We start from the raw sequence: 57,671 nt of genomic DNA on the forward strand, positions 1-57,671 counted from the left end.
TAATCGAATTTTTCCAGAAATTCTTCGATCGGAAATCCGGAACGGGATTCGGCGGTAATCTTTGCAAAACGTGTCTGAATGTCTTCCAGCAATGTCTCCTGGATCTGCTCCATCAGTTCATAAATATCACTGTAATATTGATAAAAAGTACCGCGTGTGATCTCGGATCGGGCGCAAAGTTCTTTGACCGTGATCTTATCCCATTTTTTTTCGTCTATCAATGAAAGAAAGGTATGCACGATACGCTTTCTGGTCTGTTCGGATTTTGCGGTTTTTCCGGCAATAAAATTGTCAGCCATGCAAAAACTCCTTTCTACTACGTTTTTAAAGTTTAAAATCCGTATTTATTTTACTAAAGCTGAAGAAGAAAAGCAAGAATTGAACACTTTTTTCAAAACTGTATGATTTGAACAGTTTGAGACAATGTGTTCTGTCGATCTGGCCTGTATTTTTTTAAAATGATAAAAAAGAAATGATGCTAAGGTCAGGAACTTCTGCCCGGGGCATCTGATGAAAACACTGTCAGGAGGAAAAACACAAATGGGTGAAGTAGAAAAAATCTTAAAAACAGTGGACATGGATGGAGAACAGGTGGAAATCTGGATGACCAAAATGATGGATCCATGTACCGCGGAAGAATTTGAGGCGATGTCTCTGGAAGAGCGTGAGCACGCAAAAATCCAGCCGGCGCTCAACCAGCGTACATACAGCCCGGAAGACGGCATCATCTGTATGCAGGACGTTCCGGTAAAAATGCGCGACGGCGTGACGATCTACGCAGATATTTACAAACCGGAAGCAGAGGGAAAATACCCGCTGATCATTTCCTGGAGTTTCTATGGAAAACGTCCGTTTGAGGGACAGGCAGAGTGGCAGATCATGGGAGTTCCGCCGCACACAGTATCCGATATGTCCAAGTTTGAAAGCCCGGACCCGGGATACTGGTGCCGTCACGGTTACGCGATCGCCAATGTGGATCCGAGAGGAATCGGACATTCCGAGGGAGATTTCGTACAGTTCGGAACACAGGACGGAAAAGACGGATATGACTTTATCGAATGGGCAGCCGAGCAGGATTGGTGTAACGGACGCTGCGGTCTGGCAGGAAACAGCTGTGTAGCCATGACACAGTGGAGAATTGCCGCTCAGCAGCCGCCGCACCTTGCATGTATCGCACCGTGGGAGTCTACAACCGATATGTACAGAGAATCTCTGTGCGAGGGCGGAATCCCGGCAAAGACATTCGTTGCATTTGTTATGCGTGAGGCATGCGGCCCGAACTACATCGACAACACTCCGATGAACCTGGAAAAATATCCGTTCGTAAACTGCACATACTGGAAAGATAAAGAACCGGATTTCTCCAAAGTAAAGATCCCGGTATATCAGACCGCATGCTGGAATCATTTCCATCTGCGCGGATCGATGAATGCATTCCGCAAATGTAAATCCCGCCGGAAATGGCTGCGCGCGCACAGAAACTTCGAGTGGCCGGATGCATACAGTAATGAGAATATCGAAGATCTGGAGAAATTCTATGCAAGATATCTGAAACTGGAGCGTAACGGCTGGGAACTGACGCCGAAAGTACGGATCGAAGTACAGGATGTCGGAGAGTTCAATTACCAGACAAACCGTGCGGAAGATTCTTTCCCGCTGAAACGTACAAAATACGAGAAGCTGTATCTGGACGCTTCCGACAATTCGATGAAGACAGAGCCGGTCAAAGATGCCGCACATGTATCTTATGACAGCGCGACCGGAGAAGTATGCTTTGATTACAAATTTGAGGAAGATACCGAACTGACCGGATATATGAAACTGCGTCTGTATGTGGCGGCGGAAAGCTACAATGATATGGATATTTTCGTAAACGTGCAGAAATTAAGCACAACGGGAGAATTCCTGCCGATCACATTGTTCGGCGAAGATCATCCGGGCGTATGGGGCAAACTCCGTGCTTCCAGAAGAAAATTGGACGAGAAACTTTCCACAGACTACTGTCCGGTACAGGCACATACATGCGATGAGAAGCTGACGCCGGGAGAAATCGTTCCGGTTGACATCGAACTTGTTCCGACAAGCCGTTTCTTCCACAAAGGACAGCAGATCCGTGTACAGGTTTCCGGACGCTATATCCGCGGAGACTGGTTTGAACCGCTGACATGGGATACCGACAATAAGGGAAATCACCTGATCTATGCCGGAGGAGAATATGAGTCATTCCTGCAGATTCCGGTGATCCCGCCGAAATTCCAGGACGGAGACATCATCATCCGATAGAAAGAACCGGCAGAAAGCATAAAAAGACCGCGCACGCTGTATCACGGCGCGCGCGGATTTCCGGCTAAGACGGAAATCCGATTTAAGCCGCGCCGCATACAATAAGCACAGCAAGCGCAGCAACCGCGGCGTGCGCAGAAAGTAAAAAGAAAATATAACACAGAAAACAGAAGGAGAATCAAGATCATGAGAGAAGAAGTATTAGCAAAAATCATTGAAAAAGCAAGCAAAATCTGGAATGCGGACGCTTCCGAGATGAATGAGAACACCGAGTTCGCAGCATTCAATCCGAAATCCGCCAACTACTCCCAGATGACAACATTTCTGGAGGATGAATTCGATGCGGAAGTACCGTACCTGAACTTCAAACGCTGCAAAACATTCGGGGAAGCAGCAGACTATGTAGCAGAGTTACTGGATGAATAATAAGGAAGGTGCCATTGTGAATACATTTATCGAGACAATGACAGAGCGGGCAAGACAGTGCCCGAAAAAAGTAGCGTTTCCGGAGACGGGAAATGCGGACATCCTCCGTACCGCACAGAAAACGAAAGAATCCGGAATCGGATTCCCTGTGCTGATGGGAAATCAAGAAGAAATCGAAGCATTTGCCAAAGAAAACGGGATCGCGACAGACGGATTTACTTATTACGATTATACGGTGGAAGAAAACCGTCTTGTTCTGGCAGAAGAATATACGGCAGAACACGATGATTTCTCAGCAAAAGCTGTGGCAAGAAAATCCAAAGATCCGCTGAGGGCAGCGTTGTTTTTACTGAAACTGCACCATGTAGACTGTGTGGCGGCAGGAAAAGAATATTCCACCGGAGATGTGATCTTTGAATCCATTTCGATCGTGGGAATGCAGGAGGGCGTGGAGAGCGTGTCCAGTCTGGGAATCGCTGATATTCCGGGATTTGACGGACCGCAGGGAGCTATGCTCGGACTTGCAGACTGTGCGATCACAGCGCAGCCGGACGCGAAAGATCTGGCAGGGATCGCCATTTCCTCTGCGGACACCGTATCGAAACTGCTCGGATGGGATCCGAGAGTGGCGATGCTTGCATTTTCCACATGCGGAAGTTCCGAACACGAGAGTCTGGAAGTGATCCGGGAAGCGATCGGTATTGTGAGAGAGAGCCGGCCGGATATCAAGATCGACGGGGAGTTCCAGTTGGATTCCGCGATCATCCCGCAGGTGGCAGAACGGAAAGTGAAGTGGGAAAGCGAAGTGGCGGGAAAAGCCAACGTCCTGATCTTCCCAAATCTTCATGCGGGAAATATCGGCGTGAAGCTGATCCAGATTTTCGGGCATGCCAATGCGTACGGTCCGGTACTTCAGGGATTTGCACAGCCGGTATGCGATTTTTCACGCAGCGCTCCGGTTGACGAAATGCTTGGAAACGTAGCGATGCTCGTACTCCGTGCGGCGGCAGAAGATCTTGCATAGAATGCGGACGACAATCAGAAGAGTGAAGAGTAAGAGAGAAAGGACGCATATCTGTGAGTAAGGCAAAAAAAACAAAAATTATCATTACGATCATCTGCATCTCGTTTATACAGGGACTGCAGTTTTGTGTATCTCCGGTGCTGGGGATGATTCAGGAACATTTTCCGGAAGTCGGCGTCAGCTTTGTACAGATGCTCGTCACCGTGCCGACATTTTTGTCCATCGTTGTGGCGATCGTTTCCGGCTGGCTCGTTGTGAAAGTCAGCAAGAAAAAAATGCTGATCTTTGCGGGTCTGACTGCCGGAATCACCGGATTTCTTCCGTTTCTTGCGGATAACTTCTGGCTTTTGTTCGCATCCCGTACGTTGTACGGCGTAGCGCTGGGACTTTGTATCGCATTGAACACTGCGGTTGTCGCGGAATTTTTCGAGGGCGATGAGCGGGTCAGTGTGATGGGAATCCAGGCAGCCAGTGTCGGAGCGGGCATGGTGCTTGTGACGACACTTGGCGGCGCGCTGGGAGCAATGGATTTTCATTATGCTTACTATACAAATGTGATCGGATTTATCGCGATGATCCTGATCGCACTCTGTCTGCCGGAGACCGGAACGGTTGCGGTGAGCGGAGAAAATAAGATCGAGCTGAACAAGGACGTATATAAGACGGCGCTTCTCGGCGTGATCGAAATGCTGTTTCTGATCACATTTTCCACGAACATTTCCATGCATTTGTCGGGAAGTCTCTCAGGAAGCACGACCGTTTCGGGAAATCTGACCGGGATCTTTTCCGGCGCACAGATCGTGATCGGCCTGCTGCTCGGAGCGGTGACTAAAATCACGAAGAAATATACGCTTCCGGTTGCGATGCTCTCATTCAGCGTGGGAGGACTGTTGTTGATCCTGTTCCCGTCGAACTATGTACTGTTGATGGTGGGAGCCGTATTCTGCGGATTCTCCCAGGGAATGTTCATCCCGACCGCGATGGTGGAAGTATCCAATGCAGTAAAACCGACATCCACGGCGATGGCGGCGGCATGTATGACTTGCGGAAACTGCTTCGGACAACTGATCTCGCCGACACTTCTGAATACGACCGCAGGAGCCGTATTCGGACAGGTTACGACGACCAACGTATATATCGTAGCGGTTGTCGGGATGACGATCGCAGCGCTGGTTGTGATCGCGGCAACAGCGAGAAAGAAGAAAGCCTGACAGAGGCATACCCTCCATATGCGGAGCGGGAACTTGTTTCCAGACTGTTCCCAGCATATGGAGGGTATGATTTAACCATTGAATGATAAAAAAATAACAAAATATATTCCGAAAAACAAAAGGAGGAAGAAAAGATGGGTGCAAAAAAATGGAAAGGGAAAGAACTGTATCCGCATTTGTTTTCCCCGCTTCGCATTGGGAATATCCGAATGAAAAACCGGATCATCGCAGCGCCGACCAGTCCGAGCATGATCACGACGGAGGGACATTTTACGCCGGAAATGATCGCTTATCTGGAAGAGAAAGCAAAAGGCGGCGCGGGTGTTGTCACATATGGAGAGGCGATCGTACATTCTGCGACAGGAAAATCACATAACAAGCAGCTGCAATTGGATTCTTTTGGTGTGAAACAGGGAATGGCACAGGCGGCGCGCGCGATCCACAACGCAGGAGCATACGCCAACATCCAGCTTTCCCACGGAGGAAAATACGGCGGACTTGCCAGCGTTGGCGGCGATCAGGATCGCTGTGATATTGCATACGGTCCGAGCCATGAGAGGACTCCGGCAGGAGAAGTACAGGAAATGCCGAAGGAATTGATCTTGGAAATTGTAGAATCTTACAAAAAAGCAGGAAAGTTGTGTAAAGACTGCGGATTTGATATGGTACAGGTTCATGCGGCTCATGGATGGCTGTTCTCCCAGTTCTTATCTCCTGTGTTCAACCAGAGAACCGATGAGTTCGGCGGAAGTCTGGAGAACCGGGCACGTTTTCTTATGATGGCGCTGGATGCAGTGCGCGAGGGCGTGGGACCGGAATTCCCGATCGAGATCCGTCTTTCCGGAGACGATCTGACCGAAAGCGGACTTGGACTTGCGGATTGTGTCGAAGTGGCAAAAATGGTGGATGATAAAGTCGATCTGATCAACGTATCCTGTGGAAATCACGAAGATCCGGATATGTTCTGCAGAACCCATCCATCCGCATTTTATCCGCGCGGAGTCAATGTATATCTGGCGGCAGAGATCAAAAAGCATGTGAAGACTCCGGTTGCCTGTGTCGGTTCTCTGAACGATCCGGCTCAGATGGAGGAGATCATCGCATCCGGTCAGGCAGACGTTGTGGAAATCGGACGTGCGATCCTTGCAGATCCATATCTGCCGGAAAAAGCACTGTGCGGCTGTGCGGATGACATTACGCCGTGTCTGCGCTGCTACGAATGTTTTGGTGAGACCGGAAAGAGCGAGACAGTCAAATGTTCCGTCAATCCGACAATGGGACAGCAGCTTCCGGAGAAATATGGCAGAGCGGAAGCACCGGTCAAAAAACGGGTTCTGATCGTAGGAGGCGGTCCGGCTGGAATGCAGGCGGCGCTTACAGCGGCAGCAAGAGGACATCAGGTGACACTGGCAGAAAAGGCTGATTGCCTCGGCGGAAATCTGTATGCGGCTTCGGCTCCTTATTTCAAGAAAGACATTGCGGATTTCTGCGAAGTGATGAAAAAACGTGTTGAGAGAGCGGCAGTGGAAGTACGGCTGAATACGGAAGTGACGCCGGAATTTGTCGAGGCGTTTGATCCGGACGCATTGATCGTGGCGATCGGCTCCAAAGAACTGGTTCCGGGAATCAAAGGGATTGACGGGGCAAATGTGGTGATGGCGGCAGATGCAGAACTTCACCCGGAAAAACTCGGAAAACGTGTAGCGATCATGGGCGGAGGTCTTGTCGGAACAGAAGCGGCGGTATCTTTTGCTCATGAGGGTAAAACGTGCGCCGTGATCGAGATGCGCGATCAGGTTGCGGCAGATGCCAACTCTTTCTATCGTGGCGGATTGATGCCGGAAGTAGAAAAATCGGCAGAAATCTATACCAATACAACGGTAAAAGAAGTAACAGAAAACGGTGTTCTTTGCGAACGTGACGGAGAAGAACTTCTGATCGAAGCGGACAGCGTTGTATGTGCGCTTGGTTATCGCTCCGAGTACGATAAGGTAGATGCACTTTGTGAAAAAGTAGACGAATCTTATGTGATCGGTGACTGCAGCAAAGTCGGACTGATCTATCATGCGGTAAATCAGGGATATTATACGGCGGTACGGTTGTAAGAAAACAGAATAGCACTTCGAGTGAGATTATAAATGCGGAAGCATCAGAAAATCAATAAATTTTCTGATGCTTTTTTCTGTATTGCAAAGGGGTTATCCCATATTGCTTTTTAAACGTATTTTGAAAATAGGATTGATTAGAAAAACAAAGGTAATTACTGATTTCAGAAAGTGTCTTTTCACTATAAACAAGAAGACTTTTCGCTTCTTCCAATTTGCAGCGCATAATATATGCATTTATGTGAATTCCTAATTCGGATTTAAAGCGTTTCATAATATAGGAGCTGCTTCGGTTTATTTGGGCAGCGACGTCTTCAATATGGATCGACTCGTTTGTGTGTGTGCGAATATAATTCATACACAAATAGACCTCGGAAGAGATACCGGCAGGGATTTTTTGTTCACCGGCTCTCTGGCAAAAGTCGAGAAGCATTGTATATTGCAATCGATTGATTGAGTCGATTGACTGCAGCAATTCGCATTCTTGAACATATTCATCAATAAGCTGATAGGTTTTTTCAATATTCACGCCTCCGGGAATGGCGCCGATTAAAGCGACTTTTGAAATTAAACTGATAAATGTATTTTTCGCATGACGCAACGGACTGGAGGAAAGCTTGCCACTGTACCAAAGCGACTGGGAAGAAAACAAAAAATTCTTCAATTCTTCGGGGGTTCCATTACGCACAAGTTCACAGAGCTGCAATTCATAAGCGTAGGAAGTATGAAAATGTTCATTTTCCAGATTTTCGCAATGATGTTTCAATTCTGCCTGTGAGCGAAGCAGCAAATTTTTTTCATCTTCTTCAAATAAATCTTCCGGAGTGATACAGTGATCGTTTAGGCAAAGGTGAAGCAAAGAAAGATTTTCAAGTAACTGGATATGGCTGATCTTCGGTAAGCTGTACAGAAGATCTGACAGCGCTTCTTTATATTGCAGAGGAATCATCTGCTCATGCATAAATTGCCGGATTAATTCGTCAGAAATCGACAGGTTAAAAATAGGACCGAGGATAAGATCAAGATCAGTATTTTCAATTTCGATATGTCCATATTCGAGGTCTGGCGAGAGAATACAGATTTCCGGATTTCTAGAGGGAGGAAATAAAGGAAATTTTTTTTCTAACGGTATGGATAAGGCTTCCGAAATTGAAGAATAGACAGGGACTGAATTTTCCAGCAGGCTGACAGGAATGTGGGTAACATTAAAATAGCTTCGACAAAAATGAATGTAGTCCATAAAAACTCCTTTTACTCGATGAAAGTACTCTTTTATAAAAATTATAATGAATAAAAGAATCAATTTCAATACTGTATTTTATAATTTTGAGTTATATTTTACAATAATTGACGGCTTAGACATGATAGTCTGTTCTATGTGATAAAAGAGAGGTTTATCATAAAACAACGTTGTTAAATTATCTGAAATAAAATGTACCTTGAAAATTACATACGGACGAAGAAAAATGATGAGGAGGAAGAGGGAATATGAAAAAAAATATTCAAATCCACAAAGCGATACCGAATCAAGGCGTTTTAAATTATTCCCATTTATTAGATGCGCCGGCGGGAAAACATGGATTTGTGCAGACGAAACATGGGCATTTGTTTTTTGAAGATGGAACAAGGGCTAAATTTCTGGGATTTAATGTTGCGGCAAGGGCGAATACACCAACCCATGAAACCGCAGAAAAACTTGCTGAACGTTTTGCAAGCATGGGAGTAAATATTATAAGACTTCATGCGGCAGATGCACCGATTACGGATGAGGCAAGAAGCTGGTCAAGCTGCAGAGTTGCCCCGCTATTAGACTATGATCGGGGAAATGGGAGAAATTTCCATCCGGAAGGTTTGGATCGTTTTGATTATTTTATTGCAAAGCTGAAAGAAAAAGGGATTTATTTGCATATAGATTTGATCGTTGCAAGAGATTTTACACAGGAAGACGGATTAAATTATCCGGGGAACCCCGGTTCATGTTTAAAAAGATACCCGATGTATGATTCTCGAATGATCGAACTTCAAAAAGAATATGCGAAGCAATTATTATGTCATGTAAATCCATATACGGGACTTGCGTTGATCGATGATCCGGCGGTAGTGACCGTTCAGATCAATAATGAGGAATCTGCGATCAAAGGAGCGCAGGAGGCAGATGCGAGAGAAGAAATGCAGCCGTATCGGGAAGAAGTTCAACGGCGGTTCAATGACTTTCTGCTTATGAAATATTATACAAGAGAACGATTAAAAGAGGCGTGGACTTATGAAGGGAAATGTGCTCTTGGGGAAGAGGAAGATCCAAAGCAAGGGACCGTTCGTGTTATAGAGGGCAGTTTTGTCCAGCCGGCAAATGATCCGATGGGAGAATGGGAGGATTTTTCAGGTCCGGCACGATACGCAGATTTTATGGAATTTGGAATCTGGATGAATCGTAATTTCTATAAAATGATGAAAGATTATCTGCATTCCCTTGGGGTAAAAGTCCCGATTGTTACCAGTAATTTATTAGGCGGAGCGGCGGACGTCTACGGGCATATTGACGGCGATATAATGGAAAATAACAGCTATTTTAATCATCCGCTTTTGCCGATCCAAAATAATACCTATTTAGTGCCGGGACCAACGGAATACGTATCAGTTCATCCGCTTACGGTACAAAAAGGAATCGGATCGATGGCTACAACGCTTTTGAATATGGCGTCACTTGCAATCGTCGAGGGAAAACCATTTATGTTGAGCGAGTGGAACGAATATGGAGAACATCCTTTCCATTCAACCGCTTTTGTACATACAATCGCTTACGCTTGTCTAAACGATTGGGATGGATTGATCTTGTATAATCATCATACATCGGAAAACTGGGACGATCAGCCTTCCGATGAAATATGGAATGTATTTGACGTGTATAATGATCCGGCGGTGATATGCCAATGGGGATTTATGGCTTCGGTTTTTCTGAAAGGGCTGATCGGAAAGGCAAAACACAAAGTTGATATTGTGTATACCCAAAATGATCTCCAAACACTTCCAAACTATCATGGAATGCCGAGCACATTCTTCCCGTATATTATGGAAATGCGGAATGTATTTTTAGACGGGGGAGAAAAATATCAAGGTGATGCGGATCTTGCGGTAAATGCAGGATTTTTGAACGGAGCGGATCTTAGTGAGGCAAAGCATGGCGTGTACTATGCATGGTCTAAATACCGGGATGCGATGCGAAAATATTACGATGGAGACCGGTTGGAAAAAAGAGCTGTAAAGGGGACGGAAACGGATCCGGGAGTTTTTGTCGGTGAAAAAGAACTGGTATTTACGGAAATTGAAAAAATAGCAGGTGAAGGCGATTACCGCCAATTTGCTAAATATGTAGATGACGCAATGAAAAGCTGGAATATTTTGGAGCAGGATGCAGGGTATCTGGAAGGAAAACTGGTGTCGGATACGAAAGAAATTATATTTGATCCGGAGAAATCAAAATTTCAGATCAAAACTCCGTTTTGCAGTTATTTCAGCGGAAAGCCGGATGCAGAAATAGAAGTGTCGGATAAGTTGAAAATCCATGCCCAAAACGAGCGGATTTCCATCTCTTGTCTTCCGATGAATACGCCTTGCATGGATAAGGCGGCAGATTTTATTTTGACTGCATTGGGAACGACGGGGATGGATCAGACAATCTACAAACAAGGACCGGTAATGATGGGGATTCCGTTTACAGAATGTGTTTTTCAGGGAAAACTTTTCGCAGAAACACTGGAAGGTGTGATTTTGGTAAAGGCAAAAAGAGCGAGATTGAGGATTTTAGATCCGATTGGAAATGTATTATCTGAAAAAACAGAAGAAAGTGCAGAGAATAATGTGGAGTTTCATTTAGACGGAACCGCAGCCGGTGTTCAATATCAACTGACCATTGAAGCATAAAAGGAGCGTGAGAAGAAATGGGGAAAACGAAAGAATTAGGATTGGATAAAAACGGAGTCCAAAAGGTGATGAGAAAAAGAGATTATCTGGCAGATGCAGGCGGACAGATGGGATTAAATCTGGTTGCCAATCTGGTGGGACAGCTCACGTATTTTTATACAGATAAAGTGGGCTTGGCAGTAGGCGGAATCGGAATTATTATGATGATCGCGAAAATAATCGACGCGATCACGGATGTATGGTTTGGAAACATTATCGATCATTCAAAAGGCGGAAATAGAAAGTATTATAAATGGGTTGCACAAATGATGGTTCCATTTGCAATCGTGATCGTGATGTTGTTCACTGTTCCGATAAAAGCGGGACAGCTGCCTGCGTTGATCTATGCGTGTGTTACGAATATTTTACTTACGGCAGTGTGCATGACGCTGATCGGGACACCGCTTGCGGCAGTGATGGTAATTCGTACAAACAGTCAGAGTGAAAGAGAGACGATGGGAATCTTCCGGGCAGTATTTACCTATATGTCAGGTATGATCATAGCGATTGTGACGATACCGGTTACGAATATGCTTGGAGGAAATCAAAATGCATGGATCAAATATGGTGTGATCATTGCTTTAGTCGTATTATTACTGTTGTCTGTTTGTTATTTAAACGGACGGAATGCAAAGATGGCAAATGTCCGGCAGGAAGAACAGGGAGGAGAAGTGGAAGAGGAGGAAAATGTGCCGTTAAAAGAAGCATTATCTTGTCTCTTCCGAAACAAATATTGGGTGATTGTCCTGCTGTTTAATTTGATCACACAGGTAACGAACTCCTTAGCGGGAACGGCAGGAACGTATTATTGCAAATGGATCTTCGGAAATGACAATCTGGTTGCGATGATCGGAGGATTGGGGATGCTTGCGACTGTTCTGGGGTTTGCAATGTCGAAAACGATCATAGCAAAACTAGGTGTACGAAAGACCGTTCTGGTAAGTTTAATGGGCGCGGCACTGACGGCAGGGATCAGATGCATTGTTCCGGCCAATTTTACACTTTATGTAGCAACAAGTCTTTTGGGAAGTTTTGTACAGATTCCAATGATGTGTTTATATGGAGTGCTTCTTGCGATGGCAGTGGATTATAATGAATATAAATACGAGAAAAAAATGGTTGCGGTTTCATCGGGCGCAATCGGAATCGGTACAAAAATCGGCTCCGGAATCGGATCGATTATTTTATCGATATGTCTTGCTCTAGCAGCGTATGATGCCACTTTAAGTGTAGCGACACCATCTATGCGGTATGGTATTTATGCATTTTCTAACTACCTTCCGTTAGTGATCAATTTGATTATGTTTTTTATTTTCAGAAAATTTGATTTGGAAGAGAAACTTCCTAAAATTCAAGAAGAATTAAAAAGAAGAAGAGAAAAGAACGCATAGAAAATGGGGGAGAAATCCCCCATTTTTCTGAATAAATAATTGCGAAAACAAGAAGAAATGGTACAATATATACTTAGATACTGAGAAATCAAGACAAAATGGAGGCAGCTTATTCGATGAATGGCATACGGATTTCTTTACGAGGTAAAATTATTTTTACAGTAATCGGAATTACATTACCGGTGATTTTATTGTTGTTTTTTCTGAATACATATGCAATAAAAAAGAGTGAACAGCAGATTTATCATAATATACAAAGTATATTGGACGTTCATGTTAAAGAGCTGGAAGCAGAATTGAATAAGGCATCCGGGATTTTGATAAAAGAAAGTATAAAAAAGGGAAGTATTTACGATTTTTCTTCTTTTGATCCGGAACGAAAATATCAGGCTATAATGAATTATCAGCAGGAAAACAAAGAGAGGATGCAAGGGTTTCATTCGTTGGAGGGACAGATTGCATATTCTCCGAAAAATGAAAATTCTATTGTTTTATTTAATGATTATGGCTCGGATTACAAAATGAGAAGAAGTGTGTTTGAATATGTGCGTGATCATATGGGAGAGCTTACAGAACTAAACGGACAATGGAGGACGTATCGAATCGGAGATGAATGGATATTATTGAGCGCTGCCGGAAATGAGAATATCATTTTTTGTTTCTGGACCACATATGACGTTCTGATGAAACCGGTACAGGGATGGGAGTTACCGGTAGAAAGTAAATTTTGTTTTACAGGGAAGGAAGGACAGATTTATACAAAATTAGAGGATGAAGAGTTGGAAAATCTGCCTTATGACGGCGCGTTAAATGATTTTTATTTTGCCGGAAACCGGAATAAGTATTTAATAAGCGGAATCGAATCAGCAATCGGAGATTTTCGTTTGATGAATGTGGTGGAGAAAAAAGCATGTATCGGTCTTTTGGGATATATGCAGATCGTAATTACAGTGATTTTATTTCTCGTTTTAGGAGTTGGGATTCCATTTATTATCCATATACTAAATAAAAGTATATTTGCTCCGGTTGACAAAATTTTAAATGGGATTACGGAAGTTGAGAAAGGAAATTTAAGTGTCCGGATAGAAAATCAAAATTCAAGTAAAGAAATGGAACATTTAATCGATTCCTTCAATGAAATGGTAGGAGAGATCCACAATCTGAAAATCGATTCTTATGAAGAAAGTTTAGAGCGAAAACAGTTGGAACTTGATTATATGAATCTGCAAATGAAACCTCATTTTTATCTGAACGCATTGAATGTGATCAGTGTGACTGCGCAAGTAGGAGATACGGAGATGGTGAACCGGATCACCAAGCATTTGGCGCAGTATATGCGGTATATTATGGGAAGCAGAAAAAAGTATGTATCGGTAAAGGAAGAATTACTTCATGTCAGTCATTACTTGAAAATTATGGAAATAAGAATGGGGGAAGACTGCCATTATGAGGAAAAGGTAGATCCGGAATTGCTGGATATAAAGATTCCCCCGTTGATGATACAGACTTTATTGGAAAATTCTATGAAATACGCGCTTGATGTATATGGAAAAACGATTATTTCATTAACAATAAAAAAAGAGGGCGACAGGGCACTGATCCAAGTGAAAGATAATGGAAACGGATATTCAAAAGAGTATCTTGAACGATATAATAAGCGATTGGAAGCCGAGGGGAATCATATCGGGATTATGAATTTGCGGAGCAGGCTGGAGATGATGTATGGGGAAGACGCATCGATTCATTTGTATAATTTAGAGCCGAAAGGCGCATGTACGGAGATTCGGATTAAACTGTAAGGATAAGAGGGGTGGAAATATGAAGTTATTGATCGTGGATGATGAAATTTATATAGTACGCGCATTGCAAAAAAATATCGCATGGAATGAGATGGATATTGATCATATATATAGTGCCTTCAATGTGGAAAAAGCAAAAGAGATCCTTCAGAAGGAAGAAATAGATATTATCATTACAGATATAGAGATGCCGAGAACGTCCGGTTTAGATTTGCTGGAATGGATCAGAGAAAGCGGATATACATGTAAAGCGGTTTGTTTGACATGTCACGATGAATTTAAATATGCTCAAAGAGCGATGCGGTGTCAGGTTGATGATTATATTTTAAAGCCGATTGATTTTCAAAAGCTTAGAGAAATCGTGGAAGGGCTGGTTCTAAAGATTAAAAAGGAAAGATTGGATAAGAAAGAACAAGAACGAGGCGGACTTTGGAAGCGAAATAAAAGAAAAGTAGAAACTGATTTCTGGAAGGAATTATTACTGAGTAAAACTACATCGGATTTAGAAAAACTGTCTCAGGAAGCTTCGTATATCGGCATCGAGTGGGATTATAATCAGCAGTTTCAATTGATTCTTTTTTCTGTAAAGAAAATATGCAAAAGAAAACAAGAATGGGAAGAGAGTACAGGACTGATGCAATATATTTTGGATAATATTGCGAAAGAAACCTATTTAACCGAAAAAACAAAAAATATGAGCGGCTGGATAGACGACTCTCATTTATGGGTAATTGTTCCGGTAGAAAATACGATTGATTTAGAAGAAAAAATGAAAAAATATTTGGATTCCTGCGAGAGAATTGCCGGAGCTAAAATGGTGGCATATACAGATGAAATCTGTTATGGAGAAGAATTGTATTTGAGCTATATAAAGCTAATGCAGCTTGACCGGGAAAACGTTTCTTTGGAGAGTGGAATTTTTGAGGAAGGAAGATCCGTAGAAGACAAGGATCAGTGGGAAATGTTTTATCATAAAATGAGACGTCTGTTTCATGAAAAAAATTTCCCGGAAATCAAAAATCTTGTAGAGCAGTCGTGGAGTCCTGCTCCGTATATTCAATTAAAAGAACTTATATTAAATGTTTGTAAATGCGAATATGAAATTTATAGATTTTTAGAAGAAAACAGTATTTCAGAAGAAATGTTTTGGGACGAGGAGTTATTGGGACTATTGGAACAGGCGCTGCATTCTTCAGCAAAATATGTAGAATTTCTGAAAAAATCTGTCTGCAAAATAGAAAGGATCTATCAGTCTAAGAAAGAAGAAAAAGGTGTGATTTTGGAAATCCAGGAGTATATAAAAAAGCATGTGGAAGAAAGAATCAGCAGAGAGGAAATCGCGAAGGCAGTAAATTTTTCTGTCGATTATATTTCAAAGATTTATAAAAAAGAGACGGGAGAATCTCTTAGCGAATATATCATGGAACAAAAAATAGAACAGGCAAAGGAGTGGATACAACAAGAGAACGATACGATCGGGAATATAGCGACCAAACTTGGTTACAGCAGTTTTTCCTATTTTTCAGAAGTTTTCCGCAGATTCACAGGTGTTTTGCCAAGTGAATATAAACGTATATGCAGAACAGAATAATAGTAAATGTTCTTTTTAGTGATAAAAAGAAAAAATGATCGATAAAAGTCCGGCTGAATAAAGAAAATAAGCCGGACTTTTCGTCTTATATGTAGTGAGTCTGAACGGAAAAGAGAGAGAAAAAAAGTAAAAATATGGTTACAATGAAGTTACATACAAAGAGTAATAAGGACAAGGGAGGTCACAGGAAAATGAAAAGAAAAAAATTAATCGCGCTTGGATTATCATTGATGATGGTCATGGGAACTGTTTTAACCGGATGCGGATCCAAAGCAGAAGAGGGAAAAACAGACAGTGGAAAAGAAGCAGGGGAGACCGAAGAAATTGTATTCGCCTTTCATATGGGAAAGACAGTCGATCTGGAACCGATCGAAGAGAAGCTGAATGAAATTCTGGTACCGGAAATCAATGTAAAAGTTGATCTGCAAGGATATAGCTGGTCAAATTACGATACCCAGATCAGTTTGATGCAGTCCGGCGGAGAGCAGATCGATGTATTTGGAATGTGTCCGAATTTTAGTACATATTTAACAAATGGACAGCTTATGCCGATGAGTGATCTGCTGGATGAGTATGGTGCGGAAACGAAGGAAATAATCGGCGAGGAGTTTTTAAAAAGTACATCAAAAGCAGGCGAAGTTTATGCATTGCCGGAACACGGACCCAAAACAGACGTTTTAGGACTGGTGATCCGCAAAGATCTTGTTGAGGAATTAAATCTTCCGGTAGATGAAATCGTAGAGGCGGAAAATTTTGAAGAATATACAAAAAATATGGATGTAATGACCGAGATGTTTTCCAAAATCTATCAGGCACATCCGGAATTATCTCTTGTTCCAAGTTCACAGAATCCGGCTTCTTATAGGGTGACAAGCGTTCCGTTTGCAGATTCTCTTGGTGACGATCTGGTTTCTTTGATGCCAGGGGATGAGGAAACATTTGTAAATCTGTATGGAACGGAAGAATTTAAACAACTGGCAGAATATCTGTACGGCTGGAATCAGGAAGGATTTATTTTAGAGGATGCAATGACGACACAGGAATCTGCCGACACTTACCTGAAAAACGGACGGGCGTTTGGGTATTTTGAACTTGGTTCACAAGAACAGATAATGGAAAGTAAAATAGAGAAAACAACTGGTTATGAAGTAATATACAAAAAGCTGACGGCGCCGTTCATTACAACAAATCGAGTGAATAACGCTTCGTTCGGAATTTCTGTGACATCAGAACATCCGGATGCATCCATGAAATTTTTAAATGAGATGTTCACCAATGCAGACGTAATGAATCTGTTAGTATATGGAATTGAAGGCGTTCACTGGGAAGAAAAAGAAGATGGACTGATCGGATACCCGGAAGGTGTGAATGCGGATAATTCCACATATGACTTGGGTATGGACTGGTATTTTGGAAATAGATTTTTAGCAAAGACATGGGAAGGTAACGTTCCGCTGGATGTAAAGACAGAAGAGGAAGCAAATAAAGAAGCGAAAGTTTCCCCGGCATTGGGATTTGCGTTTGATTCAACTCCTGTTTCTACGGAAATCGCAACGATTGGAAATGTAACAAGCCAATATTTACCGGGAATTTTGTGCGGATTTCTTGATCCGGAAACAGAAATTCCAAAATTCTTAGATGCACTGGAAGACGCAGGGATGGAAAAACTTGTAGAAGAAAAGCAGACGCAATATGACACATGGCGGGCAGAAAACAAATGATCGCATCAGGTGAAGGGAAGAAGGAGTAACGATGAGCAGAACAAAAAAGAAACCACTGCAAAAACAATGGCCTTTTTACATCATGATGATCCCCGGTTTAGTGTATTTATTGATCAATAATTACGGACCGATGCTCGGAATGTTCATTGCATTTAAAAAAGTAGATTATGGATTGGGAATTTTTAAAAGTCCATGGGTAGGATTTGAAAATTTCAAGTATTTGTTTAAAACAGATGCGGCCTTTATCATGACACGAAATACCATACTTTATAATCTTGTATTTATCGTGTTGGGAACGGTACTTGGAATTGCAGTGGGCATTATGCTGAGCGAATTGCGGAAGAAAGCAGAGACAAAATTCTTTCAGACAGTAATTTTATTACCGTATTTACTGTCATGGGTTATATGCGCTTATATCGGCTACGCGTTTTTGAGTAAAGATACGGGACTGATCAATAATTTTTTGAACAGTCTCGGACTGGAAGCCGTGGATTGGTATAACGATCCGGGAAAATGGACGGTTATATTGGTGTTAGTAAACATTTGGAAGGGAATCGGTTATACATCAATTATTTATATGTCAACGATTATCGGAATTGACAAATCGCTGTATGAGGCGGCGAGAGTTGACGGTGCATCGAAATGGCAGGAAATCAAACTTATTACACTTCCATGTTTAAAAAGTACGATCATTATGCTGACAATCATGAATATCGGACGAATTTTTTATTCGGATTTTGGACTTTTTTATCAGATACCTTTGAATTCAGGAACACTTTATCCTACAACACAGACAATTGATACCTATGTGTATCGTGCGTTAATGCAGCAAAATCAGATTGGTATGTCAGCGGCAGCAGGTTTATATCAATCAATCGTCGGATTTATTATGGTTTTAGCGGCAAATACGATCGTGCGTAAATTAAGTCCGGATGATGCAATGTTTTAGGAGGAAAAAATGTCGAATATATACGGAAAAGGAGAGAAAGTATTTCAAATTATCATACACGTGATTTTGATTATTTTTGCACTGGCGGCAATATTGCCGTTATTGATTTTGGTTATGGGATCGATAACAAATGAAAGCGAATTGATTCAGAGCGGATATACTTTTTTTCCTAAAAATATTGATTTTACTTCTTATAAATATTTATTTCAAAAAGCGCCGGAAATATTGAGAGCATACGGAGTGACATTATTTATTACGGTTTTCGGAACAGCATTGAGCTTGTTTATCACACCATTGCTGGCGTATCCGCTTTCGCGTAAAGATTTTAAAAACAGACAGATTTTTTCGTTTATTGTATTTTTTACGATGCTGTTTAACGGAGGAATTGTTCCGTCATATATCATGTGGACACAGATTTTTCACTTGAAAAATACGATATGGTCTTTGATATTTCCCAATTTATTGATGAATGGATTTAATGTCGTGTTAATGAAAAATTATTTCGCGCAGAACATACCGACAGAATTGATCGAAGCAGCGAAGGTTGACGGTGAAAATGAATTCGGGATTTATTTCAAAATCGTGCTGCCACTGGCATTGCCGGTTATGGCAACGGTTGGACTTTTTGTTGGAATCGGTTATTGGAACGATTGGACCAACGGATTGTACTATGTGAATCAACCTGAATTATACAGCTTGCAAAATTATTTGAACCGGATTATGCAGGATGTACAATTTATGATGTCAAATGCCCAGATCGGCGGCGGACAGATGGCAGCAAGCTTCCCGTCCACAGGAATACGAATGGCAATTTCAGTAATAGGTATTATCCCGATCATGGTGTTATATCCATTTTTCCAAAAGTATTTTGTAAAGGGGATTACGGTCGGAGCTGTGAAAGGCTGATGCGGTAATAGTAAATCATACATAGAAATGATACAAAAAACAACGATTTCATATAAAAATCGTTGCTTTTTGTATATAAGAAGCAAGGAAAGGAATCGTGAGAAATGAAGAGTTATGAATTTAAAGACAGCGGAAAAACTTGTGCAATCTATGACTCCAAGCCGCCGAGATATTGGTTTAATTATTTATGGAATGAACAGGGATATTGCGCGCAGGTATCGCAGATGGGACATGGGCGCAGTTATTATATTAATGAAAAGGCTGATATGTGCATGATCAATAATAATGATGCCAGATATATCTACATACGGGATGAAGACAGCGGGGAATGCTGGAATATAGGAGAAGGCCCATTAAATAAGAGCGTTGATAAATATTGCTGCGAACATAAAATCGGATCTACGAAGATCGGATCGGAGTGTGAAGAAATCGAGAGCACATGGGAAATTTTCGTACCGGAACGAGGATTTCATGAGGTATGGGAATTGAAATTGCACAATAAAAGCGGACGGAAACGCGAACTTAGTATTTTTTCTGCCGTAACTTTTGAATTAGAAGGATTTTCGTATCCGAGATATTATGAAATGTATCGTTGTATAGAAACGAGATTTGACGAAGAATTAAATGGGATCTATTGTGCGTCGTCACATCCATTTGCGCCTCATAAAAGATATAATGCATTTCTGGCGTCTTCAGAACCGGTTTTTGCATATGATGGCGAATTGGGAAAATTTTGTGGAGAAAATGGTACAATTACAAAATTAGATGCTTCCGCTTATGCTTTATTTCAGAAACCTAAAATCGTAGTTGAAGGAATGGATTGCACAAATTCGGAAGGCGCTCTGTTTGTACTAGGCGGAGTTTTACAGAATAAAGTGGCATTAGAAGCGAATGAAGAAAAGAAAATTTATTTTATACTGGGAGTATCAGAATCCTTACAAGAGGCCGTAACAGTCAAAGATTACTATAAGGACATACAGGTTGTTGAGACGTGTTTGAAGGAAACGGAGCAATATAATACAGAAAAATATGCATCCTTATCAATGAACACCCCGGATGTGAAAATAAACCATATTATGAATTGGTGGTTGAAAAAACAGATTGATTGTTGCATTGTCGGGAAAAAAGGAGTACGAGACAATTTACAGATTGCAGTAGCGTTACTAAATTACAGACCGGAAAAGGCGAAAGAAGAAATTCTGGAATGCTTGCGGCATCAGTTTAAAGACGGACATGCAGTGCTTACCTGGTATCCTTATGATGATACGCGATATTCGGATCAGCCTTTCTGGATCATTTGGGCAGTGTGTGAATTAGTGAAAGAGACCGGAGATTACGCAATCTTAAATCAAGAAATCGAATGGCAGGATGGCGGGAGCGCTGCGGTTTTAGAACATATAAAAGCGGCGGTTGACCGATTGATTTCAGATAAAGGGAAAAATGGATTGATTCGGATTTATTTTGCAGATTGGAATGATGCGTTGAATATTACGACAGATCCGGAGGCGGAATCTGTGATGCTGTCCCATCAATTTTGTTTGGCCTTGAGGGAATTGAAAAAACTTATGCTTGAAATTGGGGAGACAGAATATGCATTGTTTTTAGATGAAGAATTCCATATTTTGCAAAAACAGATTAATGATGCGGCATGGGACGGAGAATGGTATATGCGGGCATTGAGTGAAAAAGAAAATATCGGCTCCCGATATAGTGAAGGCAGCAAGATTTACTTAAATGCACAGACATGGGCGGTATTGGGAGATGTTGTGGACGAAGAAAAATTACCGGCTTTATTGAAATCCGTAGATAGTATGGAACAAGATTTCGGATTTCCGCTAAATATGCCGCCATATGAATCGTATTCTCCGAACGTAGGACGAATGTCAGGAATGCTGCCGGGGCTTTTTGAAAACGGCGGAATATATTGTCATGCAACAGGTTTTAAGATTTTAATGGACTGCAAATTGGGAAGAGCGAGCAAAGCAATAGAAACTCTAAAAAAAATCATGCCGGACAGCGAAAAAAATCCATCGACGCAGTCGGGAGCAGAACCTTATGTTTTTACAAACTGTTATTCTACACATCCGAAGTATTATGGAAAATCATATTGGTCATGGACAACAGGTACCTCAGCTTGGGCGATGATGGCGCTGTATGAGGGGATACTTGGTGTTAAACGAGATTATAAAGGGTTACGCATTTGTCCCGTATTTCCGAAGCAATGGGAATCCGCAGAGATAACAAGAGCGTTTCGAAATGCAGAATATGAGATACATATAAAAAATTCAAAGGAATTTAAAGAAAAAGAAATATGGGTGGATGGTATGAGAATAGACGGAGATTTACTTCCGGATTATCAAGATCACAAAAAACATATCGTTCAGGTAAATCTTTATTCAGAGCAATGAAAGAAATAGGAGAGAAGTTGATATATGGATAAGGAACAAAATACAAATTGGATATGGGGCGCCGATTGGCAGAGGGACCAGGAAAAAGCGCAAGTAGGATTATTTCGTAAAAAGTTTTTTGTAGAGGATGTTCAACAAGATTTTATTATTCAAATTTCAGCAGAATCCAGATATAAATTATATGTAAACGAGAAGCTTGTTTCGATTGGTCCTGCAAAGGGGGATCGAGAAGTCTGGTTCTTGGATGAAGTAAATATAAAAGGGATGTTGAAGAAAGGAGAGAATATTCTTGCAGCAGAAGTGTTGCATTATCCGGTTAATGGGTGGGGGAATCATAGTATTTTTCGAACAATAACTCCGGGATTGTATATTCAAGAAAAGAGTGGACAAATTACCGCAGATGAAACGTGGAAATGCTTTTTAGTGAGAGATTTTAGAATAGTTTCGGAGTTTCCGTGGTATTCACAACTGCAGATTTTAGAGAAGAAAAGAGGGGACGCACAATTAACCGGATGGAAAAAAAGTGTATATGATGATAGTAAGTGGGACAATGCAAGCTGTTATAAAAAAGATCAGATCAGTCAGCTTGTAAGTCCGGGTAACTTGCAAAAAAGACAGATTCCGCTTATGAATGTCATACCGCGTAAATTTGTGAGCGTTATAAAAAGAACTGAGGAAGACATAAAATTTGATCTTTGGAATCAGTTGTTGAAAGGGAAAAAAGAAATTTGCATTAAACCACATACGCATCAAGTCATCGAAATTGATGCGGGAGAATTGATGTGTGGTTTTATTTCCCTCAGAATGAAACAAGGAAAAGGCTGTGAAATCCGTTTGCTGACAAGTGAAGGGTATGTTTCTGAATTGCCGGAAGAAATAGGTGGATTTGCAAAAAAAGGGGATCGTACAGATTGGGTGCACGGAAAATTGTGTGGATTTACAGATACATATTTTGTGGCGGGAAATGGAAGTGACCAGTTAACAGAGAGTTATGAACCATTCTGGTTTCGAACATTTCGTTATATTCAGCTGGATATTTATACAGCGGACGAACCACTTATATTGACCGGACTGGACTATTGTGAGACAGGGTATCCTCTAGAAGTTATTTCTAAGATAAAAACATCAGACTCATCTTTGGAGGACATATGGGAGATCAGTTTAAGATCGCTGAAACGATGTATGCAAGAAACATATACAGATTGTCCGTTTTATGAACAATTACAATACGCGATGGATGCGAGAAGTCAAATACTATATACATATGCGATTGCCGGAGACGACAGATTGGCAAGGCAGTGTATGAATGATTTTAAAAGATCTCAAAGAGCAGATGGAACATTGAATTCTTGTTATCCGGATACAGAACCAAACGTAATTCCGACATTTTCTATTTATTACATATTGATGATACATGATTTTATGCTCTATTATGGAGATAAAAAATTTATAGCAGAACATCTTGGGTGCATGGACAATATTTTAAATTATTTTGCTGAGCATTTGGAAGAGCGTGGATTGGTTGGAAAAATAGGCGGTAAGCTGACAGAACGCGGATATTGGTCTTTTATTGACTGGGCTCCACAGTGGGAGGAAACAACAGGCATGCCGGATGCGGGTTTGACCGGACCTATAACAATGGAGAGTTTTCTTTATATATATGGATTGATGCATGCGGCGGAGATCATGGAATATATGGAGAGGAAAGATACTGCACGGGAATATAAAAACAGGGCGGAAAATGTGCGTGCTGCAATTAATAAGTTTTGCAGAGATCAGAATGGAGTTTATCTGGATGGACCGGATCTGAAAAAGTATAGTCAACATTGTCAGGTGTTTGCGCTTCTGACAGAAAGTGTATCGATTGAGAAAGGAAGAAAAATACTTTTACAAACGTTGAAGGATACAGAGCGATATGCACCATGTTCCGTAGCGATGGCATTTTATCTTTTTCGTGCATTGGAAATGACAAATCTGTATGAAAAGACAGATTTATTATGGAATACTTGGCGTAAGATGCTGCAAAAACATCTTACGACATGCGTTGAAAATATGGTGGATGAGCGAAGTGATTGTCATGCGTGGGGAGCGGTGATCTTGTATGAGATGCCGGCAGTTATATTAGGCGTGCGCCCGTGCGCACCGGCATATCAAAAAGTGCTGATACATCCGATCCCCGGATATTTAAAATGGGCAGAGGGAGAAGTGGTCACACCGCATGGAAACATAAAGATATTTTGGAAAAAAGAAAAAAATGGGAAAATGGAATTAGAATATGAAATTCCCAAAACGTGTACAGCAGAAGTGATTGTGAAAGAAGGAGAGAGTTATGAAGAACGGATATAAAAATGCAATGCTGCCGCCGGAAAAAAGAGCGGAAATTTTATTAAAAGAAATGTCTTTGGATGAAAAAATGGCACAGGTAAATGGTGTGTTTCCATTTGAGGAGCTTTTTTATGATATGAACGCGATCGATGCGATGACACCATTTGGAATCGGGGAAGTAAGTACGCTTGAAATGCGTCGTTTGGAAAAGTTAGAAGATGTTGCGAAATGGCAAAAAAATGTGCAGGAAATTGTAATGAAAAACAGTCCGCATCACATTCCGGCAATTTTTCATATGGAAGGTTTATGCGGGGCCTTTATTCAGGATGCAACAAGTTTTCCGTCCGGAATAGGAAGAGCATCCGGTTGGGATCCGGAATTAGAAGAACAGATTGCACAAATTGTGAGTAATCAGGAAGCGGTCTGTGGAATTACACATATTCTGGCGCCTGTTTTAGATATTTCAAGAGATTCCAGAATGGGGCGTCAGGGAGAAACCTATGGAGAAGATCCGGTTTTGGCTTCTGCCTTGGGAAGCGCATATACAAAAGGGATTCAAGAAGGTGAAAAAGCGGGAAGGAAGACAGAGAGTGTAGCAAAACATTTTCTGGCATTTCATAACTCTGTGGCCGGAATCCACGGAACACATAGTGATACACCACCCAGATTGTTACAGGAAATCTACGCAAAACCATTCCAGGCAGCAATTTCAGAGGCGGGATTGAAGGGAATTATGCCTTGTTATTGTTCGATCGATGGTGTTCCGGCATCCGCATCTTATGAAATACTGACTAAATTGTTAAGAGAAGATATGGGATTCGACGGGGTATGCATCAGTGATTATGGCGCTGTCGGAAATGTCCATAATGTGCACCATGTTGGTGAAACAGCAGCGGAAGCCGGAGCAATGTGTATGAAAGCAGGAATGGATATAGAGCTTCCGAATACGACCGGCTACAATGCAGAGTTAAAGAAGAAGTTTGAGAATGGAGAAGAAGATATTGCGATATTAGATGCATTGGTATTGCGGGTATTAACTGCAAAATTTCGAATGGGATTATTCGAGCATCCATTTGCTTTGCAGGGAGAAGAACTAAAACAGGCATTTTATAGTAAAGAGGCAAGACAGATTTCTCTTCGTTCGGCAATGGAGTCCCTTGTTTTATTAAAAAATGATGGGACATTGCCGCTAAAAAAGACAATGAAAAAGATTGCAGTGATCGGACCACATGCCAATAGTGCAAGAAAATTTTTTGGCGGATATACTCATATGTGTATGGTTGAATCGACATATGCAATTGAGAATTCTATTGCAGGTGTCAGTGGGTGTAAAAATCCGGAAAATAAGGAAATTGTAGTTGTTCCGGGAACCAATATTCAATCAGATGAAACGGAAGAATTTGATCGTATTTTAAAAGTACAGAAACCGGAATGCAGAAGTTTATTAGAGGAGTTACAAATACAATATCCGGACACGGAATTTATTTATGCATATGGTTATCCGATCGCCGGAGAAGATGAATCCGGTTTTGAAGAAGCCTTACAGGCAATAGAAGAAGCGGATGCGGCGATTTTGACGTTGGGAGGAAAGCATGGAACTTGTTCGATGGCATCGATGGGAGAGGGAATCGATGCAAGCGATATTAATCTTCCGGGATGTCAGGATAAATTTATCTTTGCCGCTTCAAAATTAAAGAAGCCGTTGATCGGAGTACACTTTAATGGACGTCCTATATCCAGCGATGCAGCCGATTGTTATCTTCATGCAATTCTTGAAGCCTGGAATCCTTCTGAGACAGGCGCGGAGGCGATTACAAAGGTTCTGTTCGGAGAGTATAATCCGGGCGGGAAACTGCCGCTGACAGTGGCATACCATGCAGGACAGATACCGATTTATTATAATCATGCAAATGGTTCTGCATGGCATCAAAGCGGCAGCATCGGTTTTGCAAATTACGTTGATCTTCCGCACAGACCAAGGTACTTTTTCGGGCATGGACTTTCTTATACCACGTTTGAGTATAGTGAGTTGAAATTGAATAAAACGGAAGTTGAACCGGAAGAAACGATTTGTATAGAAGCAATGATCAAAAACACCGGAAAAGTAGTGGGAGATGAAGTTGTTCAACTATATTTGGTTGATCGGTATGCAAGTATGACACGACCTGTAAAAGAATTAGCCGGATTTAAAAGAATAACATTACAGCCGGGAGAGGCGAAAAAAGTAATCTTTGAGGTAGAGGCAAGCCAGATGGCATTTTTAGATTTGGAGATGAAGTGGAAAGTTGAAAAGGGAATGATCGGCGTGGAAGTAGGAAGTTCTTCGGAAGATATTAGATTGAACGGAGAGTTTGAAATTAAGAACAGCCGTTGGATTTCAGGAAAAGACAGAGGATTTTATGCGAAAGTAAAAATGGAGAGTGAGACCTTATGAATAAACAGGCAGTTGCAAAAAAAATTGCAGAAGAATCGATGGTATTGTTGAAAAATGAAGAAAATGTACTTCCGTTGGATCTGAATACAACAACTGCAGTTTTTGGAAGGGCACAAATAGATATGATTTATTCGGGAAACGGTTCCGGAGCTGCTTATGTAGAAGGAAAGAAAAATATATTGGAAGCATTGGAAGAGGCGGGAATCAATACAGTTAAAAGTTTGAAGTCCTTCTATTTAAAAAGTATTGAAGAAGATAGGAAAGAACCAAAAGACACGATTGACTGGTCGAAGCTGGAGAAGATGTCGAATTGCGGATGGATGTATGAGATTTTCGGGAAGTATCATGCGCCGGAAAAAGAATTTTCGGTACCGGAAAAATTACTTCAAGATGCCGGCAGACAGACAAAAACAGCAATGATCGTATTAGGACGAAATGCCGGAGGGGAAGAGTGTGACAGACATTTACAAGAAGATTATTATTTGACGGAGTCGGAACAGCAATTAATCGATCAAGTATGCGAAAATTTTTCTACGGTTATTTTAATTTTAAATATAAATGGACTTATAGACCTCTCATGGACAGAAAAAAAGCAGATAAAGGGAATACTGTTTATCGGTATTCCTGGAGAAGAGGGGGCAGGAGCGTTAGCGGATCTTATAGTGGGAAAGGCAAATCCATCCGGAAAACTGCCCTTTACGATTGCAAAGACATATCATGATTATCCGGCATGGAAGGATTTTAGTTGGAATAAAGATGATCCGGGACAGTTGCTTACCTATGAAAGTTATGGACTGGATGCGGCTGAAAACGGAAGTGTGAAATATGAAAAAAGTCCGGTGACGGTTTATCGTGAAAATATATATCTTGGCTATCGATATTTTGATTCTTTTCAGGTAGAACCATTGTTTCCGTTTGGATATGGTTTATCCTATACAGAGTTTTCGGTTCGGTTGGAAAATATTTACACGTCAAATGAAAATATATCTTTAGAAGTTGCAGTAAAAAATACCGGAACCAGAATGGGGAAGGAGGTCGTACAAGTTTACGTATCAAAATGTAAATGCGAAAGCGAGCAAGTATATCAGGAATTGAAAGGATTTGAAAAGACAGAAATTATTCAGCCGGAAGAAGAAACGAGGATATATATAAAAATTCCTTGGGAGGAAATGGCTACTTATGTAGAAGAAAAAGCATCTTATATAATAGAAAAGGGAACTTACTTTTTAAGAGTCGGAACTTCTTCTAAAAAAACAGAACCAATGGTTGAAATTGAATTAAAAGAAGATATTCTGACAGAAAAATGTTCAAATAAGTTAATGCCGCAACCATGTAATCAGGGGAAAGTACCATTTATTGTGGCAAAACAGAAAGAGCAGACATGTACATGTAAATATAAGATAAACTTAGAAAAGGTTGTCGGAAAAAGCCGGGATAAGAAATCACATAAGAAAGATAAAATCGTAACAGAATTAACAATGGAACAGCTTATGGCGTTATGTGTCGGATATGGACCGGGAATTCCTTTTTCAGCATATGCAGAACAACATGATCCTGAAACAATTACAGATTCCAAGGGAAATCCGGTAACAGTGAACAGTCATCCAACAGGTGTAAATGGATATGTATCGCCAGCAATTCCGGAAAAGGGAATTTATTCTGTGTTTTATAAAGATGGTCCGGCAGGAATTGGTGAGATAAGCTGGCCGACAGAAATGTTGATTTCTTGTTCTTTTGATCGAAAATTATGGTATTTGTTTGGCAATGCTGTCGGAGCGGAATGTGAAAAACAAAAAGTTGATGTCTGGTTAGCTCCTGCGGTAAATTTACAGCGAAATCCGTTAGGGGGAAGAAATTTTGAATATTTTTCAGAAGATCCTTTTTTGACAGGAACATGTGCTTGTGAAATTTCGAAAGGGGTTCAGGAAAATCATCGTGTATTGGTGTGCCCGAAACATTTTGCTGTGAATGAACAGGAAACATATCGGAGGGGAAATACAATAAAGAATTATGATGCGGTGGACTCAATCATTACAGAGCGTGCTGCAAGAGAATTATATTTAAAACCGTTTAAAATGTTAGTGCAGGAAGCAGGTATTGTATGTCTGATGACAGCATTTAACAAAATTAATGGGATTTTTTCAGGAGGAAATAAGGATTTGTGTACTGATATTCTGCGGAAAGAGTGGGGATTTCAAGGTGTTGTGGTGACAGATTGGGGGGATATGGACATTGTTGTGGATGGAGCCGATGCAATTGCGGCAGGAAATGATATTATTATGCCGGGCGGTCCACCGGTCATTCAACAGATAAGGAAAGGATATGAAGAAAACAGAATTACAAAAGAAATGTTAGAATGTGCGGTACAGAACTTAGTGTTTATGCTCAAAAAAATAAATAAGTAGTAGAGGGAAATGCATAATGAGGGTATCTTCACGCTGTCTGGTGGATGGCGGGAAGATACCCTTGTTTTTTGTTTGAAATGAAGTTGTATTTGAACAGGGCGGTAGTATATAATGATTTCAAAATACTGCATCTACTTGAAATGAGGAATCAATATGAGTGAACTAAAGAATTTAAAAGGAAAACTGTTGGTGGAACAGGTTGAGGAGGAGCTGTGGGAACTGATCCGGCGGACACCCTATCGTGCAGGGCAGAAACTTCCGAACGAATACCGGTTGTCCGAACAGTTCGGTGTGAGCAGAAGCACCATAAGAGAGGCAATCCGGAGCTTGAGTTCCAAAGGGATTTTGGAAGTGCGGAGAGGATCGGGAACATATGTGGTGGAGGCGATGCTCCCGGAAAATGATCCGCTTGGAATCAAAGATTTTGAAGATAAAGAAGTGATCGCTCTGGATTTGGTAGAGGTACGTCTGATGATAGAACCGGCTATGGCAGAGGCAGCGGCGCGAAACGCAACAGAAACGGAAATCGAAGAATTGAAGCGACTCTGTGATCTTGTGGAAGAAAAGGGGCTTCACGGAGAGAATTATATTGAAGAAGATATTGCATTTCATTGTTATGTGGCGGAATGCTCCAGAAATAAGGTTGTAGAACAGTTGATTCCGATCATCGACACTGCGGTAATGATGTTTGTGAACATTACGCATAAAGGATTGCTGAACGAGACGATCCGCACCCACAGGGAGGTGGTGGATGCGATTGCCGCTCGCGATCCGGTAGGCGCGAGAAATTCGATGCAGATGCATATGACGTATAACAGAAGTTTGATCTTAAAGCAGATCAAAGAAAGAAAATAATATAAAACAAATAATAGAAAGCAAAGTGATTTGTAAAAAGGTGTTTGGCAAAAGTTGTCTGACATCTTTTTTCGCGTTTTTAAGAAAATATGTAAAATTAGTGAAAAATAGACAAGAAAAAGAAGCAAAATGCCGCGAAAAACAAGTTTTATATTGCAAAAAGTAGAACACAAGGTATCCGTCTTGTCTGATAAGTTGGTATATGATATCGTTTGATACAAACAAAGGCGCTGTTTGTTTTAAGAGAAAGTAATGAGGAGATATGTTGAGATGAAAGAACTGCATAGTCAGGAAGTACGAAAACTGGCACCGGAAAATGATCCGTTAAAAATCGGCATGGGTTGGACTGTTGAAGATCTGGAAAAACCGCAGATTTTGGTGGAGAGTACATTTGGAGACAGTCATCCGGGAAGTGCACACCTGAATCTTTTTGTGGAAAGAGCCATAGAGGGAATTTCCAAAGAGGGAGGCAAGGGAGCAAGATATTTTGCAACGGATATTTGTGACGGAATCGCGCAGGGACATGACGGGATCAATTATTCTCTGGCTTCCAGAGATATGATTGCAAACATGATTGAAATTCACGGAAATGCGACCGGGTTTGATGCGGGAGTGTTCATTGCAAGCTGTGATAAATCCGTGCCGGCGATTTTGATGGGGATCGGGCGGTTGAATCTTCCGGCTGTGGTTGTTACCGGCGGCGTAATGGAAGCAGGACCGGATCTGTTGACGTTGGAACAGATCGGTATGTATTCTGCGATGTATCAGAGAGGGGAGATTTCCGAGGATAAGTTCCTCTATTATAAACATCATGCCTGTCCGTCCTGCGGAGCATGTTCGTTTATGGGAACAGCATCAACCATGCAGATCATGGCGGAAGCCCTGGGACTTATGATCCCGGGAACGGCGCTGATGCCTGCGACTTGTGACGAATTGAAAACGGCAGCATATCAGGCCGGAGAATTGGCTGTGAAGCTGGCGAGATCCGGTCTGAGCGCAAGGGATATTGTGACGAAAGAATCCTTTGAAAATGCGATCATGGTGCATGCGGCCATTTCGGGTTCGACAAACTCCTTACTGCATATTCCGGCGATCGCACATGAATTTGGAATTGAAATCGATGCGGATACATTTGACAGAATGCACAGGAATGCACATTATTTGCTGGATATCAGACCAGCGGGAAAATGGCCGGCACAATTTTTCTATTATGCGGGCGGCGTTCCGAGAATTATGGAAGAAATCAAATCCATGCTGCATTTGGATGCAAAGACGGTCAACGGAAAGACGGTCGGGGAGAATCTGGAAGCATTAAAGAAGCAAGGGTTCTATGAGAAATGTGAAGCTTATCTGAAGCCGTGGGGACTGAAAGCAACGGATGTGATCCGCACATTTGAAGAACCGATCGGAACGAACGGAACGGTAGCGATTTTAAGGGGCAATCTGGCGCCGGACGGGGCAGTTGTGAAACATTCGGCGGTACCGAAAGAAATGTTCCGCGCAGTACTTCGGGCACGCCCGTTTGATTCCGAAGAGGAGGCGATCGATGCGGTTCTGACGCATAAGATCCGTCCCGGAGATGCGGTGATCATCCGGTATGAGGGACCGGTTGGTTCGGGAATGCCGGAGATGTTTTATACGACGGAAGCGATCGCTTCGGATGAAGAACTTGCCAAGAGTATCGCGCTGATCACGGACGGAAGATTTTCGGGAGCGTCCAAAGGACCTGCAATCGGACATGTTTCCCCGGAGGCGGCTGCGGGAGGACCGATCGCACTTTTGGAAACAGATGATTTGATCTTGTTAAATATTGAAGAACGAAAGTTGGAAATTGTCGGTGTGAAAGGGCGTGAACTTGCAGAGGAAGAAATAGAAAAAATTCTTGAAGAGAGAAAGCGGGCATGGAGACCGAAAGAGGAAAAATATAAAAGCGGCGTATTGAAGATTTATTCGGAACATGCGGTATCTCCGATGAAAGGCGGATATATGAAGTAGAAATACTGATAACAGTAGTAGCAGAAATACGAGAAGTCGGATAAAAAAGAAAAACGGGAGGGCAATTATGGCATCAATTAGTTTAAAAATCTATTCAGCAGCGTTAAAAACGAGAACAAATGTGAATGTGATCATACCGACGCTTTTGCCGGCACAGGATGGGATGAATAAAAGAGAACATGAATTTTCAAGATTCTATGAAACACATGGATGTTATCCGGTGTTGTATCTGCTTCACGGAACTTATGGTGATGAGGGGGACTGGCAGAGATTTTCCAGAATCGAAGATTATGCCCGTCACCACAATGTAGTTGTGGTTATGCCGTATGGTGAAAATGGAGCTTACCGGAATGCGAAATCAGGAAAAGATTATGAAGTATATATTACGGAAGAACTTCCGAAAGTGATACAGTGGATGTTCCCTGTTTCTAAGAAACGGGAAGATACCTATATTGCCGGACTTTCCATGGGAGGTGGAGGCGCTGTGAGATTGGGGCTCTCCCATCCGGAAATATATGGATATACGATCGGGCTTTCCGCTGACTTCGGACTGATCACAGAGAACGTAAAGAATAATGAATTTACGGTCTGGTCACATGCATTTGAAGGAGTAGATCTGGATGCAGACGAGACATTAAACAGTTATAAACTTGCAGAAAAAGCGATGACGGAGGAAAGAAACAGAACAAGGCTGTATCTTGCATGCGGTACAGAAGACTTTCTTTATCAGGAGAACTGCCGTTTTCATGAATATTTGGATGAAATCGGATATGAGCATGCGTTTTCGACGAGAGAGGGCAACCATAATTGGGATTTCTGGGACAGTGAGATAAAAAAAGTATTGGACTGGCTTCCGCTTACGCCGATTGAGCAGGAACTGGGCTTTTAAAAAGATGGAGAGGAAAAGAGGAGGATATCAGGAATGGATGCTTATATTGTGATCGGGGTTATGATCTTGATGATCGTTGCCTTTGTAATGAATAAATGGCCTTTTGGACTTATCACAATGTCATGTTGTATCATTTTAGGAGTGACAGGCGTTTTGGATGCATCCGGCACATTTGCGGGATTCTGCAATCCGTTTGTCGTTATGCTGGCAGGTTCATTTGTTGTTACAAATGCGCTTGCAAAAACAAGTTTTATTTCAAATGTCCAGAAAAGGATCATACAGCTCCAAAATGGAAAATCCGGATTTCGCCTGATGGCAATCTTTGTGATCGCGATCATTGTGTTGTCAACATTCATGCCGGGACCGGCAATGCTTGCAATTATCATTGTAATGGCGAGAAACTTAAGTGATGCGGGAGAAGTGAATGCGGCGCGAATCATATTTCCGGCAGCGGCGCTGACTACGCTCTGGAATGGAAGAATCCCGTTTGGAATCGGAGCCGGAAATTTTGCGATTCTGAATGGATTTCTGGAACCGTATGGAGATCAGTATGTAGTTGAGATGTTTGACCCGATGAAAGCGGGACTGATACCGGGAATTTTGCTCGCACTTTATACGATTTTCTGTTATAAATTGCTTCCGCATAAAAGTGTAGACCGCAGTGTGGAAAATGAAGCGGCGGCAGCAGGTATAGCGGAAGTGAAGATGTCAAAACGGGATGAAATGATTACATACATTACATTCTGTGTGATGCTTGCATTTATGGTATTGAATCAGTTTACAGGGAATCTGTTGTATATCGGACCGGCATTGTGTGCGGTGTTCCTTGTATTTATGAAGATTATTACAGTAGAAGACGTAAAACAAGGTATCACGGTAGACTTGATCTTTATGCTTGCGGGTATCTTTACATTGACGACTGCATTGTCAGAGACGGGAGCAGGACAACTGATCGGAGAGTCGATCTTGTCACTGTTCGGCGGTGCCTCGACTCAATTTGGATTGATTGCTCTGTTTGGCGGTATTACGATTGTGATCACCAACTTTATGAGTAACAATGCATCGATGTATTCCGTGATCCCGGTGGCGATCACAACGGCTTTGGCAGCCGGATTGAATCCGATCCCGGTGATCCTTACTGTTGACGTAACTGCAAAATGCGCATGTCTGCTGCCTTGTTCTTCGGGAGAAGCGGCAATGTGTCACGGGGCAAGTGGATATACATTAAAAGAAACATGGAAGTTTACACTTCCGGCATGTGCAATTTTCTATGTCGGAACACTTGTTGGAACGTATCTCTTCTTTTAAATAAGAAGAAAACAATAAAATATAAGAGGGAAAAAAGGTGAGCGGTGAAGCGCTCACCTTTTTGATTTCAAAAGGAATGTTGCTTTTTATAGGAGATTATTTATAATAAAAGGAAGAGATTATTTACAGATCAAGAGAGAGAAAGGGAGATTTTACATGAAAAGAAATATGAAAAAAACATTGGTATCCGGACTGGTCTTGTCGATGCTTCTTCCGCTTGTTCCGATGGAGCCCGCTGAGGCAGCAGGCTGGAAGCAGGACGGTGCAGGCTGGTGGTGGCAGGAAGACAACGCGTCTTATCCGGTGAACACATGGAAACAGATTTATGGTCAGTGGTATTATTTTGACAATAACGGCTACATGCTGGATGAGGGATGGCATTGGATTGACGGAAATTGTTACTATATGTATGCGAGCGGAGCAATGGCGTCGAATACATGGATCGGCGGAAGTTATGTGAATGCAAGCGGAGCATGGGTGACGGATCATTGGGTATCGTCAGCAAACGGCTGGTGGTATCAGCATGCGGACGGAAGTTATCCGGTGAATGCATGGGAAATGATCGGTGGTTCCTGGTATTATTTTGACAACAGTGGCTACATGCTGGATGAGGGATGGCATTGGATCAACGGCAGTTGTTATTATATGTATGCGGGCGGAGCAATGGCGTCGAATACATGGATCGGCGGAAGTTATGTGAATGCAAGCGGAACATGGGTGACGGATCATTGGGTATCGTCAGCAAACGGCTGGTGGTATCAGCGCGCGGACGGAAGTTATCCGGCAAATGTATGGGAAATGATCGGCGGTTCTTGGTATTATTTTGACAGTAACGGTTATATGCTGGATAAAGGATGGCATTGGATCAACGGAAATTATTATTATATGTATGCAGGCGGAGCGATGGCATCGAATACATGGATCGGCGATTATTATCTGCGTGCGGATGGTTCTATGGCGACGAATCAGTGGATCGGAAATTGTTGGGTAGGTGCGGATGGAAAATGGGTTCCGGGAAAGGATCAGAATGACAGACAACCGGAGTATTCTTATGAGGTGTATGCACTGAAACCGTTTGAAACAACGTATACCGGTGAATTTTGTATGGTATATTTAAAAACCGAAAATCCGAATGAAGAAGATATTGAATTTACGAATGCAGGTTCTTCTTGGAATTTTGACGATGTGGATTATACTTATGACGATAATCTCATTTCTTACATTGAAAAAGTTGACGGCGGATATCTGCTCTCAATTTATACAGGCAAAGCAGGCAGTGTGCCGGTTAAGATTTATGAAAAGGATCTTCTCGTAAAAGAGTTTTCGATTGAAGTACTGGATTATTCAGCTGCCAATGAGGCTTATATGAAGCAGATATTAGATAAGGTTACAACACCGGACATGACGCCGATTGAAAAGATGGAGAAAGTATCAGAATATTTGCTTGCGAATTTTGACTATTATACCTGTTTTACAGATGAAAATGGAGGACAGGGCGGTTATGCATGGCTGATGACCGAATCCGGAGTATGGTGGGAGAACTACCAGTTGAATTCTTATGATTCACCGGCTTTATTATGTAAATTTGCAGAAATGATAGGAGGGTTTGAAGATATACATAATTGTTATGGTGACTATCCATATGGAACGGCAGAATGGTATATGTGGCATTATACATGCAGAGTGAAATATCAAGGGAAAGAATATAATTTCCAGGGGTGCCCGTATTCCGGAAATCTGGTAGATAAAGATAATATGGAGTATGTCAGCTTCGCACCCGGATCGGATGTATTCGGGGAACGGCTTGCATAGAGAAAGGTTAACGAAAGATGGAAAACGAAAGAAAATTGATGCAGTTCCATTTTATAAAGAATGATGAGATCTCCACACATTATCACCAGAACCCGGAACTGTTCTATGTGCTGAAAGGAACGCTTGAAGTGCAGATCGATGATGCGTCATTTGTCCTGAAACACGGAGATATGATCGTGATCAACGCAAATAAGCGGCACAAGATGATCGGAAGCGAAGAACTTTTAGGCGCCCGGTTTGAAATTGACTTTCATCTGCTGGCGGAAGAGCTGGGGACATTGCAGTTGTTATTCTGGTGTAATACCGTGGCGGACCGGAACGAGGCGTACCGTGATCTCAGAAAGACGCTGGACAAGATATTGGAACGGCATTTTGAGCGGGAGCAGAAAGGCGCGCTTCATCTGAATGCTCTGTGTTACGAGGCGCTTTATATCCTGACAAGTAATTTTCTTGTGAAAGCGGACGACTCGAGACTTCATATGGAAGATTCTCAGGACAGGATCAGGATCCAGCAGATCCAGAATTATATTCAGGCGAATTATCAGAGCCAGATCAGCTTGAACGATCTGGCAGACCGGCTTTATCTTTCCAATGCGTATTTGTCGAAATATGTCAAAAAACATCTTAGTATGACGTTTATGGAATATCTGAACAATGTACGGCTATTTCATGCGGTAGACGAACTGCTATACACGAAGAAAAATATCACGCGGATCGCGTTGGACAACGGTTTTCCGACGTCGGCGGCATTTACGAAAGCATTCCGGGAAATTTACCGGGAAGCGCCGAGCGAATACCGGAAAAAGATGCAGAAAGAGGAAAATCTGGGAGAGACACAGACCGAACTTGCGGAGAGCGAGCGGACGCAGATCATAGAATATCTGAATTACCGGGAACAAAAGCAGGAAGTTGCGGCAAAAGAGGGACGTGTCTGCCGGATGGACGTGACAAAGTACGAGAAAATGCGGGGGATCGCCAGCCGTGCGATCTGTGTCGGAGACGCGTACACGATCCTGCAGTCGGAAGTACAGGAACAGCTCCGGGAGATCAAGCGGAAAACAGGATTTCGGTATGCGCGTATCTGGAATATATTGTCGCGGGAGGAGTGTTTCGACGGACAGGACGGCTACAATTTCCGGAAACTGGATCTTGTGCTGGACTTCCTATTGGAAAACGGATGGACGCCGTATTTGGAACTGGGGCATAAACCGACGCTGTTTATGTATACGCCGGAGCGGAGCGTGCGGGAAATGGAAGAGCAGGGGATGTATACTTATGATACATTTCAGGGGATCATCCGGGCGCTTTGCGTGCATCTTGCCAATCGGTATGGGGCAGAAGAACTGGAACGATGGTATTTTGAATATTGGAACGACCCGAAACACCGGATCGCAGAGGAAGATGGGACTTATTTCCCTTATTTTGAAGTGATTTATCGGACATTGAAATCCATCTCGCCGGAAATCCGCGTGGGCGGCGCCGGATTTATCTTAGGATTTGAAACGCTCTGGTGTAAGGACGTATTTCTGAAATGGAAAGAGCGGGAGATACAGCCGGATTTCCTTTCGTTCTGTTCTTATCAGTATATTGCGATTTATGAAAATGGAAAACGTTACGGCAGAAAATCCATTGACAGCAGTTACATGCGGAATCAAGTTGCGATTATGAAAGATATGATGAAGAGCACCGGATTTGATGTTCCGGAATTTCATATTGACGAGTGGAACTTTACGATCTCCAATCGGAATCTTTTGAACGACAGTTGTGAGCAAGGCGCATATATCGTGAAAAACTGCATCGATATGGCAGGCGATATCGATCTGATGGCGTACTGGCATGCGCTGGATGTTTATTCCGAATATTACGATACGGATATGATCTTAAACGGGGATTCCGGTCTGATCTCCAGAGACGGAGTTACAAAGCCGTCTTATTATGCGTTTGTCTTTTTGAATAAATTGCTGCCGAATGTCATTGCAAAGGAGGAAAATCTGCTTGCGACGACGAACGGAAAGGGACGGTATGTGATCACCTGTCACAATTTCAAGAGACTGTCTTCCCAGTATGTATTTACGGAAGAAGATCAGATCAAAGTTGAAGATTTAAATAATTATACCGAAGATTCCGAACCTCTCAAATTGAAATTCGTACTGGATCATGTGCGTAACGGAAGTTATCTTGTGAAATGCTTCTATATTAACAGAGAAAATGGAAGCGCGCAGGATATTTGGAAACGGATGGAGTATGCAAAAGGGCTTGCGAAAGACGAGATGGAATATCTGAAACGGAGCGCATCGCCTCGTGTGGAAATGAAAAATATCGTAGTCGATCAGGAAAAGCTGAAATTGGAATATGTGCTTTTGGAGCAGGAGATCCGACTGCTTGATATTCAGTATCGATATGATTTTTGAATGAAATACGATGATTTGTTTTAAAATCACCGGAAGTGCCAAAAGGCACATTCCGGGATTGTAAGCAGTCGCCAAGGTCTCGGGCAAGCCCGGACTTTGGCTCGTTGTCTATACAAGAAAAGGTGGGGACAAAAAATGTGCAATGTTTTTTGTCCCCACCTTTTTGCTGGTGAAAAAGATAACAAATATTACGGCCGTATCACGTCATGCACAGGAAAGCAAAAAATACTCGAATCCTGTAAATTAATAGGCATAAGAAACAAGTTAGATTTATGGAGGGAACAAGATGAAAGTATTAGGGATTTCTTTCGGAAGAAAGAACCAGAGAAGTGACGTCATGGTGAAAGAGGCGTTGTTTGCAGCAAAGGCAGCAGGCGCTGACGTACAGTTCATCAACACTGTCCGCATGGACATCGGACACTGCCGTGCCTGCGATTACTGCAGCCGTATGCGTGACAACGGGGAGACAGAGATCCACTGCTGTATGAAAGATGACTATCACATTCTCGAGGAGGCATGTCTGGAAGCGGACGGAATCATCATTGCCGCACCGGTATATGCAGTCGGAATCGTCGGACAGTTTAAGAACTTCGTTGACCGTTTCGGACCGTCTCACGACCGTGCAGCTCTGATCGAGGAGAACAAAAAACGGAAAGCGGAAGGTAAACCGGAACTGGATCCGAGATACTTTAAAGACCGTTACACCGGATTTATTTCCGTAGGCGGAGCTGAGACTCACAACTGGGTATCTTTAGGTCTTCCGATGCTGGATCTGTTCAGTTTCTCTTTCTGCATGAAATGTGTGGGACATGTAGACGCGTACGATCAGGGAAGAACCGGTCATCCGCTGTTTGACCCGGCGCTGATGGAGAAATGTGCGGAACTCGGAAAAGCAGTTGCGGAATCACTCGGAAAACCGTACGACGAAGTAGATACATGGGTAGGCGACGAGGGCGTATGTCCGGTATGTCACAATCCGCTGTTGAGCATGAACGGAACAACACATGTAGAATGCCCGATCTGCGGTATCTGGGGAGATCTTTCCGTGGACGGAGACAAGGTGAAGGTAGAGTGGTCCGAGAAAGAGATCGCGCGTGCGAGAAATACAAATATCGGAATTTACGAACATTATAATGAAATCCAGAACATGATCAAGGTTTGCGTACCGAAGCTGGTTGCCAACAAAGATACGCTTCCGAAGATGATGGAAAAATACGAAAAGTTTGACGAGACGATTGCAAATATGTAATGTCAAAGGAATGACATGGAGGGAATCATGAAAGAACAAAAATTAAATGCATACAGTATGGCGCCGTTGACTGCAAAACATTATTTTGTATATGGAATGGGTAACTTTGCATCACAGCTCTCCTGGACAATGGTAAGTACATATCTGTCTATTTTCTACACAGACGTGTTCGGACTTGGTACCGGAGCAGTAGCGCTGTTGATGTTGATCGCAAAAGTATGGGACGGAATCAATGACCCGATGATGGGAACTTTGATGGAGCGTACGCATACAAAATACGGAAGATTCAGACCTTACATTTTCGTAGGTGCGATCTTCCTCGTAATCTTTACGATTTTGACATTTACAGTACCGGGATTCGGCGGACCGGCAAAATTGGTTTACGCGTATATCACTTATATCGGACTGGGAATGTCCTACACAGTAACAAACGTACCGTATTTGGCTTTGCCGGTTGTTATGACCCGTGACCCAAAAGAGATCAACAAACTGAATGCGGCACAGATGATGGGTATGACGATTGGTCAGATTATCCTCAATCTGTTCGTATTGAAACTGGTTCTCTGGTTTGGTAAAGGCGATGAAGCCGCAGGGTATCAGTCTACGGCAATTCTGCTGGCATTACTTGCACTGCCGATGTTCTGGGCAGTTGCAATCATGTCAAAAGAAAGAATTACCGTAAAGAAAGAAGACCAGGGAAGAATCATAGATGGTCTGAAACTGGTGTTCAAGAACAAGAACCTTGTATGTGCGATGTTCTATTCATTCTTTAATATGTTTGGTATTCTTGGACGTATTTCCGTGGCGGTATATTTCTATCTGCACTGCGTACAGAACTTTGCATTCATCACGATCTTTATGATGATGCAGATGATCGTCGGAACATTGATCATGCCGTTCACACCAAAGGTGATCGATAAATTCGGAAAGAAGAATACAGCGATCCTTTCCATGGTAATCCAGGGATCCGCGCTGATCATCCTCTTCTTCGGACCGTATGAAAATATCGTATTTGATTTCGTTGTACTTGTATACTACGGACTTGGATATGTAGCAGGACCGTGTGGAGCCGGTATGATGGTTGATGCCATCGATGATTTCGATGACAAATACGGATATAGAAACGATGGTATGGCATTCTCATTCCAGGGAACTGCTATTAAGATCGCAACAGCAATTGCAAACTCTCTGTTCCTTGTAGTTATGGGAGCATTCGGATATCAGGGTGGTGTTGACATCACACCGCATATCCAGCAGGGTATCAACATTGCAGCAAACTTACTTCCGGGACTTGTATTCTTGATTGGAATTATCCCGCTGGCTATGTACAAACTGGACAAACCGGGATACATGGACGGTGTTCGTGAAAGACTGACTGCAAGAGATAAAGCAAAAAGAGAAGCGGAAGCAGCAGCTCAGGAAGAAAAAGCAGCAGTAACTGAATAAGAAAAATAAGAAATTATAAAGGGAAAAGTCCTGTAAAGAGTGTAGATCGTCATTGGTGATGATAAGGCTCTTTGCAGGACTTTTCATATGTGAGCATGTCAACAGACGGCGGATATTATATCAAAATATTTTGATACGATTTATTGACAAACTTCTATGTAAGGTTTATGATATATACATCAAAATATTTTGATGTGAGGAGCGATAACGATGACTGATTTTTCTAAAGATGTGAAAATTTTTAAGGCTCTTTGTGATACAAAAAGACTTACGATTTTAGACTACTTAAAGAGTGGGGAAAAATGTGCGTGTGTTCTGATTGAAAACATGAATATAGGACAATCGGCTTTATCATACCATATGAAAATACTTTGCGACTCCGGTATGGTCAATGCAAGACAAGAGGGGAAATGGACGCATTACAGTCTAAGTAAAAGCGGAAGTGAATATGCGGCAAAACGATTGATGGAATTAACAACACCAAATACTGAAAATCAACCGAATTGTTGTAAATAAAGGTCATCGAAAGATGGCTTTTATATAACTTTATCACATCAAAAAAAATTGATATATTATGTAAAGGAGGGAATTTTTTGGAAGCGGTAAATTCAATATGGTTATTTTTTCAAGACCAGATATTAGGTATGAAATGGTTGAATGGCTTAATTGGTAATGGACTATCATTGCTGGGGCTAGACATTAACAGTGGTTTAGGTGGAAGTATTCAATTCTTTTTATACGATGTAATCAAAATCACGATCTTATTATGTTTACTGATTTTCGGTATTTCGTATATTCAAAGCTATTTTCCACCTGAACGAAGTAAGAAAATTTTAGGGCGATTTCATGGTATCGGAGCAAATATCATATCCGCATTGTTGGGAACGGTCACGCCATTTTGTTCATGTTCTTCTATCCCGTTGTTTATAGGCTTTACAAGTGCGGGATTACCGCTGGGGGTAATGTTTTCCTTTTTGATTTCTTCACCTATGGTTGATTTGGGAAGTCTTGTATTGCTAATGAGTATTTTCGGGGCCAAAGTAGCCTTTGCCTATGTGATTGTAGGCTTGATAATCGCTGTAATTAGCGGTACTTTAATTGAAAAATTGCACATGGAAAAATATGTGGAAGATTTTGTGAAAAATGCGAGTAATGTGGATATTCAATCTCCTGCTTTAACCAAAAAGGACAGAGTTCAATATGCAAAAGAACAAGTTATAGGAACATTTAAGAAAGTATTTCCATATATTTTGATCGGTGTGGGGATCGGAGCAATGATCCATAACTGGATACCTGAAACATGGATTGAAAATATTTTGGGAAGCAATAACCCGTTTGGTGTTATCTTAGCCACTCTTGTCGGAGTTCCTATGTATGCTGATATTTTCGGTACAATTCCGGTAGCAGAAGTATTACTTTCAAAGGGTGCACAATTAGGTACGATCTTGTCATTTATGATGGCTGTAACAACATTGAGTTTACCGTCTTTGATCATGCTGAAAAAAGCGGTAAAGCCTAAACTATTGACCCTTTTTATTGCCATTTGTACGTTTGGCATTATTATTGTAGGTTATCTCTTTAATATTTTTAGTACGTTATTTATTTAAAAGGAGCGAATAAGAAATGAAATTATTTGGAAAGAAAAAAGAAACAAAATCATGCTGTTGTGGTGGGAATTGTACATCAGAAACAATGCAAAATGCAGAAAACAAGAAACAAGAGCAAGGCATTAAAATATTAGGTTCGGGCTGTGCAAAATGTATGGAATTGGAAAAAGCAACTAGAACAGCAATATCGGAACTTCAATTAGATTATGAGATTGAACACATTACAGATTTTGCAGAAATCGCCAGTTACGGAGTAATGTCTACACCTGCATTGGTGTTGAATGGTGAAGTAATATCCTATGGAAAAGTATTGAACGTAGACGAAGTAAAAGCATTATTGGGCAAATAATAAAACGAAGAAAGGTTGGTAATTCATTTATGAAAAAACCTAAAGTAGCCTTTGTCTGTGTGCATAATTCCTGTCGCAGCCAAATTGCGGAGGCATTGGGGAAGTATCTTTCTTCAAATGTTTTCGAGAGTTATTCCGCAGGCACAGAAACAAAGCCTCAGATCAATCAAGATGCAGTTCGCCTAATGAAAGAAATGTATCAGATCAACATGGAGGAAACACAATATTCTAAATTGTTATCAGAGATACCGGAGGTAGATATTGTGATCACGATGGGGTGTAATGTGAAATGTCCCGCTATACCGTGCAAATATAGAGAGGATTGGGGATTGAATGACCCTACGGGGAAAAATGATGCTGAATTTTCAAAAATAATCCATTCAATCCACACAAAAATCCTCGAATTGACAGAGAAAATAGAAAAGGGAGAGTTGATTACAGAGAGTGATTAGATGAAACAATCCGTATTTATACACTCTTCCTCTCGACCAGCTGTGTGGAGATCTCGATCTTGACCGGCTGCGTCCCTTTTTCTGTCAATAATGTGATCAGTCTCTGTACCGCGATCTTTCCCATATATTGCTTCGGGACATGGATGGTCGTGAGCGCCGGTTCGATGATGGTACTCATCGGAATATTGTCAAATCCGACGATCGCAATATCTTCGGGAATCCGATAGCCGTATTCTTTCAGCGCTTTCATGGCTCCGACTGCGATCAGGTCATTGTCGGCGAAATAGCAAGGAGCGAGCTTTTCCCCTGCGTTTAAAATCTCTTTCATATCGGCGTAAGCGCCGTCGATGGAGGGCGTAAGCGCATGAACGATACTTTTGGATGAGGACATGCCGTAGGCGCGCACCGCTTTGAAAAACCCGGAGTTGCGTTCGGCAAAGTTACCGATGGCGTAGGAGGATTTTAAATATCCGGGCTGCTTTCGCGTCTTTTTGATCAGATGACTTGTGGCAAGGTAAGCGCCCTGCACGTTGTTGATGAGCACATAGTCGCAGGCGACCGTTTCAAAATAAGTGTCCAGAAGAACAAAAGGAACGGAAAGATGTTGAAATAAAAGAGCGTCTTCTTTCTGCATTTCGGTTCCGAGCAAAATGATCCCGATGCAGTCGGAATATTGGATCTCTTCGATCTGCGGCAGCAGTTCGTCATTTTCTCCGAGCAGATAGAGGATCTTTAATTTATATCCGGACTGTTGGCAGGCGTCGGTGATCCCCTCGGAAAGTTGTGAAAAAAACGGCGTGTCATCGACGATCGCGCCGTGCTTTTTATAGATGACGAGATAAATCGTTCCGGCGGCATTTTGCTTTTCCGTAATGCGCGTGAAATCATAACCGTACCGGTCGGCGGCGTCTAAAATCCGTCTTCGCGTGTCGGTGCTGACACCGGGCTTGTTGTTTAAAGCCATAGAGACGGCCGCCGCGGAAAGATTCAGTTTCTTGGCAAGTTCTTTTGCTGTGATCGACATCTTGATCCTCCTTTGGAAATGTTTTATTTCATTATCAAATAAAATCCCTTAAAAATCAAGAATTAAGCTTGAAATTAAGTAAAATATTCTTAATAGTATGATGATATTAAGTTGATAAAAATCTATAATTTAGGAAACGAAACAGAAATAAGACAAACGGAGGAGTATGTCATGAAAAAAATCAAATTAGGTTATGTACCGACAAGAAGAAGTATTTTCAGCGCGCCGGATGCGGTCAAATACCGCGGACTGACCGCGGACCGGCTGACGGAACTTGGAATTGACTTTGTTGATATCACGGACATCAACGAAGAGGGTCTTTTATATGACGATCAGGATGTGGAGAAGATCGCGGAGAAATTTGAAAAAGAGGGCGTGGACGGTCTGATGCTCGCACATTGCAATTTCGGAACCGAGTATGTCTGTGCAAGACTGGCAAAACGGCTCGGACTTCCGGTACTGCTCTGGGGACCGCTGGACGAGCGCCCGGAACCAAACGGGGAGCGTCTTCGCGATACGCAGTGCGGTTTGTTCGCGACCGGAAAGGTGCTGCGGCGATTCCGGGTGCCGTTTACATACTTGACGAACTGCCGTTTGAGTGATCCGGTCTTCGAGCGCGGCGTACGGGATTTTCTGGCAGTCTGCAATGTTGCAAAAACATTTAAAAATATCCGGATCCTGCAGATTTCGACGCGTCCGTTCGATTTCTGGACGACGATGTGCAACGAGGGAGAGCTGCTGGAGAAGTTTAATATCCAGTTGTCGCCGATCCCGATGACGGAACTCATTGAAGAGATCAAGGCAGTCAAAGAGGAAAAGACAAAACTAAATGAAATGCTCGATGTGATCCATGAGACGATGGAAGTGCAGATCAAAGAAAATGAGGTGGAAAATGTAGCGGCTCTTGCGGCGGCAATGAAAAACCTCGTGGAAAAATACGGATGTCAGGCAGCGGCGATCCAGTGCTGGAATGCATTGCAGACGGAAATCGGGATCATGCCTTGCGCAGCCAATGCGATTTTAAATGAAGAGGGCATTCCGGTCGTCTGTGAGACGGACATTCACGGAGCTGTGACGGCGTTGCTTGTGGAAGCGGCCGGGATGGGAGAAGTGCGCAGCTTCTTCGCGGACTGGACGATCCGCCATCCGGATCTGGACAACGGAGAATTACTGCAGCATTGCGGACCATGGCCGGTATCGGTAGCTGCGGAGAAACCAAAACTGACCTATCCGCTTGCGTTTGATCATCCGGGAAGCCTGACAGCCGAAGCAAAACACGGGGATGTGACATTGTGCAGATTTGACGGTGACAACGGAGAATATTCGCTGCTGCTCGGACGTGCAAAAAGCGTGGACGGACCGAAAGGAATGGGAACGTATCTCTGGGTGGAAGTGGAGAACATCAAACGTCTGGAAGCGAAGATCGTGGAGGGACCGTATATCCATCACTGTGTCGGAATCCACAAAGACGTTGTTCCGGTGTTGTATGAAGCATGCAAATATATCGGCGTCGCACCGGATCTTTATGATCCGATCGAAGAAGAAGTGAAAGCTTATCTGAGAGGAGAATGAGGGGATGAGAGAAGAAAACGGGCAGAAAAGAGCGGAATATGAGCAGATAAAAGCGGAAAAGAATCTGAAAAGACTGGCATATGATTTGCGGGAAGACACGGTCGATCTGATCTGCGCCGGAAAAGCAGGGCATATCGGCGGCGACATGAGTGTGATGGAAATTCTTGTGGAACTGTATTTCAGACAGATGAATATCAGTCCGGAAAATCAGGAGGATAAAAACAGAGATCTGTTTGTGCTAAGTAAAGGGCATTCGGTAGAAGCTTATTATTCCGTGCTTGCGGAGAAAGGTTTTTTTTCAAAAGAAGAACTGCACCGCACGTTCAGTAAATTTGGCTCGAAATTCATCGGTCATCCGAACAATAAACTTCCGGGGATCGAAATGAATTCCGGTTCTCTCGGACACGGGCTTCCGGTCTGTGTCGGCATGGCGAAAGCCGGAAAAATGGATGGAAGAACGTATCGGGTCTATACCGTGATGGGAGACGGCGAGCTGGCGGAGGGATCCGTCTGGGAGGGCGCGATGGCGGCAAGCCATTATAAGCTGGATAATCTCTGTGCAATAGTAGACCGGAACCGGCTGCAGATTTCGGGAAATACGGAAGATGTGATGGCGCACGACGATCTGTGCGAACGGTTCCGCAGTTTCGGATGGTATGTGATCGATGTGGCAGACGGCAATGACATTGACGAACTCCATGCCGCATTTGAGGAGGCAAAGACCGTCAAAGGGAAACCGACGATGCTGATCGCCAACACGATCAAAGGAAAAGGATCTTCCGTGATGGAAAATCAAGTCTCCTGGCATCACAAAGTGCCGAGTGCAGAGGAATATACACAGATCATGGAAGATTTCAAACGGGCAAAGGAGGCATTTTAGGAATGGGAAATACAGCGAATAAGCAGATGATCTGCGAAGTGCTGATGGAAGCGGCAAAAACAGATAAAAATATCGTGGCGCTGTGCAGCGATTCCAGAGGAAGCGGATCTTTCACACCGTTTGCTCAAAACTACCCGGAGCAGTTCGTGGAGACCGGAATCGCAGAACAGAATCTGGTCAGTATTGCCGCAGGTCTTGCAAAATGCGGGAAAAAAGCATATGCGGTCTCTCCCGCGTGTTTTCTCTCCACGAGAAGCTATGAGCAGTGCAAGATCGACGTGGCATATTCCGACACGAATGTGAAACTGATCGGGATCAGCGGCGGCGTCAGTTACGGAGCGCTCGGCATGAGCCATCATTCCGCGCAGGATATTGCGGCGCTGAGCGCGATCCCGAATATGCGCGTTTACATTCCAAGCGATGCATATCAGACCGAAGCGTTGACAAAGGCATTATTGAAAGATGAAAAACCGGCTTATATCCGGGTCGGAAGAAATGCGGTCGATCCGGTTTATGAGGAGGGAAACGTTCCGTTTGAAATGGATCATGCGACCGTTGTGTGCGACGGAAGTGATGCGGCGATCGTGGCGTGCGGCGAGATGGTAAAACCGGCAAAAGACGCGGCAAAACTGTTGGGGCAGGAGGGCATTTCCGTCCGGGTACTGGACATGTACTGTGTGAAACCACTGGATCGTGAGGCTGTGATCGAGACAGCGAAGAATGTGAAAGCAATCGTGACGGTGGAAGAACATGCGCCGTTCGGCGGACTCGGTTCCATGGTCGCGCAGGTAGTCGGGGAGCATTGTCCGAAAAAAGTGGTGAACCTTTCTCTGCCGGATGCACCGGTCATCACCGGAACATCGAAAGAGGTATTCGATCATTACGGTCTGAACGCGGAGGGGATCGCAGCGAAAGTGCGGGAGATTTTGGACTGATCGGAGGAAATGGTGATGATTGAAAACAGGAAAGAGACGGGCCGGAAATCCGATGGACTGCAGCCGAAGAGGCAGGACATGGCGCCGCGTTATCTCATCGGGATCGACCAGAGCACGCAGGGAACGAAAGCGATCCTGCTGGATGACTTCGGGCAGCTTCTGATTCGGACCGATCTGTCCCATCGGCAGATCATAAGCGAGAAAGGCTGGGTTTCCCACGATCCGGAGGAAATCTATGCCAATACGATCCGGGTCGTAGAAACTCTGCTGGAAAAAGCGCAGATCCCAGCCGAACAGATTGCCGGTGTCGGGATCAGCAATCAACGCGAGACGAGTATGATCTGGGAAAAAGAGAGCGGACGTCCGATGGCGGATGCGGTCGTCTGGCAGTGCGCGCGAGCCGAAGAAATCTGTGCGCGTCCGGAAGTAGAAGCGCATGCCGATGAAATTTATGAAAAGACAGGATTGAAATTGTCCCCGTATTTTCCGGCGGCGAAATTTGCCTGGCTTCTGGAACATACGGAGGGCGCGAAAGAAAAAGAAGCGGCGGGCGAATTGTGTATGGGAACGATGGATGTCTGGCTCGTGTACAAACTGACCGGAGGTCTTTCTTACAAGACGGATTATTCCAATGCATCGCGGACACAGCTTTTTCACCTTTCCGAGTTAAAATGGGATGAAAAGATCTGTGGGCTGTTCGGGATCCATACGTCGTCGCTTCCGGAAGTATGTGATTCGGATTCTTGTTTCGGGATGACGGATTTTGAGGGACTCCTGCCGCATCCGGTTCCGATCCACGGCGTGCTGGGGGATTCTCATGCGGCATTGTTCGGACAGGGATGTCTGCTTCCGGGAACAGGAAAAGCGACATACGGAACCGGTTCGTCGATCATGATGAACACCGGCGATACGCCGATCCGAAGCAAAAACGGTCTTGTCTCCTCGATTGGCTGGAAATTAGGCGGAAAACTTGTGTATGTGTTGGAGGGGAATATCAATTATACGGGAGCGGCGATCAGCTGGCTGAAAGATCAGGTGAGACTGATCGACAGCGCCGGAGAGACCGAACATTTATGCCGGGCGGCAGTCAAAGACGACGATCTTTATTTTGTCCCGGCATTTACCGGACTCGGCGCGCCGTATTGGAACAGCGCATGCAGAGGCTCCTTAAGCGGGATCGGCAGGACGACCGGGCGGGAAGAAATCGTCCGTGCCTGTGTGGAAAGCATTGCGTATCAGATCCGGGACGTTGTCGATGCAATGGGAGCGGACGCCGGGATCTGTCCGGAGTCTCTTCGCGTGGACGGAGGACCTACAAAAAATACATATCTGATGCAGTTCCAGAGCGATATGCTCGGCAGTGAAGTCCTCGTATCCGATTCGGAAGAAATGTCCGCGATCGGCGCGGCATGTGCGGCAGGGATCGTGCTTGGCATATTGCCGGCAGATGTGACGGAGCAGATCAAAAGGACGGCATATCATCCGCAGATGGACGAAGAATTGCGGATAAAAAAATGGAACGGCTGGAAACGAGCCGTCGTATCGATTTTGTAACAGCATGATACAGGAGGAAATGACAATGGAAAAATTGCAGATATCGAAAAACGGCAGGTATTTTACCTATCCGGACGGCACACCGTTCGTGTGGCTTGCCGATACGGCATGGACGATGCCGCAGCGAATGAAGTGGGACGACGTGACCTATTTTATGGAAGAGAGAAAACGCCAGGGATTTACCGTGCTTCAGATCGTGGCGCTGGATCCGGAGCGGGATATCGAGATGCGAAATCCCACAGGAGAAAAAGCGCTCCTCGACGACGATCTTCTGACGCCGAATGAGCGGTATTTTTCGTATCTGGACTGGATTCTGGACAAGGCGGCGGAATATGGATTTTATGTTCTGCTGCTTCCGGTCTGGGGACAGCTCGTAGTCGGACATGACTGGGGCGGTAAAACTTACGAAAAAACAGTGACCGAAGCCAATGCATATCAATATGGAAAATGGATCGGCGAGCGTTACAAAAATAAGAATCATATTTTATGGTGTCTGGGCGGAGACCGTCAGCCGATCCATCTCGGAGTGGATTATCGTCCTGTATGGAGAAAAATGGCAGAGGGACTTGCAAAAGGGATCACCGGAAAGGATCTGCATTATAATAGGAAAGATCCGGCGTGGGAAAAACTGATGATTACCTATCATGCCTGCCACGAACGGGAGACCGGGGAATGTTCGACAATGTCGTACTGGACGGACGAAGAAGCGTGGATCCGTTTTATCATGCTGCAGTCCGGACATGGACTGGAACCGAAGAACTACGAACTTGTGAAAAAAGAATATGACCGGCAGCAGGTAATGCCGGTGTGGGACGGAGAACCGGCATATGAAATGATGCCTACAAGCTGGCCTCCGGTGAACGCGTCGTTCCATGGATCATGGATGGTGAGAAAACGGGCGTATTGGAGTCTGTTTGCAGGTTCCTTTGGGCATACTTACGGACATTGTTCCGTATGGTGTTCGATTGCCGAAAAAGAAAAAAATGCGATGAGCAGACTGACCTGGTATGAGGCGCTGAAATGCGAGGGCGCCGAGCAGATGAAATATTTGCGTGCGCTGATGGAAGATCTCCGGATCATGACATACCGTCCGGCACAGGATCTGCTTCCGGAAGAAAATGATTCCGTGGAAATGGATCTGCACCGGCAGTGTTGTTTGAATGAAGCGGACAAAACCGTCTGTGTTTATCTGCCAAGCGGCGGTACGGCAGAAGTGGATCTTAGAAAAGCCGGGTATGGAGATGTCGCTTATATCTGGTGGTATGATCCGCGAGACGGAAAATTCTATACATCTGACGGAAAAGAAACGGAAAATGCGCAGAAGATGATAGTGTCAGCCGGAAAACTGCAGGCGGAATCGCCGGAAGCAGGGAAAGAGAAAGACTGGGTTTTAATCGTGAAGAAAGAGGACGGAGAAAATCCGATCTGTGACAAAGTATATTTCGACGCGGAAAAAGAGGGACAATTAAAGAAAGTGTTTGTTTGGTAAAGTAAAAGGATGAAATCACCGGAAGTGCCAAAAGGTACATTCTGGGATTGTAAGCAGTCGCCAAGGTCTCGGGCAAGCCCGGACTTTGGGTATACAAAAAGACAAGAATCAATGACGGATTCTTGTCTTTTCTTTTCGTCGGCATTGTAAAAAATAGCGAAAAACAAACTATTTTGAAAAGAATAGATAAGAACGGGAGAGAAAAAATAAAGAGAAACATTTATAATAAATGATAAATTTCCACAGTGTGTGGACTGCGGAGGCGGAATTTTTTGCCGAAGTAAGAAATTTTAGTACAATGAATTGAAGAGAAAGAGGAGAGATCATGGAGAAGAAAAAGGTAGTCGGTTTTTCATTCGGACGAAAAATGTCCAATACAGAAGTGATGATCAAAGAAGCATTGCTTGAGTGTGAAAGAGCCGGAATGGAGATTGAGTTTATTCGCTGCGATGAATTAAATATTCATATCTGTACAGGATGCTGTGCCTGCGTAGGCGGGCTGATGTCCGGAAGAGGAAGAGGCGCCTGCGTACATAAAGATGACGATTTCCATATCATCGAAGAAGCGCTGATGTCAGCAGATGCAGTGATCGTCGGATCTCCGACCTACGAGTTTGCACCGACAGGAAACTTTAAAGTAGTCTGCGACAGAATCGGACCTGCACACGATAAGACATTCCGCGGACCGGCGATCGAACAGGGAATCGCAGAGGGAAAAGATCCGAGTCAGTATCCGGATGTGCGCAGTACAAAACCGCGTGTCGGAGCATTGATCACAGTCGGAGGAGCAAGAACAGAGAACTGGCTGTCCTTATCCCTGCCAAACATGCATGAATTTACATTCCCGATGGGAATCGACGTGATCGATCAGTATAAATATTTCGGAGCGATGAATATTGAACATGTACTCGGACGCCCGGACGTTATGGATCGGATGAAAACATTGGGATCTCATATCGTAGAAGCGCTGAACGCAGAGACAGAAGAAGAGCGTATCCGCTATCGTGGCGACGAACAGGGAATCTGCCCGGTTTGTCATCAGGATCTTCTGACAGTCGGATTCGGCGGAAATAAAGTGGAATGTCCGGTCTGCGGAATCGAGGGAACACTGGATATCGTGGACGGAGAGATCAAAGTGGAATTCTCCGAAGAACAGCAGAACCGTTCCAGACTGCGCGACGGCGGAAAATGGGAACACTCCAATGAGATCCGCGACGGTGCGATGACACAGAAAAAAGTGGAGAACTTAAAAGAACTGAAAATGAAATATATCGGCGTCGGTGAAAAATAAGAATTGACATTTTGAACGGATGTGGTAGAATTGATAAAGATTCCTACGAGGGAGTAATCGGCATGATCGCGTGTCCGGGCAAAAGCCTGAAAAGATGACGGATTATGCAGTATGATCGACATAATGGTGAGAAACACCCGGTGATACTTGAAATGATGAGACTCATGGACAGCTTATGAGAGGCTGTCTGTGAGTTTTTTTGTTGCATGGGAAGTGGAAAGGAGAAAATATGGGAACAGCAGAATTGTTTATTTTAGCGGTAGGATTATCAATGGATGCATTTGCGGTGTCTGTCTGTAAAGGACTTTCATTAGGAAAGATCAATTGGAAGCATATGGGAATTGCAGGCGCGTGGTTTGGAGGATTTCAAGCATTGATGCCGCTGATCGGATATTTGCTTGGAAGTATGTTTACGGATCTGATCACAAGTGTGTCGCACTGGATCGCATTTGTTCTTCTTCTCCTGATCGGAGGCGGTATGATCCGGGAAGCACGCAGCGATGCGGAGTGCGTGGATGCGTCGATGGATATGAAGTCCATGTTCCTGCTTGCGATTGCGACAAGCATCGATGCACTGGCAGTCGGCGTTTCGTTTGCCTTTCTCAAGGTCGCGATCGTTCCGGCAGTCTGTCTGATCGGGATCATCACGTTTGTCTGTTCAGCGGCTGGAGTGAAGATCGGAAGTCTGTTTGGTGTGCGGTATCGATCGAAAGCAGAGTTGTGCGGCGGTGTGATCTTGATCCTGATCGCAGTGAAAACGCTGGCAGAGGGGATGGGGAGTATCTGAATATAGAAAGTTGATCAGAGAATTTGATGATTAGATTAATGCGGTCAATTGAATTAATGCTGACTTGAAATTTTGGAATGGTGTAGCTTTTTTAGTTTATCTGTGCTATCATACAGGAAAAGCATTATATTTCTGACGGATTTCGTTCTAAGCGGTACGAACCGCGTCCAACATTCTATTGACACATCCGGAAAATCTCAATGCTTTTGGTTTCATTTACAACAGCAGAGAGAATTTTTCGGAAAGAAAGCGACGTACTTGCTGCTATTTGAAGCGGCGAAATGTTTTCGATATATCCAACTATTGATTCTTTCTGCACGATCATTACACAGGAGGAATTGCATATGGAAAACAATGAAAACATGGTAACAAGCAGCAACGCTGCGACAAATGGAAACATGGCACAAAATGATCATGTAGAAAAAAGTAAGGCGACGATGCCGGCAGTCAACCGGACATTCAAATCAACGGTATTCATTATGCTGTTTGAGGACAAGAAAAATCTGTTGGAACTTTATAATGCAATTAGTGGAAAACATTATACAGACCCGGAACTTTTGGAAATCAATACACTGGAAAATGCCATTTACATGTCGATCAAGAATGATGTTTCGTTTCTGATTGACGGCAGGCTTTCTCTCTATGAGCATCAGTCGACGTATACAATTTGTACGGAACAAGGCTCGTGGAGATTCCGACGCCGGAGTTTATTATTTTCTATAATGGCAGAAAAGACTGTCCGGATCGCCAGGTGCTGCGTCTATCTGATATGTATACGGTGAAAGAGAAGTCCTATAAGTTGGAGTTGGAAGCGACGATGCTGAATATCAACGGAACACATAATCAGAATTTGAAAGAAGCTTGTCGGACGCTGAAAGAATATGCGATTTACACAGATAAGATCCGTAAGTATACAGAGAAAATGAGTCTGGAAGATGCGGTGGAGCTGGCAATTTGCGAGTGTATAGAAGAGGGAATCTTAAAAGAATTTCTGGAGAAACACAGAGCGGAGGCAAAAGCGATGAGTATCTTTGAATATGATCAGGAAAAGCATATACGGATGGAACGTGAAGAGGCATGGGAAGAGGGACGACGTGAAGGAAGAGAATCCGGTCTCCGTGAAGGAGAGGAGAAAGCGTTACTTCTTGCAAAACGGATTTTTAAGTTGGCGCAGACAGGAAAGTCTTCGAAAGAAATTGCCGAAATTTGCGGAATCAGCGAGGAGAAAGTAAAGCAGATTTTGGAATAGAGATAATAAGGGAATATGAGGAAAAGAAAGGAGAGGTGCATGCCGTAAAATGAATTGCGGCAGACACCTCTGGCAAAAAGGGAGGGAAGCGTCAGCAGATCCAACGCTCTATCAAGTATTTACATATAATCTTTCAGAACTTGATGATCGCGCAGCACTTTTTCAATGACGGTGCCTTTTACAAGTTTGATCAGTGGTTTCTTCAAGGCATTCAATGGACCGGGGAGTTGGATTTCCAGCGGTGACATTCCGTCCATCAGTTTTACGGAGCTGTCCAGCAGTTCGCGGATATCATAGACGCTGCCCCAGACTTCCGGCACGCCGCGATCCACGCCGAGCAGTCCGTAAACGGCTTCCATTGCGGTACGTACCGAATATTCGGTTGTAAATACCGTATCCCGCGGCGTATCGGCAAACTGACCGAGGAACGCAAAGTTGACGCAGCCATCCGGAATGACGTCCGGGCGGTCGCCCTTTGTGCGCGGCATGAAGAATGCAGTGATATACGGCATCATGGTCGGTACGCAGACTGCGCTGTTTTCTGCGAGATCTTCAATCTGATCAGTCGGTACGCCAAGATGATACAGCCATTCCTCGGTGATCTCTTTTCCGGTACAGTCTTTCATCGGTTTTTTAATAAAATCACCGGGAACATCGGTAAACAATCCGTAAACCCAGACGCAGACTTTGTCTTTGTCCTGTGTTTTAAATTGTCCCTGTCGGTTGATCGTCCAACTCATCAGCCATTTGGAGTCCATACAGCTGACGATGCCTCCGGTCACTACTTTTCCGGTGCGGGGATCACGTTTGCAGATGTTGGTGATATAAGGAATGATCTTTTCATCCAGCGTGGTGATCGTTGCGGATTCCCAGTTTGTTTTGGCGATATCGGAGCAGAACTTTTCCGGGTGTCCGAATGAGGGATCCTGTCTGGCGATATTTTTCCAGAGATTCCAGCAGCCGCTTGTGCGTACTTCGGCGTCGCCGTTCGGAGCGTGGTTCTGATCGCCGTAGATCGTCCCCTCTGTACAGCTTCCGTTTGTGACAAAGACAAGATCGTTTTCTGTCAGAAGAATGCCCTTTTCGACACCTTTGACTTTACACTCGATCGCGCTTGCAATCTTTTTGCCGTCTTTAAATTCAAAGACTACATTCGTCACTTCGGTATTGAATTGAAAATCAACACCGGCATTTTCCAGATACTTCTGCATGGGAAGGATCAGGGATTCATACTGATTATATTTGGTAAATTTCAATGCGCTGAAATCCGGAAGTCCGGCGATATGGTGGATAAAACGTTGGAAGTAGAGTTTCATTTCCAATGCGCTGTGCCAGTTCTCAAATGCGAACATCGTCCGCCAGTACAGCCAGAATGTGGAACTGAATACCTCATCGTCAAACACGTCTTCGATGGTTTTGTCATAGAGATCTTCGTCTTTTGTCATGAACAATTTCATGATCTCCATACAGCCTTTCTGGCTCAAATTGAACTTCCCGTCGGTGTGTGCATCCTGACCGCGGTTTATCGTAGCGCGGCAGAGCGAATAGTTCGGATCGTGTTTGTTCAGCCAGTAATATTCATCCAGAACCGACACACCGGGAGTTTCGAGGGAGGGAATACTGCGGAACAGATCCCAAAGGCACTCGAAATGATTTTCCATTTCACGTCCGCCGCGCATGACATAACCGCGGGTCGGATCTTCGATTCCGTCGCAGGCACCTCCGGCTACATCCATTGCTTCCAGAATATGGATGTGAGATCCCGGCATCTGTCCGTCGCGGACGAGGAAGCAGGCTGCGGAGAGTGCGGCAAGACCGCTGCCGACGATGTAAGCATTTTTCTCATCGACGCCTTCCGGCTTTTCCGGACGGGCAAATGCTTCGTAATTGCCGTTTGTATAATAAATTCCCTTTTTGTTTTTCTCATGTTTCCCAAGTTCTGTGTTGCGGTAATTCGAATCCTTTCTCACTGCTGATTCCGAATGAGATGTTGCTTCATTCTGTGATTTTTTCTTCAAAAGTGCTGCAGCACCGACACCGGCAGCGGCAAGTGTGGCAGCGCCGACCGCGATATTTTTCTTTTTCATTGTATAAGACCGCCTTTCTGATAGAAGTATGTTTTTTAATGGTTGCACTGATCATAAGATAGTCTGTACACATTTACAATTTACAAAACAGGGGAAATGTAAAGATTTTGATCATTTCCCCTGTTTTGTAAAGTTCTGTATGGAATTGAAAATATTGCCGTGCATCGTCGTGCTGATATGATCGACAAGTTCGTCATAATCAGCTTTCATACCTTGTTTGATCCAGTCCAGCATGACGCCGACGAAACTGTATTTATAAAAATCGGCGATAAATTTTGTGGCGTCCTCGGAAAGTCCGGTTCCCTCTGCCTGCTCCCGGACAATATCGGCAATCAGCGCGTAGGTCAGTTTGAACAGATAATTTTCGATCTGTTCCCGACTGATGGAATGGTAGGCGTTCAGGATAAACGGCTTATTTGCCAGAACGGCTTCAAAAATCTGCCGCAATCCCTCCTGCCATGTGGCATATGTCTTTTTTCCCTGGAGCGCTTTGGTCGCGTCCTCCAGACAGGACCATTCCACCAGATCGTAAATATCTTTGAAATGATAATAAAAAGCCATACGGCTGATGCCGCAGTCGTTGGTCAGATCCTGGATCGTGATCTTATCCAACGGTTTTTCAAGAAGAAGCTTTTTTAAGGACGCTTCCAGATCCTGTTTGGTCGTATGTGACATGTAAAAACCTCCGGACTTTACAGATGGAAAATCAAAGTGGCGATCCGGAAATAGATGATGATCGAGCAGGCGTCCACGATCGTAGTGATCAGCGGAGCGGCCATGATCGCCGGGTCGCAGTGCAGTTTTTTCGCAAAGAGTGGCAGAAGTCCTCCGATCAGTTTGGAAATGATGATCGTCGCCATGAGTGACAGCGACACAACGACCGCGAGCGTTACGCTTTTGTACATGATCCAGATACGCAGACCATTTGCAAGGGAAAGCGCCGCGCCTACGATTAGGGAAATGCGGAACTCTTTGAACAGCACACGAAATACGTCACTCAGCTTAATCTCGTCCAGTGCAAGCCCGCGGATGATCAGCGTGGAACTCTGAGAACCGCAGTTTCCACCGGTGTCCATCAGCATCGGAATGAAAGAAACAAGGAGAGGCACGACGGCAAACGCATCCTCATATCGGGTGATCACCATGCCGGTAAATGTGGAGGAGATCATCAGTACGAGCAGCCAGACGATACGATTTTTCGCGTGTTCCAACGTGGAAGTCTCGAAGTAAGGCTTTTCACTCGGTGTAACGGCGCCCATCAATGCCATATCCTCGGTGGTCTCTTCTTCGATCACGTCCATGGCGTCGTCAAATGTGACGATGCCGACCATCAGTCCGTCCAGATCCAGTACCGGGAGCGCCAGCAGACCATATTTGGAAAAAAGCCGGCCGACTTCTTCCTGATCGGTATGGGTGGATACGGAGATGATCTCAGTCTCCATCAGTTCTTCCATTGTCAGATCGTCATCCATGGTCATCAGATCTTTGGCGG

At 43.5% G+C, this 57,671-nt stretch carries 41 protein-coding genes and 1 pseudogene (2 of these 42 only partly in view); 36 read left to right on the forward strand and 6 right to left on the reverse strand.

The genetic code is table 11. The features are described from left to right. Positions 1 to 299, reverse strand: the 5' end (the start) of a protein-coding gene (locus I2H87_RS01650; protein ID WP_195609175.1) for a TetR/AcrR family transcriptional regulator. The gene continues 397 nt to the left of window position 1, outside the view; 299 of the gene's 696 nt are visible here — the first part of the coding sequence; it begins with the start codon at positions 297 to 299; the stop codon falls past the left edge of the window. A gap of 241 nt (positions 300 to 540) precedes the next feature. On the opposite strand from I2H87_RS01650, the gene I2H87_RS01655 reads away from it, so the two are divergent. The 5 genes from I2H87_RS01655 to I2H87_RS01675 all read left to right on the forward strand — a co-directional run bounded on the left by I2H87_RS01655 (position 541) and on the right by I2H87_RS01675 (position 7,049). After that, positions 541 to 2,283, forward strand: a complete 1,743-nt coding sequence (locus I2H87_RS01655; RefSeq protein ID WP_117551433.1) for a CocE/NonD family hydrolase — start codon at positions 541 to 543, stop codon at positions 2,281 to 2,283. 186 nt (positions 2,284 to 2,469) lie between these two features. After that, entirely contained in the window at positions 2,470 to 2,709 is a 240-nt protein-coding gene (locus I2H87_RS01660; protein WP_117551431.1) for an acyl carrier protein, read from the forward strand. Continuing rightward, on the forward strand, positions 2,702 to 3,733 hold the full coding sequence (locus I2H87_RS01665; protein WP_207745967.1) for a phosphate acyltransferase: 1,032 nt from the start codon (positions 2,702 to 2,704) through the stop codon (positions 3,731 to 3,733). The genes I2H87_RS01660 and I2H87_RS01665 overlap by 8 nt, the downstream gene beginning before the upstream one ends. A gap of 53 nt (positions 3,734 to 3,786) precedes the next feature. Beyond that, complete coding sequence (locus I2H87_RS13940) at positions 3,787 to 4,944, forward strand: MFS transporter (protein WP_330611408.1); 1,158 nt, start codon at positions 3,787 to 3,789, stop codon at positions 4,942 to 4,944. Positions 4,945 to 5,078: 134 nt separating this feature from the next. Next, on the forward strand, positions 5,079 to 7,049 hold the full coding sequence (locus I2H87_RS01675) for an oxidoreductase (RefSeq protein WP_195609176.1): 1,971 nt from the start codon (positions 5,079 to 5,081) through the stop codon (positions 7,047 to 7,049). A 52-nt stretch (positions 7,050 to 7,101) separates the two neighbouring features. Here I2H87_RS01675 and I2H87_RS01680 read toward each other — a convergent pair whose 3' ends face one another. Beyond that, complete coding sequence (locus I2H87_RS01680) at positions 7,102 to 8,289, reverse strand: helix-turn-helix domain-containing protein (RefSeq protein WP_195609177.1); 1,188 nt, start codon at positions 8,287 to 8,289, stop codon at positions 7,102 to 7,104. Between the two features lie 248 nt (positions 8,290 to 8,537). Here I2H87_RS01680 and I2H87_RS01685 point away from each other — a divergent pair, with 248 nt between their 5' ends. The 23 genes from I2H87_RS01685 to I2H87_RS01795 all read left to right on the forward strand — a co-directional run bounded on the left by I2H87_RS01685 (position 8,538) and on the right by I2H87_RS01795 (position 43,311). Continuing rightward, on the forward strand, positions 8,538 to 10,970 hold the full coding sequence (locus tag I2H87_RS01685) for an alpha-amylase family protein (protein ID WP_195609178.1): 2,433 nt from the start codon (positions 8,538 to 8,540) through the stop codon (positions 10,968 to 10,970). Between the two features lie 17 nt (positions 10,971 to 10,987). Further along, positions 10,988 to 12,400 (forward strand): MFS transporter, encoded by a 1,413-nt coding sequence (locus tag I2H87_RS01690; RefSeq protein WP_022152401.1) that lies wholly within the window; start codon positions 10,988 to 10,990, stop codon positions 12,398 to 12,400. A gap of 116 nt (positions 12,401 to 12,516) precedes the next feature. Continuing rightward, positions 12,517 to 14,199: a sensor histidine kinase gene (locus tag I2H87_RS01695; protein ID WP_022152402.1), complete on the forward strand. Its 1,683-nt coding sequence runs from the start codon at positions 12,517 to 12,519 to the stop codon at positions 14,197 to 14,199. Between the two features lie 19 nt (positions 14,200 to 14,218). After that, the gene (locus I2H87_RS01700) at positions 14,219 to 15,790 is read left to right on the forward strand and encodes a response regulator transcription factor (RefSeq protein WP_195609179.1); all 1,572 of its coding nucleotides are present in this window, start codon (positions 14,219 to 14,221) and stop codon (positions 15,788 to 15,790) included. 191 nt (positions 15,791 to 15,981) lie between these two features. Further along, positions 15,982 to 17,511 carry an ABC transporter substrate-binding protein gene (locus I2H87_RS01705; protein ID WP_195609180.1) on the forward strand — a complete coding sequence of 510 codons (1,530 nt, stop codon included), beginning with the start codon at positions 15,982 to 15,984 and terminating at the stop codon, positions 17,509 to 17,511. Positions 17,512 to 17,542: 31 nt separating this feature from the next. After that, complete coding sequence (locus tag I2H87_RS01710; RefSeq protein ID WP_022152405.1) at positions 17,543 to 18,460, forward strand: ABC transporter permease; 918 nt, start codon at positions 17,543 to 17,545, stop codon at positions 18,458 to 18,460. A gap of 9 nt (positions 18,461 to 18,469) precedes the next feature. Further along, on the forward strand, positions 18,470 to 19,366 hold the full coding sequence (locus I2H87_RS01715; RefSeq protein WP_022152406.1) for a carbohydrate ABC transporter permease: 897 nt from the start codon (positions 18,470 to 18,472) through the stop codon (positions 19,364 to 19,366). Between the two features lie 104 nt (positions 19,367 to 19,470). Then, complete coding sequence (locus I2H87_RS01720; RefSeq protein WP_195609181.1) at positions 19,471 to 21,774, forward strand: GH36-type glycosyl hydrolase domain-containing protein; 2,304 nt, start codon at positions 19,471 to 19,473, stop codon at positions 21,772 to 21,774. 423 nt (positions 21,775 to 22,197) lie between these two features. Beyond that, on the forward strand, positions 22,198 to 24,120 hold the full coding sequence (locus I2H87_RS01725) for an alpha-L-rhamnosidase-related protein (RefSeq protein ID WP_330611410.1): 1,923 nt from the start codon (positions 22,198 to 22,200) through the stop codon (positions 24,118 to 24,120). Beyond that, positions 24,104 to 26,533 carry a glycoside hydrolase family 3 N-terminal domain-containing protein gene (locus I2H87_RS01730; RefSeq protein WP_195609183.1) on the forward strand — a complete coding sequence of 810 codons (2,430 nt, stop codon included), beginning with the start codon at positions 24,104 to 24,106 and terminating at the stop codon, positions 26,531 to 26,533. Before I2H87_RS01725 ends, I2H87_RS01730 begins: the two co-directional genes overlap by 17 nt. Before the next feature lie 38 nt (positions 26,534 to 26,571). Then, positions 26,572 to 28,938, forward strand: coding sequence for a glycoside hydrolase family 3 protein (locus tag I2H87_RS01735; protein WP_243273857.1), 2,367 nt, complete (start codon positions 26,572 to 26,574; stop codon positions 28,936 to 28,938). Positions 28,939 to 29,091: 153 nt separating this feature from the next. Then, a complete protein-coding gene (locus I2H87_RS01740; protein WP_195609185.1) occupies positions 29,092 to 29,793 on the forward strand; it encodes a FadR/GntR family transcriptional regulator in 702 nt (233 codons plus the stop codon). Positions 29,794 to 30,063: 270 nt separating this feature from the next. Continuing rightward, positions 30,064 to 31,788: a dihydroxy-acid dehydratase gene (gene ilvD / locus I2H87_RS01745; protein WP_195609186.1), complete on the forward strand. Its 1,725-nt coding sequence runs from the start codon at positions 30,064 to 30,066 to the stop codon at positions 31,786 to 31,788. 67 nt (positions 31,789 to 31,855) lie between these two features. Next, positions 31,856 to 32,677 carry an alpha/beta hydrolase gene (locus I2H87_RS01750; RefSeq protein WP_195609187.1) on the forward strand — a complete coding sequence of 274 codons (822 nt, stop codon included), beginning with the start codon at positions 31,856 to 31,858 and terminating at the stop codon, positions 32,675 to 32,677. Positions 32,678 to 32,710: 33 nt separating this feature from the next. Then, entirely contained in the window at positions 32,711 to 33,985 is a 1,275-nt protein-coding gene (locus I2H87_RS01755; protein ID WP_195609188.1) for an SLC13 family permease, read from the forward strand. 156 nt (positions 33,986 to 34,141) lie between these two features. Further along, positions 34,142 to 35,797, forward strand: a complete 1,656-nt coding sequence (locus tag I2H87_RS01760; protein ID WP_195609189.1) for a hypothetical protein — start codon at positions 34,142 to 34,144, stop codon at positions 35,795 to 35,797. A gap of 17 nt (positions 35,798 to 35,814) precedes the next feature. Next, complete coding sequence (locus I2H87_RS01765; protein WP_195609190.1) at positions 35,815 to 38,208, forward strand: GH39 family glycosyl hydrolase; 2,394 nt, start codon at positions 35,815 to 35,817, stop codon at positions 38,206 to 38,208. Between the two features lie 286 nt (positions 38,209 to 38,494). Further along, positions 38,495 to 39,457, forward strand: a complete 963-nt coding sequence (locus I2H87_RS01770; RefSeq protein WP_022151356.1) for a flavodoxin family protein — start codon at positions 38,495 to 38,497, stop codon at positions 39,455 to 39,457. Between the two features lie 27 nt (positions 39,458 to 39,484). Beyond that, positions 39,485 to 40,903: an MFS transporter gene (locus tag I2H87_RS01775; RefSeq protein ID WP_195609191.1), complete on the forward strand. Its 1,419-nt coding sequence runs from the start codon at positions 39,485 to 39,487 to the stop codon at positions 40,901 to 40,903. 210 nt (positions 40,904 to 41,113) lie between these two features. Next, on the forward strand, positions 41,114 to 41,419 hold the full coding sequence (locus tag I2H87_RS01780; protein ID WP_022151358.1) for an ArsR/SmtB family transcription factor: 306 nt from the start codon (positions 41,114 to 41,116) through the stop codon (positions 41,417 to 41,419). 77 nt (positions 41,420 to 41,496) lie between these two features. Next, complete coding sequence (locus I2H87_RS01785) at positions 41,497 to 42,510, forward strand: permease (protein ID WP_195609192.1); 1,014 nt, start codon at positions 41,497 to 41,499, stop codon at positions 42,508 to 42,510. Between the two features lie 16 nt (positions 42,511 to 42,526). Continuing rightward, on the forward strand, positions 42,527 to 42,859 hold the full coding sequence (locus I2H87_RS01790; RefSeq protein ID WP_195609193.1) for a thioredoxin family protein: 333 nt from the start codon (positions 42,527 to 42,529) through the stop codon (positions 42,857 to 42,859). 29 nt (positions 42,860 to 42,888) lie between these two features. Beyond that, positions 42,889 to 43,311 carry an arsenate reductase ArsC gene (locus I2H87_RS01795; RefSeq protein ID WP_195609194.1) on the forward strand — a complete coding sequence of 141 codons (423 nt, stop codon included), beginning with the start codon at positions 42,889 to 42,891 and terminating at the stop codon, positions 43,309 to 43,311. 16 nt (positions 43,312 to 43,327) lie between these two features. Here the strand turns inward: I2H87_RS01795 and I2H87_RS01800 are convergent, their stop codons facing one another. Further along, positions 43,328 to 44,335 (reverse strand): LacI family DNA-binding transcriptional regulator, encoded by a 1,008-nt coding sequence (locus tag I2H87_RS01800; protein ID WP_022151362.1) that lies wholly within the window; start codon positions 44,333 to 44,335, stop codon positions 43,328 to 43,330. A gap of 171 nt (positions 44,336 to 44,506) precedes the next feature. On the opposite strand from I2H87_RS01800, the gene I2H87_RS01805 reads away from it, so the two are divergent. The 8 genes and pseudogenes from I2H87_RS01805 (at position 44,507) to I2H87_RS14060 (ending at position 54,092) form a co-directional block, all read left to right on the forward strand. Continuing rightward, entirely contained in the window at positions 44,507 to 45,907 is a 1,401-nt protein-coding gene (locus tag I2H87_RS01805; RefSeq protein ID WP_195609195.1) for an L-fucose/L-arabinose isomerase family protein, read from the forward strand. A 4-nt stretch (positions 45,908 to 45,911) separates the two neighbouring features. After that, the gene (locus I2H87_RS01810; protein ID WP_195609196.1) at positions 45,912 to 46,787 is read left to right on the forward strand and encodes a transketolase; all 876 of its coding nucleotides are present in this window, start codon (positions 45,912 to 45,914) and stop codon (positions 46,785 to 46,787) included. Positions 46,788 to 46,789: 2 nt separating this feature from the next. Next, complete coding sequence (locus tag I2H87_RS01815) at positions 46,790 to 47,722, forward strand: transketolase family protein (protein WP_022151365.1); 933 nt, start codon at positions 46,790 to 46,792, stop codon at positions 47,720 to 47,722. A 78-nt stretch (positions 47,723 to 47,800) separates the two neighbouring features. Beyond that, a complete protein-coding gene (locus I2H87_RS01820) occupies positions 47,801 to 49,276 on the forward strand; it encodes an FGGY-family carbohydrate kinase (protein ID WP_195609223.1) in 1,476 nt (491 codons plus the stop codon). 25 nt (positions 49,277 to 49,301) lie between these two features. Further along, positions 49,302 to 50,765, forward strand: a complete 1,464-nt coding sequence (locus tag I2H87_RS01825) for an apiosidase-like domain-containing protein (RefSeq protein WP_022151937.1) — start codon at positions 49,302 to 49,304, stop codon at positions 50,763 to 50,765. 325 nt (positions 50,766 to 51,090) lie between these two features. Next, positions 51,091 to 52,056, forward strand: a complete 966-nt coding sequence (locus tag I2H87_RS01830) for a flavodoxin family protein (RefSeq protein WP_009267143.1) — start codon at positions 51,091 to 51,093, stop codon at positions 52,054 to 52,056. Between the two features lie 229 nt (positions 52,057 to 52,285). Next, positions 52,286 to 52,843, forward strand: coding sequence for a manganese efflux pump MntP (locus I2H87_RS01835; protein WP_195609197.1), 558 nt, complete (start codon positions 52,286 to 52,288; stop codon positions 52,841 to 52,843). Positions 52,844 to 53,187: 344 nt separating this feature from the next. Next, a pseudogene (locus I2H87_RS14060) lies at positions 53,188 to 54,092 on the forward strand (hypothetical protein). A 119-nt stretch (positions 54,093 to 54,211) separates the two neighbouring features. On the opposite strand, the gene I2H87_RS01845 reads toward I2H87_RS14060, so the two are convergent. The 3 genes from I2H87_RS01845 to mgtE all read right to left on the reverse strand — a co-directional run. After that, positions 54,212 to 56,179: an oleate hydratase gene (locus I2H87_RS01845; RefSeq protein ID WP_195609198.1), complete on the reverse strand. Its 1,968-nt coding sequence runs from the start codon at positions 56,177 to 56,179 to the stop codon at positions 54,212 to 54,214. A gap of 111 nt (positions 56,180 to 56,290) precedes the next feature. After that, entirely contained in the window at positions 56,291 to 56,854 is a 564-nt protein-coding gene (locus I2H87_RS01850; RefSeq protein WP_195609199.1) for a TetR/AcrR family transcriptional regulator, read from the reverse strand. A 17-nt stretch (positions 56,855 to 56,871) separates the two neighbouring features. Beyond that, positions 56,872 to 57,671 carry the 3' portion of a magnesium transporter gene (gene mgtE, locus I2H87_RS01855; protein ID WP_022151944.1) on the reverse strand. It continues 532 nt past the right edge of the window, so the window shows 800 of its 1,332 coding nt (coding positions 533–1,332); its start codon lies beyond the right edge, outside the window; it ends in the stop codon at positions 56,872 to 56,874.

This window comes from Mediterraneibacter glycyrrhizinilyticus, assembly GCF_015560805.1.
Lineage (GTDB): Bacteria > Bacillota > Clostridia > Lachnospirales > Lachnospiraceae > Schaedlerella > Schaedlerella glycyrrhizinilytica_A.

Excerpts from the sequence above, each read along its gene's own strand:
- I2H87_RS01735 (WP_243273857.1), top strand. The coding sequence starts at position 26,572 with ATGGTATTGTTGAAAAATGAAGAAAATGTACTTCCGTTGGATCTGAAT.
- I2H87_RS01845 (WP_195609198.1), bottom strand. The coding sequence starts at position 56,179 with ATGAAAAAGAAAAATATCGCGGTCGGCGCTGCCACACTTGCCGCTGCC.
- I2H87_RS01675 (WP_195609176.1), top strand. The coding sequence starts at position 5,079 with ATGGGTGCAAAAAAATGGAAAGGGAAAGAACTGTATCCGCATTTGTTT.
- I2H87_RS01760 (WP_195609189.1), top strand. The coding sequence starts at position 34,142 with ATGAAAAGAAATATGAAAAAAACATTGGTATCCGGACTGGTCTTGTCG.
- I2H87_RS01755 (WP_195609188.1), top strand. The coding sequence starts at position 32,711 with ATGGATGCTTATATTGTGATCGGGGTTATGATCTTGATGATCGTTGCC.
- I2H87_RS01660 (WP_117551431.1), top strand. The coding sequence starts at position 2,470 with ATGAGAGAAGAAGTATTAGCAAAAATCATTGAAAAAGCAAGCAAAATC.
- I2H87_RS01850 (WP_195609199.1), bottom strand. The coding sequence starts at position 56,854 with ATGTCACATACGACCAAACAGGATCTGGAAGCGTCCTTAAAAAAGCTT.
- I2H87_RS01740 (WP_195609185.1), top strand. The coding sequence starts at position 29,092 with ATGAGTGAACTAAAGAATTTAAAAGGAAAACTGTTGGTGGAACAGGTT.
- I2H87_RS01815 (WP_022151365.1), top strand. The coding sequence starts at position 46,790 with ATGGGAAATACAGCGAATAAGCAGATGATCTGCGAAGTGCTGATGGAA.
- I2H87_RS01770 (WP_022151356.1), top strand. The coding sequence starts at position 38,495 with ATGAAAGTATTAGGGATTTCTTTCGGAAGAAAGAACCAGAGAAGTGAC.
- I2H87_RS01685 (WP_195609178.1), top strand. The coding sequence starts at position 8,538 with ATGAAAAAAAATATTCAAATCCACAAAGCGATACCGAATCAAGGCGTT.
- I2H87_RS01765 (WP_195609190.1), top strand. The coding sequence starts at position 35,815 with ATGGAAAACGAAAGAAAATTGATGCAGTTCCATTTTATAAAGAATGAT.
- I2H87_RS01700 (WP_195609179.1), top strand. The coding sequence starts at position 14,219 with ATGAAGTTATTGATCGTGGATGATGAAATTTATATAGTACGCGCATTG.
- I2H87_RS01825 (WP_022151937.1), top strand. The coding sequence starts at position 49,302 with ATGGAAAAATTGCAGATATCGAAAAACGGCAGGTATTTTACCTATCCG.
- I2H87_RS01830 (WP_009267143.1), top strand. The coding sequence starts at position 51,091 with ATGGAGAAGAAAAAGGTAGTCGGTTTTTCATTCGGACGAAAAATGTCC.
- I2H87_RS01680 (WP_195609177.1), bottom strand. The coding sequence starts at position 8,289 with ATGGACTACATTCATTTTTGTCGAAGCTATTTTAATGTTACCCACATT.
- I2H87_RS01710 (WP_022152405.1), top strand. The coding sequence starts at position 17,543 with ATGAGCAGAACAAAAAAGAAACCACTGCAAAAACAATGGCCTTTTTAC.
- I2H87_RS01780 (WP_022151358.1), top strand. The coding sequence starts at position 41,114 with ATGACTGATTTTTCTAAAGATGTGAAAATTTTTAAGGCTCTTTGTGAT.
- I2H87_RS01715 (WP_022152406.1), top strand. The coding sequence starts at position 18,470 with ATGTCGAATATATACGGAAAAGGAGAGAAAGTATTTCAAATTATCATA.
- I2H87_RS01690 (WP_022152401.1), top strand. The coding sequence starts at position 10,988 with ATGGGGAAAACGAAAGAATTAGGATTGGATAAAAACGGAGTCCAAAAG.
- I2H87_RS01665 (WP_207745967.1), top strand. The coding sequence starts at position 2,702 with ATGAATAATAAGGAAGGTGCCATTGTGAATACATTTATCGAGACAATG.
- I2H87_RS01720 (WP_195609181.1), top strand. The coding sequence starts at position 19,471 with ATGAAGAGTTATGAATTTAAAGACAGCGGAAAAACTTGTGCAATCTAT.
- I2H87_RS01795 (WP_195609194.1), top strand. The coding sequence starts at position 42,889 with ATGAAAAAACCTAAAGTAGCCTTTGTCTGTGTGCATAATTCCTGTCGC.
- I2H87_RS01810 (WP_195609196.1), top strand. The coding sequence starts at position 45,912 with ATGAGAGAAGAAAACGGGCAGAAAAGAGCGGAATATGAGCAGATAAAA.
- I2H87_RS01800 (WP_022151362.1), bottom strand. The coding sequence starts at position 44,335 with ATGTCGATCACAGCAAAAGAACTTGCCAAGAAACTGAATCTTTCCGCG.
- I2H87_RS01790 (WP_195609193.1), top strand. The coding sequence starts at position 42,527 with ATGAAATTATTTGGAAAGAAAAAAGAAACAAAATCATGCTGTTGTGGT.
- I2H87_RS01730 (WP_195609183.1), top strand. The coding sequence starts at position 24,104 with ATGAAGAACGGATATAAAAATGCAATGCTGCCGCCGGAAAAAAGAGCG.
- I2H87_RS01820 (WP_195609223.1), top strand. The coding sequence starts at position 47,801 with ATGGCGCCGCGTTATCTCATCGGGATCGACCAGAGCACGCAGGGAACG.
- I2H87_RS01835 (WP_195609197.1), top strand. The coding sequence starts at position 52,286 with ATGGGAACAGCAGAATTGTTTATTTTAGCGGTAGGATTATCAATGGAT.
- ilvD (WP_195609186.1), top strand. The coding sequence starts at position 30,064 with ATGAAAGAACTGCATAGTCAGGAAGTACGAAAACTGGCACCGGAAAAT.
- I2H87_RS01775 (WP_195609191.1), top strand. The coding sequence starts at position 39,485 with ATGAAAGAACAAAAATTAAATGCATACAGTATGGCGCCGTTGACTGCA.
- I2H87_RS01750 (WP_195609187.1), top strand. The coding sequence starts at position 31,856 with ATGGCATCAATTAGTTTAAAAATCTATTCAGCAGCGTTAAAAACGAGA.
- I2H87_RS01805 (WP_195609195.1), top strand. The coding sequence starts at position 44,507 with ATGAAAAAAATCAAATTAGGTTATGTACCGACAAGAAGAAGTATTTTC.
- I2H87_RS01705 (WP_195609180.1), top strand. The coding sequence starts at position 15,982 with ATGAAAAGAAAAAAATTAATCGCGCTTGGATTATCATTGATGATGGTC.
- I2H87_RS01695 (WP_022152402.1), top strand. The coding sequence starts at position 12,517 with ATGAATGGCATACGGATTTCTTTACGAGGTAAAATTATTTTTACAGTA.
- I2H87_RS01655 (WP_117551433.1), top strand. The coding sequence starts at position 541 with ATGGGTGAAGTAGAAAAAATCTTAAAAACAGTGGACATGGATGGAGAA.